Origin of the sequence: Embleya sp. NPDC020886 (assembly GCF_044333915.1) — a bacterium.
Taxonomy (GTDB): Bacteria; Actinomycetota; Actinomycetes; order Streptomycetales; family Streptomycetaceae; genus Embleya.
The window spans coordinates 436,289-492,045 of sequence record NZ_JBIRRX010000002.1 but is presented as its reverse complement, the minus strand read 5'-3'; the positions used below and the strand labels follow the sequence as shown (position 1 = coordinate 492,045).

At 71.6% G+C, this 55,757-nt stretch carries 52 protein-coding genes (1 of these 52 cut by a window edge); 24 read left to right on the top strand and 28 right to left on the bottom strand.

The window, feature by feature from the left end:
* From ACH4U8_RS08915 to ACH4U8_RS08895, 5 genes are all read right to left on the bottom strand, one after another.
* Nucleotides 1-2,082 carry the 5' portion of an MMPL family transporter gene (locus ACH4U8_RS08915; RefSeq protein WP_395776376.1) on the bottom strand. 147 nt of this gene lie to the left of the window's left edge, so the window shows 2,082 of its 2,229 coding nt (coding positions 1-2,082); its start codon is at nt 2,080-2,082; the stop codon falls past the left edge of the window.
* 513 nt (nt 2,083-2,595) lie between these two features.
* Nucleotides 2,596-2,889 carry a DUF6191 domain-containing protein gene (locus ACH4U8_RS08910; protein WP_395776374.1) on the bottom strand — a complete coding sequence of 98 codons (294 nt, stop codon included), beginning with the start codon at nt 2,887-2,889 and terminating at the stop codon, nt 2,596-2,598.
* Between the two features lie 126 nt (nt 2,890-3,015).
* Nucleotides 3,016-3,795 (bottom strand): maleylpyruvate isomerase family mycothiol-dependent enzyme, encoded by a 780-nt coding sequence (locus tag ACH4U8_RS08905; RefSeq protein WP_360314243.1) that lies wholly within the window; start codon nt 3,793-3,795, stop codon nt 3,016-3,018.
* 67 nt (nt 3,796-3,862) lie between these two features.
* Entirely contained in the window at nt 3,863-4,930 is a 1,068-nt protein-coding gene (locus ACH4U8_RS08900; protein WP_395776372.1) for a serine hydrolase domain-containing protein, read from the bottom strand.
* A 258-nt stretch (nt 4,931-5,188) separates the two neighbouring features.
* A complete protein-coding gene (locus ACH4U8_RS08895) occupies nt 5,189-5,953 on the bottom strand; it encodes an SDR family oxidoreductase (RefSeq protein WP_395776371.1) in 765 nt (254 codons plus the stop codon).
* Nucleotides 5,954-6,021: 68 nt separating this feature from the next.
* Between ACH4U8_RS08895 and ACH4U8_RS08890 the strand changes: the two genes are divergently transcribed.
* The gene (locus tag ACH4U8_RS08890) at nt 6,022-6,663 is read left to right on the top strand and encodes a TetR family transcriptional regulator (RefSeq protein ID WP_360314249.1); all 642 of its coding nucleotides are present in this window, start codon (nt 6,022-6,024) and stop codon (nt 6,661-6,663) included.
* 70 nt (nt 6,664-6,733) lie between these two features.
* Here the strand turns inward: ACH4U8_RS08890 and ACH4U8_RS08885 are convergent, their stop codons facing one another.
* Together ACH4U8_RS08885 and ACH4U8_RS08880 are read right to left on the bottom strand one after the other, a co-directional pair.
* On the bottom strand, nt 6,734-7,960 hold the full coding sequence (locus tag ACH4U8_RS08885) for a cytochrome P450 (protein WP_395776369.1): 1,227 nt from the start codon (nt 7,958-7,960) through the stop codon (nt 6,734-6,736).
* A 142-nt stretch (nt 7,961-8,102) separates the two neighbouring features.
* Nucleotides 8,103-9,497: a glutamine synthetase gene (locus ACH4U8_RS08880; RefSeq protein ID WP_360314253.1), complete on the bottom strand. Its 1,395-nt coding sequence runs from the start codon at nt 9,495-9,497 to the stop codon at nt 8,103-8,105.
* A gap of 413 nt (nt 9,498-9,910) precedes the next feature.
* Between ACH4U8_RS08880 and ectB (ACH4U8_RS08875) the strand changes: the two genes are divergently transcribed.
* A complete protein-coding gene (gene ectB, locus ACH4U8_RS08875; RefSeq protein WP_379987887.1) occupies nt 9,911-11,167 on the top strand; it encodes a diaminobutyrate--2-oxoglutarate transaminase in 1,257 nt (418 codons plus the stop codon).
* A 58-nt stretch (nt 11,168-11,225) separates the two neighbouring features.
* Here ectB (ACH4U8_RS08875) and ACH4U8_RS08870 read toward each other — a convergent pair whose 3' ends face one another.
* Nucleotides 11,226-11,840 (bottom strand): TetR/AcrR family transcriptional regulator, encoded by a 615-nt coding sequence (locus tag ACH4U8_RS08870; protein ID WP_360314257.1) that lies wholly within the window; start codon nt 11,838-11,840, stop codon nt 11,226-11,228.
* 204 nt (nt 11,841-12,044) lie between these two features.
* Here ACH4U8_RS08870 and ACH4U8_RS08865 point away from each other — a divergent pair, with 204 nt between their 5' ends.
* Both ACH4U8_RS08865 and ACH4U8_RS08860 read left to right on the top strand, forming a co-directional pair.
* Nucleotides 12,045-12,419 carry a nitroreductase family deazaflavin-dependent oxidoreductase gene (locus ACH4U8_RS08865; RefSeq protein WP_360314259.1) on the top strand — a complete coding sequence of 125 codons (375 nt, stop codon included), beginning with the start codon at nt 12,045-12,047 and terminating at the stop codon, nt 12,417-12,419.
* A gap of 279 nt (nt 12,420-12,698) precedes the next feature.
* Nucleotides 12,699-13,973, top strand: coding sequence for a sensor histidine kinase (locus ACH4U8_RS08860; protein WP_395776367.1), 1,275 nt, complete (start codon nt 12,699-12,701; stop codon nt 13,971-13,973).
* 21 nt (nt 13,974-13,994) lie between these two features.
* On the opposite strand, the gene ACH4U8_RS08855 is transcribed toward ACH4U8_RS08860, so the two are convergent.
* Complete coding sequence (locus ACH4U8_RS08855) at nt 13,995-14,903, bottom strand: PDR/VanB family oxidoreductase (protein ID WP_395776365.1); 909 nt, start codon at nt 14,901-14,903, stop codon at nt 13,995-13,997.
* A 22-nt stretch (nt 14,904-14,925) separates the two neighbouring features.
* Nucleotides 14,926-15,555: an MSMEG_1061 family FMN-dependent PPOX-type flavoprotein gene (locus ACH4U8_RS08850; RefSeq protein ID WP_395776991.1), complete on the bottom strand. Its 630-nt coding sequence runs from the start codon at nt 15,553-15,555 to the stop codon at nt 14,926-14,928.
* 131 nt (nt 15,556-15,686) lie between these two features.
* On the opposite strand from ACH4U8_RS08850, the gene ACH4U8_RS08845 reads away from it, so the two are divergent.
* Nucleotides 15,687-16,328, top strand: a complete 642-nt coding sequence (locus ACH4U8_RS08845; RefSeq protein ID WP_395776363.1) for a TetR/AcrR family transcriptional regulator — start codon at nt 15,687-15,689, stop codon at nt 16,326-16,328.
* A gap of 43 nt (nt 16,329-16,371) precedes the next feature.
* Here ACH4U8_RS08845 and ACH4U8_RS08840 read toward each other — a convergent pair whose 3' ends face one another.
* Entirely contained in the window at nt 16,372-17,922 is a 1,551-nt protein-coding gene (locus ACH4U8_RS08840; protein WP_395776989.1) for an alpha/beta hydrolase, read from the bottom strand.
* 547 nt (nt 17,923-18,469) lie between these two features.
* Here ACH4U8_RS08840 and ACH4U8_RS08835 point away from each other — a divergent pair.
* Complete coding sequence (locus tag ACH4U8_RS08835) at nt 18,470-19,663, top strand: hypothetical protein (RefSeq protein WP_395776361.1); 1,194 nt, start codon at nt 18,470-18,472, stop codon at nt 19,661-19,663.
* Nucleotides 19,664-19,846: 183 nt separating this feature from the next.
* Here the strand turns inward: ACH4U8_RS08835 and ACH4U8_RS08830 are convergent, their stop codons facing one another.
* Entirely contained in the window at nt 19,847-20,713 is an 867-nt protein-coding gene (locus ACH4U8_RS08830; RefSeq protein WP_395776987.1) for a ketopantoate reductase family protein, read from the bottom strand.
* A gap of 244 nt (nt 20,714-20,957) precedes the next feature.
* Here ACH4U8_RS08830 and ACH4U8_RS08825 point away from each other — a divergent pair, with 244 nt between their 5' ends.
* The 4 genes from ACH4U8_RS08825 to ACH4U8_RS08810 all read left to right on the top strand — a co-directional run bounded on the left by ACH4U8_RS08825 (nt 20,958) and on the right by ACH4U8_RS08810 (nt 26,056).
* On the top strand, nt 20,958-21,854 hold the full coding sequence (locus ACH4U8_RS08825; RefSeq protein ID WP_395776359.1) for a LysR family transcriptional regulator: 897 nt from the start codon (nt 20,958-20,960) through the stop codon (nt 21,852-21,854).
* Nucleotides 21,855-22,092: 238 nt separating this feature from the next.
* Nucleotides 22,093-23,637: a glycosyltransferase gene (locus ACH4U8_RS08820; RefSeq protein WP_395776357.1), complete on the top strand. Its 1,545-nt coding sequence runs from the start codon at nt 22,093-22,095 to the stop codon at nt 23,635-23,637.
* Between the two features lie 164 nt (nt 23,638-23,801).
* The gene (locus ACH4U8_RS08815) at nt 23,802-24,551 is read left to right on the top strand and encodes a PIG-L deacetylase family protein (protein ID WP_395776355.1); all 750 of its coding nucleotides are present in this window, start codon (nt 23,802-23,804) and stop codon (nt 24,549-24,551) included.
* Between the two features lie 80 nt (nt 24,552-24,631).
* Nucleotides 24,632-26,056 carry an MFS transporter gene (locus ACH4U8_RS08810; protein ID WP_395776353.1) on the top strand — a complete coding sequence of 475 codons (1,425 nt, stop codon included), beginning with the start codon at nt 24,632-24,634 and terminating at the stop codon, nt 26,054-26,056.
* A gap of 43 nt (nt 26,057-26,099) precedes the next feature.
* On the opposite strand, the gene ACH4U8_RS08805 is transcribed toward ACH4U8_RS08810, so the two are convergent.
* Together ACH4U8_RS08805 and ACH4U8_RS08800 are read right to left on the bottom strand one after the other, a co-directional pair.
* On the bottom strand, nt 26,100-28,271 hold the full coding sequence (locus ACH4U8_RS08805) for a hypothetical protein (RefSeq protein ID WP_395776351.1): 2,172 nt from the start codon (nt 28,269-28,271) through the stop codon (nt 26,100-26,102).
* Between the two features lie 89 nt (nt 28,272-28,360).
* Nucleotides 28,361-29,986, bottom strand: a complete 1,626-nt coding sequence (locus tag ACH4U8_RS08800) for an MFS transporter (protein ID WP_395776349.1) — start codon at nt 29,984-29,986, stop codon at nt 28,361-28,363.
* Between the two features lie 307 nt (nt 29,987-30,293).
* On the opposite strand from ACH4U8_RS08800, the gene ACH4U8_RS08795 reads away from it, so the two are divergent.
* The gene (locus ACH4U8_RS08795; protein WP_395776347.1) at nt 30,294-32,315 is read left to right on the top strand and encodes a M4 family metallopeptidase; all 2,022 of its coding nucleotides are present in this window, start codon (nt 30,294-30,296) and stop codon (nt 32,313-32,315) included.
* A 101-nt stretch (nt 32,316-32,416) separates the two neighbouring features.
* Here ACH4U8_RS08795 and ACH4U8_RS08790 read toward each other — a convergent pair whose 3' ends face one another.
* Nucleotides 32,417-33,433 (bottom strand): STM4015 family protein, encoded by a 1,017-nt coding sequence (locus tag ACH4U8_RS08790; protein WP_395776345.1) that lies wholly within the window; start codon nt 33,431-33,433, stop codon nt 32,417-32,419.
* Nucleotides 33,434-33,717: 284 nt separating this feature from the next.
* Here ACH4U8_RS08790 and ACH4U8_RS08785 point away from each other — a divergent pair, with 284 nt between their 5' ends.
* The 3 genes from ACH4U8_RS08785 to ACH4U8_RS08775 all read left to right on the top strand — a co-directional run bounded on the left by ACH4U8_RS08785 (nt 33,718) and on the right by ACH4U8_RS08775 (nt 35,997).
* Complete coding sequence (locus ACH4U8_RS08785) at nt 33,718-34,251, top strand: ferritin-like domain-containing protein (protein WP_360324001.1); 534 nt, start codon at nt 33,718-33,720, stop codon at nt 34,249-34,251.
* A 393-nt stretch (nt 34,252-34,644) separates the two neighbouring features.
* Nucleotides 34,645-34,911 (top strand): hypothetical protein, encoded by a 267-nt coding sequence (locus ACH4U8_RS08780; protein ID WP_360323999.1) that lies wholly within the window; start codon nt 34,645-34,647, stop codon nt 34,909-34,911.
* Nucleotides 34,912-35,157: 246 nt separating this feature from the next.
* The gene (locus ACH4U8_RS08775) at nt 35,158-35,997 is read left to right on the top strand and encodes an SDR family oxidoreductase (protein WP_395776343.1); all 840 of its coding nucleotides are present in this window, start codon (nt 35,158-35,160) and stop codon (nt 35,995-35,997) included.
* A gap of 403 nt (nt 35,998-36,400) precedes the next feature.
* On the opposite strand, the gene ACH4U8_RS08770 is transcribed toward ACH4U8_RS08775, so the two are convergent.
* Nucleotides 36,401-37,048 carry a TetR/AcrR family transcriptional regulator gene (locus tag ACH4U8_RS08770; RefSeq protein WP_360323995.1) on the bottom strand — a complete coding sequence of 216 codons (648 nt, stop codon included), beginning with the start codon at nt 37,046-37,048 and terminating at the stop codon, nt 36,401-36,403.
* A 108-nt stretch (nt 37,049-37,156) separates the two neighbouring features.
* Nucleotides 37,157-38,170: a zinc-binding dehydrogenase gene (locus ACH4U8_RS08765; protein WP_395776341.1), complete on the bottom strand. Its 1,014-nt coding sequence runs from the start codon at nt 38,168-38,170 to the stop codon at nt 37,157-37,159.
* A 102-nt stretch (nt 38,171-38,272) separates the two neighbouring features.
* On the opposite strand from ACH4U8_RS08765, the gene ACH4U8_RS08760 reads away from it, so the two are divergent.
* The gene (locus ACH4U8_RS08760; RefSeq protein WP_395776339.1) at nt 38,273-39,205 is read left to right on the top strand and encodes a LysR family transcriptional regulator; all 933 of its coding nucleotides are present in this window, start codon (nt 38,273-38,275) and stop codon (nt 39,203-39,205) included.
* A 68-nt stretch (nt 39,206-39,273) separates the two neighbouring features.
* Here the strand turns inward: ACH4U8_RS08760 and ACH4U8_RS08755 are convergent, their stop codons facing one another.
* Genes ACH4U8_RS08755 through ACH4U8_RS08740 form a run of 4 tightly spaced genes read right to left on the bottom strand, consistent with a single transcriptional unit; the run spans nt 39,274 to nt 43,320 of the window.
* Nucleotides 39,274-40,365 carry an ABC transporter ATP-binding protein gene (locus ACH4U8_RS08755; protein WP_395776985.1) on the bottom strand — a complete coding sequence of 364 codons (1,092 nt, stop codon included), beginning with the start codon at nt 40,363-40,365 and terminating at the stop codon, nt 39,274-39,276.
* A gap of 2 nt (nt 40,366-40,367) precedes the next feature.
* Entirely contained in the window at nt 40,368-41,216 is an 849-nt protein-coding gene (locus ACH4U8_RS08750) for an ABC transporter permease (protein WP_395776337.1), read from the bottom strand.
* A complete protein-coding gene (locus ACH4U8_RS08745) occupies nt 41,204-42,142 on the bottom strand; it encodes an ABC transporter permease (RefSeq protein ID WP_395776335.1) in 939 nt (312 codons plus the stop codon). The genes ACH4U8_RS08750 and ACH4U8_RS08745 overlap by 13 nt, the downstream gene beginning before the upstream one ends.
* Nucleotides 42,139-43,320 (bottom strand): ABC transporter substrate-binding protein, encoded by a 1,182-nt coding sequence (locus tag ACH4U8_RS08740; RefSeq protein WP_379991671.1) that lies wholly within the window; start codon nt 43,318-43,320, stop codon nt 42,139-42,141. Before ACH4U8_RS08740 ends, ACH4U8_RS08745 begins: the two co-directional genes overlap by 4 nt.
* A gap of 211 nt (nt 43,321-43,531) precedes the next feature.
* On the opposite strand from ACH4U8_RS08740, the gene ACH4U8_RS08735 reads away from it, so the two are divergent.
* Nucleotides 43,532-44,278: a GntR family transcriptional regulator gene (locus tag ACH4U8_RS08735; RefSeq protein WP_395776333.1), complete on the top strand. Its 747-nt coding sequence runs from the start codon at nt 43,532-43,534 to the stop codon at nt 44,276-44,278.
* 54 nt (nt 44,279-44,332) lie between these two features.
* On the opposite strand, the gene ACH4U8_RS08730 is transcribed toward ACH4U8_RS08735, so the two are convergent.
* The 5 genes from ACH4U8_RS08730 to ACH4U8_RS08710 all read right to left on the bottom strand — a co-directional run bounded on the left by ACH4U8_RS08730 (nt 44,333) and on the right by ACH4U8_RS08710 (nt 47,477).
* Nucleotides 44,333-44,902 carry a phosphonate degradation HD-domain oxygenase gene (locus ACH4U8_RS08730; protein ID WP_395776331.1) on the bottom strand — a complete coding sequence of 190 codons (570 nt, stop codon included), beginning with the start codon at nt 44,900-44,902 and terminating at the stop codon, nt 44,333-44,335.
* Nucleotides 44,899-45,966, bottom strand: a complete 1,068-nt coding sequence (locus tag ACH4U8_RS08725; protein WP_395776329.1) for a TauD/TfdA family dioxygenase — start codon at nt 45,964-45,966, stop codon at nt 44,899-44,901. Before ACH4U8_RS08725 ends, ACH4U8_RS08730 begins: the two co-directional genes overlap by 4 nt.
* Nucleotides 45,967-46,098: 132 nt before the next feature.
* Nucleotides 46,099-46,506: a nuclear transport factor 2 family protein gene (locus ACH4U8_RS08720; RefSeq protein WP_360323979.1), complete on the bottom strand. Its 408-nt coding sequence runs from the start codon at nt 46,504-46,506 to the stop codon at nt 46,099-46,101.
* An 80-nt stretch (nt 46,507-46,586) separates the two neighbouring features.
* The gene (locus ACH4U8_RS08715; protein WP_395776327.1) at nt 46,587-47,051 is read right to left on the bottom strand and encodes a GNAT family N-acetyltransferase; all 465 of its coding nucleotides are present in this window, start codon (nt 47,049-47,051) and stop codon (nt 46,587-46,589) included.
* A 99-nt stretch (nt 47,052-47,150) separates the two neighbouring features.
* Nucleotides 47,151-47,477, bottom strand: a complete 327-nt coding sequence (locus ACH4U8_RS08710) for a hypothetical protein (RefSeq protein WP_360323975.1) — start codon at nt 47,475-47,477, stop codon at nt 47,151-47,153.
* A gap of 195 nt (nt 47,478-47,672) precedes the next feature.
* Here ACH4U8_RS08710 and ACH4U8_RS08705 point away from each other — a divergent pair, with 195 nt between their 5' ends.
* A complete protein-coding gene (locus ACH4U8_RS08705; protein WP_395776325.1) occupies nt 47,673-48,242 on the top strand; it encodes a hypothetical protein in 570 nt (189 codons plus the stop codon).
* 63 nt (nt 48,243-48,305) lie between these two features.
* Here the strand turns inward: ACH4U8_RS08705 and ACH4U8_RS08700 are convergent, their stop codons facing one another.
* Nucleotides 48,306-49,304, bottom strand: coding sequence for an alpha/beta hydrolase (locus tag ACH4U8_RS08700; protein ID WP_395776323.1), 999 nt, complete (start codon nt 49,302-49,304; stop codon nt 48,306-48,308).
* A gap of 249 nt (nt 49,305-49,553) precedes the next feature.
* Between ACH4U8_RS08700 and ACH4U8_RS08695 the strand changes: the two genes are divergently transcribed.
* Nucleotides 49,554-49,871: a hypothetical protein gene (locus tag ACH4U8_RS08695; RefSeq protein WP_395776321.1), complete on the top strand. Its 318-nt coding sequence runs from the start codon at nt 49,554-49,556 to the stop codon at nt 49,869-49,871.
* 31 nt (nt 49,872-49,902) lie between these two features.
* Here the strand turns inward: ACH4U8_RS08695 and ACH4U8_RS08690 are convergent, their stop codons facing one another.
* Complete coding sequence (locus ACH4U8_RS08690; RefSeq protein ID WP_395776319.1) at nt 49,903-50,559, bottom strand: endonuclease; 657 nt, start codon at nt 50,557-50,559, stop codon at nt 49,903-49,905.
* A gap of 663 nt (nt 50,560-51,222) precedes the next feature.
* On the opposite strand from ACH4U8_RS08690, the gene ectA reads away from it, so the two are divergent.
* From ectA to ACH4U8_RS08660, 6 genes are all read left to right on the top strand, one after another.
* Nucleotides 51,223-51,759 (top strand): diaminobutyrate acetyltransferase, encoded by a 537-nt coding sequence (gene ectA / locus ACH4U8_RS08685; protein ID WP_395776317.1) that lies wholly within the window; start codon nt 51,223-51,225, stop codon nt 51,757-51,759.
* An 88-nt stretch (nt 51,760-51,847) separates the two neighbouring features.
* Nucleotides 51,848-53,101 carry a diaminobutyrate--2-oxoglutarate transaminase gene (gene ectB, locus ACH4U8_RS08680; protein ID WP_395776315.1) on the top strand — a complete coding sequence of 418 codons (1,254 nt, stop codon included), beginning with the start codon at nt 51,848-51,850 and terminating at the stop codon, nt 53,099-53,101.
* Between the two features lie 40 nt (nt 53,102-53,141).
* On the top strand, nt 53,142-53,540 hold the full coding sequence (locus tag ACH4U8_RS08675; protein WP_360323961.1) for an ectoine synthase: 399 nt from the start codon (nt 53,142-53,144) through the stop codon (nt 53,538-53,540).
* A complete protein-coding gene (thpD, locus tag ACH4U8_RS08670) occupies nt 53,537-54,460 on the top strand; it encodes an ectoine hydroxylase (protein WP_395776313.1) in 924 nt (307 codons plus the stop codon). Before ACH4U8_RS08675 ends, thpD begins: the two co-directional genes overlap by 4 nt.
* Nucleotides 54,461-54,615: 155 nt before the next feature.
* Nucleotides 54,616-55,245: an alpha-ketoglutarate-dependent dioxygenase AlkB gene (locus ACH4U8_RS08665; protein WP_395776311.1), complete on the top strand. Its 630-nt coding sequence runs from the start codon at nt 54,616-54,618 to the stop codon at nt 55,243-55,245.
* Nucleotides 55,246-55,408: 163 nt separating this feature from the next.
* Nucleotides 55,409-55,579 carry a DUF5670 family protein gene (locus tag ACH4U8_RS08660; protein WP_360323955.1) on the top strand — a complete coding sequence of 57 codons (171 nt, stop codon included), beginning with the start codon at nt 55,409-55,411 and terminating at the stop codon, nt 55,577-55,579.
* Nucleotides 55,580-55,757: the final 178 nt, after the last annotated feature.

Here is a 55,757-nt window from a genome sequence, read left to right as displayed (position 1 = left end):
GGCGGGAACCAGGATGCCGCGTACGGCGATTGCGTCGATGAGGATGGCCAACCCGCTGCCCAGGCCGAACAACTGCATGAAGCTCAGCTCGGCCGTCCCGAAGGCGAAGAAGCTCACCGCGAGCAGGCAGGCCGCCGCGCTGACGATGCGGCCGGTGTGCCCGAGGCCGTCGGCCACGGCGGACTCGGTGTCCAGGCCCTGGTCGTGCAGTTCCTTGATCCGGCTGGTGACGAACACCTCGTAGTCCATCGAGAGTCCGAAGGCGATGCAGAACATCAGCATCGTCATCGAGGTGTCCATCGGCTGTGGCGTGAAGCCGAGCACCGAGGCGAGGTGCCCGTCCTGGAAGATCCAGGTCATCACGCCGAGCGTGGCGCCCAGGCTGATCATGTTCAGGACCAGTGCGCGCAGCGGTTGCACGATGCTGCCGGTGAACAGGAACAGGAGGAGGAAGGTGGTGAGGGCGATCAGCGCCGCGGCGAGCGGGATCCGGCCGATGATGGAGTGCTTGGCGTCGACCAGTTCGGCCCCGCTGCCGCCCACCAGGGGGTGCGTGCCGACCGGCGGGGTGACCGCGCGGATCTCCTTCGCCAGGCTCTGGCCCTCGTCCGACTTCGGCGCCAACGCGCTGATCACGTTGATGCGTTGCGCGTCGGGCCGGCCGAGTGCGGTGTTGCCCGGTCCCGGTGCGGCGGCGCGTCCCTGGACGTAGGTTCCGGTGGCCGCCTCGACGCGGATGATGTCCTTGTGCCGCGAGAGTTCGGCCGCGTACGCGTCCAGCGGGCCCCGGTCCACGGCCTTGTCGATGACGATGTGCAGGGCCGCGGCGTCGTCGCCGTCGAAGTTCTTGCGCAGTTCCCCGGTGACCTGGCGGCTCTGCGCGTCCTCGGGCAGTACCCGCTCGTCCGGCGTGCCCAGGTTGATGCCCAGCAGCGGGCTCGCCGCCAACAGCAGCACCCCGAGCACGGGCAGCGCGGTGAGCGCGGGCCGCCGCATGACGGTGCGCGCCAGCCGCCCCCACAGCGGCGCCCGGGAGGCGACGCCCTCCTTCTTCGCCCACGGCATCCGCCCGTTGTTGACCCGATGCCCCAGCACCACGAACAGGGCCGGCATCACGAACAGGGTGCTGATCGCCGCGATGGCGACGACCCCGACCCCGGCGTAGCCGAACGAGCGAAGGAAGTACTGCGGGAACACCAGGAGTGCGCCGAGTGCCGCCGCCACCGTCGCCGCGGAGAACGCGACGGTGCGGCCCGCGGTGTTCACCGTCTGCCGGACGGCGTCGTCCACGCTCGCCCCTGTCGCGAGTTGCTCGCGGAACCGGCTCACCATCAGCAGCGCGTAGTCGATGCCCAGTCCCAGGCCCAGCGCGGTGGTGAGGTTGGTCGCGAAGATCGAGACGTCGGTGACGCTGCCCAGGAAGTAGAGCTCGGCGAACGTGCCCGCGATGGCGATGATCCCGATGGCCAACGGCAACAGGGCCGCGACGACGCTGCCGAAGACGATCAGCAGCAGTATCAGGGTCAGCGGCACCGCGATCGCCTCGGCCAGGAGCAGGTCCTTGCCCGACTGGGTGCCCATGTCGCTGCTCACGGCGGCGCCGCCGCCGGCCTGGATGGTGAGTGCGTCCTTGTACGACCCGGTGTAGGCGTCGATGATGCTCTTGGCGTTCTTTTCCCGTGTGGTGTCGTCACCCTTGACGTGGGCGAGGACCATCGCCTGGCGGCCGTCCTTGGAGCGCAGCGTGGGGCTGTCCGTGTCCCAGTACGAGATCACGTTGTCCAGGTTCCGCTCCTTTCTGAGGTCGGCCGCCAGGGCCTGGCCGCCCTGTTTGGCGGCCGGGTCGTCGATGCCGCCCTTGGGGGCGCGAGCCAGCAGGATCAGGTTCGTCTCCCCGCCGAACCTCTTCTCGATGACCTCCCGGGCCTGGGTGGACTGCGAGGCCGGGTCGTCGTAGCCGCCACCCATCAACTTGCCGAACGCGCCGGCGCCGGCGGCACCCATGAGGGCCAGAGCAACGACGGCGACGATCAGTACGAGCCGGGATCGGCGAATCGCCAGTTCCGCTATGCGCTCAAACACGCGCTTTCTCCTTTTTGTCCTTGCGATGACGCGAAATGAAGCAGCCGGGAGCGGCATCGAGAGCCGGGATGCGAGGCGAGGCGACCGAGAATTTAGCCGCCTTGCCGTTCGTTATAAGTTGTAACGCTCGCGAACAGCTAACGTCAAGTACTTGCGTGATAACTTCTAACCAGAACTTGAGTATGTAGCTGTCGCCGCCCGAAAAAGCGGGTTTCGGTGAATTTGCGCCGGAGCTGCGGCGGAGTTGTGCCAGGGCTATGGCAAGAGGGGGGTACCGCGTGAAAGGGCCCCGCAGCCTCGCCGACACCCGCCGCACGGCCCGTGCCCGACTACCACGTTCCGGAGGACGTCACGGAAATCGTGGCCGGGATGACGGCGACCCTGCTCCACGCCTGCCCCGGGCCATCCGGGACGGCCCCACCTCGCAGGCGCCGTCGGCCGCCCGGTCCTCGCCGAACGCCGCCCCGCCGGGCCCGGAGGCGGTACGAACGGACCCGCCGGGGCGGGGATTCCCTATGCGGACGGGTCGTCCGGCCGGCGAATGCGCACGACGCCCCGGTCCAGGTCGACGTCCGGGCGCTTGGGCGCGCCGTCTTGATCCTCGTCGCGCAGCACCAGTTCGACCCGGCGCTGCTCCAGTTCGAGCCGCTTGCCCGGGGAGAACAGCGCCTGCAGATCCTCGGTGCCGGTGGCCCGCATCCCCCGGGTGGCCTGGGGGCCGTCCGTGCGGCCACGCTTGCGGCCGACCCACCAGTAGACCCGCATCCCGACCGCGAACACGAACGGCGCCAGGAGCAGGGCCGTCACGAGAGGGAAAACCAGTTTCCACATGGCCCGTCAACGTCGGCCGCGCCCGGCGGGTTCCCCTCCGACGACGCCATCACCCGATCCACACCGGCCGGTTCGCGAAAGTCGCGGCTGCCGCCGGCTGCTTCACTGGCCGGCGACGACGATGCAGCCCTGCAGTTCCTCGACCGCCTCGGGGGCACCCTCGATCGTCACACCGCTCGCTTCACCGGGACTCGTGCGATTCCACACCCAGCGCAACAACGCGCTCGGCGGTCCGCTGATGGTCACGTCGGTCGCGTCATCGCCGGACTCGGCGCCGACCGTGGCGTCCTCGACCGCGAACAGGCCCGGTCCGGTGCGCACCCGCCACGCGGCACCGTCGGTGCGCAGCAGGTAGCGGCGGCCCGGCGAGTCGATCAGGAGGTCGGTGAAGTGGTCGGCCCACTCGCCGACGCCGTAGGCCACGAAAATCTTGAGCAGCTCGTCCACACCGTCGACGGCGAGATCGTCCGGGATCGGCACGACCGTTTGCCCGGCGCCCAGTTCGGCGTCGATGCGGTGCACGACGGTCTCCTGCGCCATGCGCCGAATCCAGAAGCCGACGGTCTGGTCCGGGCCGTACCAGGTGCCGGCCGGATCCTGCGGGCTGCGCGCGGCGAACTCGGCGCACAGCGCGGCGTACGAGCGCTCCAGCAGGGCGAGCGGCTCCTCGTCGGCGAGGCCCTTCGGCGGCCAGGGGTCGGGCTCGGCGGCCTGGCGCATGGACAGGGTCTTGTGCAGGTAGACCCCGCCGACGTGTCGGGTCAGGTCGGCGACGGTCCAGCCGGGACAGGTGGGCACCGCCCCGGCGGGGGCGAGCGCCGCGAGGGCGCGCAGGCGGGCGTAGTCGGCCGCGAGGCAGTCGAGGTATCGGGAGTACTCCATGACGGGCAGCTCAGCACACGACCCGGCCCGAGGCAACGCGATTGCGCCCCTGGGGACATCCGCGCCGTCACCGCCGCCCGCCCGGTCGGCGGGTGGCCGCGGAGGGCGGCGCCGTGCCACAGAATTCGGCGAGGAGCAGGTACCCGGCCGCGTCGGTGTCGCCCGCCCAGTCGGTGTTGAAGTCGACCACCAGGGTGTGCCCGCCGTCCCGGGTGCTGTAGGCCATGCTCTGCGAGCCCGGCAGGAAACCGGTGTGCCCCCAGACCTGCGTACCGCAGGGCAGGGTGGCGCGGAAGATGCCCAGCCCGTCGTCCTGGCCGTCGCCGAAGTCGGGCGAGGGCACCGTGGTCGTCATCTCGGCGAGCTGCGCCTCGGGCAGCAGTCGGCCGCGCATCAGGGCGGCGAGGAAACGGTCCAAGTCGGCGGTGCCGGAGACGAGTTCGCCGGCCGCCCAGCCCCAGGACGGGTCGAACTCGGTGATGTCGTGGACCGTTCGGCTCGGGTCGTCGGGGAACTTCGTGTACATCCGCCCGCTCGGCGCGGGAAGTCGGGGGTAGTGGCCGGGCAGGAGCGTGGAACGCAACCCCAGCGGCGCGAAGATCCGCCGCTCGGCCTCCGCCGCGTAGGGGTGGCCGGTCACCCGTTCGACGATCATCGCGGCGAGCACGTACTCGGTGGTGGTGTAGTTCCACCCGGTACCCGGCGCGAACCTCGGTTCGTGCCTCATCGCGATCGCGACGAGTCGTTCGGGTGTCCAGGTGTCGTAGCGATGGGCCAGGAAGTCCTTGCCCAGCAGGTGCAGGTCGGGGTCCTCCGTGTAGTCCGCGAGGCCGCTGGTGTGGTTGAGCAGTTGCCGCAGGCTGATCCCCCGGCCGTCGTTGCCGTTTCCCCGAACCACCCCCGGCAGCCACTTCTCCACACTGTCCGCGAGGCGCACCCTCCCCTCCGCCTCCAACTGAAGCAACACCGTGGCGATGAACGGCTTGGCGATGCTCCCGGCCCGAAACCGATCGACCGGCCTCGGCGCCCGCCCCGTCCCGAGGTCGGCAACCCCGGCCGTCCCGCTCCACACCCCACGCGCGTCCCGAGCCCGCACCACCACCCCCGGCACCCCCGCCCGCACCGCGAAGTCCATGGCCGCCCGGGTCTGTTCATGCCCCCCACCCGACACATCGGCCGCCCCGACCCCCGTCGCCGAGGCCCCTGCCAGGGCCACCGCCACCACCACCCCCACAGCCGCCGACACCCTCCGCCCAGCCCGCATCCCGAATCCCTCCTTCACGCCCCCGCGCCCACCACATACCGCTTTCCGTCATCATGACGCACCTCCGGGTAATCGAGGAGGTGGACGCCCACGCTCACCCGGCCATCCCCAGGCTCGAAACATCCGCCGTCACACGCGCGGTCCCAGGAACAGGCCGCCGCTGGCGTCGATGACGTGGCCGGTGATCCAGCGGGCGGCGTCCGAGGCGAGGAACGCGACGATGTCGGCGACGTCTTCGGGGGCGCCCAGCCGGTCGAGGGCCGTTGTGGCGGTGATCAGGTCGGTCAGACCCGGCGCTTCGAAGAAGGAGCCGTTGGTCGCCGTTCGGGTGGCGCCCGGCGCCACGGCGTTCACCGTGATCCCGCGCGATCCGAGTTGATTGGCCAACGTCCTGCTCATCGTCTCGACCGCGGCCTTCGTCATCGCGAAGGACGTCTGGCTCGGGCTGGCCATCCGCGTGGCCACCGACGAGATCGAGACGATCCGGCCACCGTCACGGAATAACGGCAGGGCCCGCTCGATGGTGAAGTACACCGCTCGCACGTTCACCGCGAACAGATGGTCGAACTCCGCTCGTGTGGTGACCCCGAGCGGACCGGCGGGCGCGGCCGCCGCGTTGTTGACGAGGATGTCGAGCGCCCGCCCGGCCAGACCGGCCTCCACCCCGGCGAACAGCGTCTCGACGTCGTCGTCCACGCCCAGCCTCGCCCCGACGGTGAACGCGCTGCCGCCCGCGCGTTCGATCTCCTCGACCGTCGCCTTCGCACCGGCCTCGTCCGTACCGAAGTGCACGATGACCACCGCCCCGTTCGCCGCCAACCGGGCCGCGATCGCCTGCCCGATGCCGCGCGATGCCCCGGTCACCAGAGCCGTCTTGCCGGTCAAATCACACATACGGACCACCATTTCATGTTAGTTACTACCAATCTGGTAGCTGCTATCACTCCGGTAGGGTCTACCACATGCCTGATCAGCCCTCAAAGTTGCGAACGCGACGGCGCACCGAGACCCGGCGCACCATCCAGGAGCACGCGGTGCGGCTCTTCACCGAACGCGGCTACGACGCCACCACCGTGGCCGAAGTCGCCGAGACCGCGGGCATGTCACCGATGACCGTGTATCGGCACTTCCCCACGAAGGAAGACCTCGTGCTCGTCGACGAGTACGGTGCGCTGGTCGCCGAGCGCATCCTCGCCCAGCCCGCCACCCAGCCCCTGGTGCGCCGCATCGGCAACGCGCTCGTCGACTCGGCCACCGCGTTGACCGGCCGCGAACACGGCGAAGGCCCGTCGGTGGGCGAGGAGTTCCTGCTGGCCCGGCTGCGGCTGATGATCTCGACGCAGGCGTTGCGGGCCAGGCATCTGGACAACCACTACGTCCTGCAACAGGCCATCGTGGACGCCCTCGGCGACGACACCACCGACCCGGACACGGTGTTCCGCGCCCAAGTGGCGGCCAGTGCCTGCCTGGCCGCGATGCACACGGCACTGGTGCGCTGGGTCGAGGACGACGGACGCACCGAACTGCCCACCGTGATAGCCAAGGCCCTCGCCGCCTTCGGCGCGGACACCGTCGGCGTCGAAGGCGGCGACCCGCTCACCTGAGGAAAGGATCTTTCGGGCACGCGTCCGAAGGAACGACCCGGACGCCGAAGTACCTTTTGCCGTCCGGGAGTTACTCCCCGACGAGAGGCACCGTGTGCCACCCCCGCAGGATGTTGTGCAGGCGCCGGGTCGGCACTCGATCGGGGTTGGGGGCGAGGCTCCGAAAGCGCGTGGCCAACGCGGTGAGGACGGCGTCGAATTCCAGGGCCGCAAGGTGATTCCCGGCGCATTGGTGGATACCCGCCCCGAGCGCGAGATGATCGCGGCTGTTCCGGGTGACGTCGAACGTGTCGGCGCTCGGCCCCCACTTGCCGCGGTCACGCCCCGCGGAGCCGTACAACAACAGGACTTGATCGCCCGCCGGTATCCGGGTGTCGCCGACGCGCACCTCGCGGGTGGTACGTCGGCCGAAGAACTGTATCGGTGCCTCCATCCGCAGGGCCTCGGCCAGGGCCGCTTCGCTGGGGACGGCGCGATCGCGGATCGCCGCCCACTGACCGGTGTGTGCCGACAGGTACAGGGCCGAGGTGATCGCGTGGATGGTGGTGTCCATGCCGGCGACGGTGTAGGAGAGCATCAACGGCACGGCCTGGGCCTCGTCGATGTCGCCGCGATCGGCCGCGGTATGGATGGCACCGAGCCAACTGTCGGCCGAGATCCGATCCCGGGTGGCGACCCGGTCGAGATAGCGGAACATCTCCTCGGCATGCGGAAACGCGGCCCGGGTGCGCGCGTTGTCCGGGCCGAACGTGTCGAAGGTCGCGTCGGCGAGTTCCAGGAGCAGCGCGCGATCCTGCTCCGGCAGGCCCATCAGACGCATCACGACGCCGGCGACGAACGGAGCCGCCAGGTCGGCCACGGCATCGAAGACACCGTCGCCCGGCAGCCCCTCGACCAGGGCCCGGGCACGTTCGTGCATGCCCAGGGCGAGGGATTTCACCGCCCGGGGCGCGAGTTGCCGCGACAACACCCGACGCAGCCGCGCGTGCGCGGCGCCGTCCGTACCCACCACGGTGCCCGCCAGGAAGCGGTCGTTGACCGGATCGGTCAGCGCGAGTGCCCGTTCGCTGGAGTAGGTCGCCGGATCCCGCAGCGCCGCGGCGACCCCCGCGTGCCGGGGCAGCGCCCACACGCCGTGCGCCTCCAGGCGTACGACCGGGCCGAGTTCGCGTAATCGGGCATAGGTCGGATAGGGGTCGCTCAGGGTGGCGTCGTCGAAGAGGTCGATGTCGGCAAAAGCGTGCACGCAGAGCCTTTCGTCGGGGCCGCCCGGCGGCGCCCGCGGTTTCGCGCGCATGCCGACGACGGAGATCGCCTGGCGGATGCGGCCATGGTCGGTCGCGCCCCGACGAGGGGTCAAGGGCGCGTCGAAGCACACGGCGCACACGGGCGCGACCGGTAGGCTCCCGGGCCCGCCGGGCACCCCACGAAGGCCCCCGTCAGCAACCCTCGTCGCCGTACATCAGGTGTTCCCAGTCGGTGACCGCGCGGCAAAAGCGATCCCACTCCCGCGACTTGAGCCGCAGGAACAGGGTGGACAGCTCGGGCCCGAGCCCGCACGCGACGATCGGGTTGTCGGCGAACCGGTCGAGCGCCTCCCGAAGCGTGGTGGGCAGCAGACCGAACGGCGACGGGCCGGTGTCCGCGCAGTCCCGGGGCGGCCCGGGATCGGTGCTGTTCTTCAAGCCGTCCTCGATCGCGGCGATCAGCACCGCGTGCGAGAGATACGGATTGACCATGGCGTCCGGCAGTTTGACCTCCAGCCGCCCGTTGTCGGGGAACCGCACCGCGCACGTCTTGTTGTCGATGCCCCAGTCGACCTCCGAGGGGGCGAACCTGCCCGTGTCGCACAGGCGTTTGTAGGAGTTCACGGTCGGCGCCAGGACGGCGGTGATCGCCGCCGCGTGGGCGAGGATGCCGCCCAGGGCGTGTTTCCCGGTCCGGGTGAGGTGCAGCCCGGGCACGGCCGGGTCGACGAAGACGTTGCGGTCGCCGTCCCACAGGCTGATGTTGTGGTGGCAACCGTTGCCCAACTCGCCCTCCGCCGGTTTGGGCATGAAGCTCACCTCGGCGCCCAGGTCCCGGGCGACCCGGCGGCAGATCTGCCGGTGCAGGACCAGCCGGTCGGCCGTGCGCTCGGCGAGATCGAACGTCCAGTTGAGTTCGAGTTGCCCGGGGCCCTCGCAGTTGCCCTCGCTCATGTCCAGACCGAGCGCGCGGCCGTAGTCGACGACCGTCTGGTAGACCGGCCGCAGCCGATCCATCTGCTCGATGTGCAACAACGGGTGGGGCGTTCCCGGTCGATGTGCGCTCTCGACTCCCGGGACCGACCAGGTGACCTCGGGTTCGCAGCCGCTGCGCAGTTCCAGCCCGGTGCGGTCGCGGAATCCGGCGTGCACCCGGCGCAGGTTGCCGCGCACGTCCAGCGGCACCGGCCGACCGCCCATCTCGCCGGGGGCGTGCGGCGGTTCGTACATCCGGCAGAAGAAGAACCCGGTGCGCGGGTCCCACGGCAGGATGCCGAAGCTGTCCAGGTCCGGCAGCAGGACGATCTCGCCCCGCTCGGCGTCGCCGCCCAACATGCTGCCGTCCCGGTCGAGTTGGAGATCGGCGAGGCACCCGGGGTGGGCCCGGACGCCGTTCTCCGCGATCCGCCCGAGGTGCTCGGCGTGCACCACCTTGCCGACGACGCGGCCGGTCAGCGTGACGACCTGGCAGTAGAGGTACTCCACACCGGCCTCGGTCATCCGCGCCCGCACGTCCCGCAGGGCCGCCGGGTCGGTGTTCAGCTCGCGATGCTTGTGCAATTCGGTATCGGTCGAGGGGCTCGCCATGCGCTTCTCGCTTCGGTCGACCTGCGCGCGTGCACTGAGGTACACACCGGATGCCCGGGCGCTCCCACCCGCGGGCATCGCCCGACCGGTTCCCGGCTCGGGACCCGCCGCAACGCCATGCCACCCGATCAGGCGAGTGCCCGGGCTGGTCGGTCGGCGGCCCGCCCGGCGCAGCGGGGAGCGCGTCCCGGACGGCCCAGTCCGGCGGGCGCGGACCGCCGCGCCCCATGACGCTGGTGTGGGGAGAGCCGGCCACCCAACCGTTCGCCGTCTCACCGGACGCCCCGAGTTCATCCCGTCCCACGGCCCGACGCCCGGGGCTCCGCCACGAGCCTCGTCCCCGAACCCGCCTCCGGACGGCCGCACCGAACCGCAACCACGCCCGCCCCCGAGGGGGGCATGGGAGGTCCACCGTGAACGTTTTCGAGACTCTGGAGTCCGAGGTGCGCAGCTATTGCCGCCACTGGCCCACGGTGTTCGACCACGCCCGGGGCAGCCACCTCAGTGACGAGGCGGGGCACACGTACCTCGACTTCTTCGCCGGGGCCGGTGCACTCAACTACGGACACAACAACCCCATGCTCAAACGGGCCCTCCTGGACTACATCGAACGCGACGGCATCACGCACGGCCTGGACATGGCCACCACCGCCAAACGCGCCTTCCTGGAGTCGTTCGAGAGCCTGATCCTGTCCCCGCGTCGGCTGCCCTACAAGGTGATGTTCCCGGGCCCCACGGGCGCCAACGCGGTCGAGGCCGCGCTGAAGCTGGCCCGCAAGGTCACCGGACGCAGCCCGATCGTCTCGTTCACCAACGCCTTCCACGGCATGTCCCTGGGCGCGCTCACCGTGACGGGCAACGCCTTCAAGCGGGCCGGGGCCGGCATCCCGCTGGTGCACGGCACCCCGATGCCCTACGACGGCTACTCCGACCACGATCACCACGAGGCTCCCGACTTCCTGTGGTTCGAGCAGTTGCTCGACGACCCGGGGTCGGGCCTGGACCATCCCGCGGCGGTGATCGTCGAGACCCTGCAGGGCGAGGGCGGGATCAACGTGGCCCGGCCGCAGTGGCTGCGCGCACTCGCGGGCCTGTGTCGGCGCCACGACATGTTGCTGATCGTGGACGACATCCAGATGGGCTGCGGCCGCACCGGCGGGTTCTTCTCCTTCGAGGAGGCCGGCATCGTCCCGGACATCGTCACGCTCTCGAAGTCGATCAGCGGCTACGGCCTGCCCATGGCTCTGTGCCTGTTCAAACCCGAGTTGGACATCTGGGAGCCGGGCGAGCACAACGGCACCTTCCGCGGCAACAACCCGGCCTTCGTCACCGCGACGGCCGCGCTGCACACCTACTGGGCCGACGAGCAGACCCCGAAACAAACCGCCGGCCTGGGCGTTCAGACGGAACAGGCACTGCGCACGCTCGCCGACGACATCGCCCCCGAAACGGTCGAGGTACGCGGGCGCGGCCTCGTCTGGGGGCTGGCCTTCGACGACCCGGACCGCGCCTCCGCGGTCTGTACCCGTGCCTTCGAGCTCGGCCTGCTGGTGGAGACCTCCGGCCCCCGGAGCGAGGTGGTGAAACTGATGCCGCCGCTGACCGTGTCCCCGGAGGAACTGCACGACGGACTGCGCATCGTGACCCGGGCCGTCCACGAGACCGCCTGAACCCGAACGCCCCCGGCGCACGACGCGACGCAGACGCACCGTTGCGCCGGGGGGCGCGCTATCCCCTGCGGGCTTCGAGGGCGTCCAGGATCAGGTCCAGGCCGTAGCCGAACTCGCTCGTGTGGTCGTAGTCCGGCCGGAGGGCGTGGTCGACGATCATCTCCGTGAGGTACGGCAGCTCGTCCGCCGACACGTGCGCCAGGATGCCGCCGACCACCTCTTCGACATCGTCCGGGGTGGTCACCGGCAGGTTCGCCTCCTGGAGGACGTAGCCGCCGATGTAGCTGTCGACGAGCGAGACGGCGTGCGCGGCCATCGCCAGGGTGAACCCCGCCTCGCGCAGTACGCCGAGGACGGCGTCGTGGTGGCGCAGTGTGGCCGGGCCCGGGTTGCGGCGGGAGTCCATCAGGCCGAGGGCCCAACTGTGCCGCGACAGGACCGCGCGCGCGGAGCCGGCGCGTACCCGGATCGCGTCCCGCCAGTCGGCGGACCCGGCGTCGGGCAGCTCGATCGCGGTGAACACCTCGTCGACCACGCCGTCCAGGATCGCGTCCTTGTTCGGCACGTGGTGGTAGAGCGACATCGCCTCCACGCCGAGTTCCTGCGCCACCTTGCGCATCGTGATCGCCTCCACCCCGCCGCGATCCGCGACCCGGATCGCGGCTTCCAGCACGCGGCTCCTGCTGAGCGGGCGGCGTGGCGCGGAGGGTTGCCGGGCCCGGCGTGCTTGCGGCGGTGGTGGCGGGGCGGGTGGTGACACGGCAGCTCCAGGTGGACGGGCGGGTTGACAAGCTTACATGCGTAAGTCAGCCTTACGAGCGTAAGTCCCCGGTCGCGAAACGCACCGGGAGGTCGACCGATACGGAAGGGGATCTCGATGCCGATGCCCAGGTGGTGGGGCCAGGTGAACAAGCGGGTGTTCAACCCGCGGGCGATCGCCGGCGGGAAGTGGCCGGTGCTGACCCACGTCGGGCGCACGTCCGGCGCCACGTACCGCACGCCGATCGACGCGCACCCCGTGGACGGCGGCTACCTGTTCGTACTGGTGTACGGATCGGGCTCGGACTGGGTGCGCAACGTGCTGGCGGCCGACGGGGCGCGGCTTCGGGTCGGGGGCCAGGAAGTGCAGCTCGCCGCCCCGCGCCTGGTCGGGGAGACCGAGGCGTTCCAGGCGCTCGCGTCGGACGTGGCCCGGCCGCCGAAGTTGTTCCGCATCACCGAGTTCCTCCGCATGGACCGGGTCGCCGGCTGACGTGCGGGCGCCGGTTCGACGACCCGGCCACCCGGCGGCCCGGCCCGCGCCGTGCACCGGGATCCTCGCGCCGACCCTCGCGAGGATCCCGCCCGGCGCGGCGGCGGGCGAGCACCCTCCCGGGATCGCCCCGAACCTCGTCGCGACCGTGCGACCTGCGCGGACGGGTATATTCGCTCCGCCGATCGATCGAGGCCGGCCCCCGGGACGGCCCCTCGGCTCGAACACGGTTCCGCCCGTCTCGTGGTGATCATCCACGAGCCGTGAAGGAGAGCGACGATGGAGCCCGACCACGCGGGGGCGACCCGCGAGACGAACGGGGCCGGTCGCGCTCGCCGAGCGTGCACCCGGTGGCTGCGCACGGCCGTCACCGTTCGCACGGTGCGCAACGACGTGCTGATCGCACTCGTGGCGGGCGCCCTCGACGTGCTCTCCTATGTCTCTCCCGAACAACGCGACGTCATCGGCGTCACGCCGGCGGGAGTCGTGTTGTCGGTGCTGGGCGCCCCCTTCCTCGTCGCGCGTCGACGCCGTCCGATGGCGGTCCTCACGGCGGTGCTGGTGACCCAGGCGATCTTCCTGGCCGTGGTCGGGCCGACCACGCACAGCTATGGCGGCGTGATGGCGGTCGCCGTGTACACCGTCGCCCGCTATCGGCCGACCCGCGACATCGCGATCGCCGCCGGCGCGAGCATGGCGGTGCAGGTGCTGCGCTCGGTGCGCGGTGGCGGGGATCTGGTGTTGCCGATCCTGGGCGACCTGGCGTCCACGGTGCTGGTGGTCGGGGTCGGCATCGCCACGGCCAGGTGGAAGCAACAGCGCGCCCAGGTGCGCGGGTTGCTGGCGGAGCGCGCGGTCGCCGAGGAACGGCGGCGGATCGCCCGGGAGTTGCACGACATCGTGTCGCACCACATCACCACGATGAACCTGATGTCCGGCGGTGCCCGGGCCACCCTCCGACGCGATCCGACGACCGCCGAGGACGCGCTGCGCACCCTGGAGGGGTCCGGCCGGGCCGCGCTCGGCGAGATGCGGCAACTGCTGGGCGTACTGCGCGCCGGCGACGGCCCCGAGGAGGCACCGACCGGACCGCAGCCCGGACTGCGCGACCTGGAGCGCCTGTTCGCCGAGTCGCACGCGGCGGGCCTGCCGGTGCACTACGAGGAGGTGGGCGAGCGTCGGGAATTGCCGCCCACCGCGGAGCTGACCGTGTATCGGATCGTCCAGGAGGCGCTGACCAACACGCGCAAGTACGCGGGCGACGCCCGGGCGTTCGTGCGGGTCGGCCATCTTCCCGATCGGGTCGTGGTCGAGGTGCTCGACGACGGCACGGGCGGCAAGCCGGCCGCGGGCCTGGGCGGGAGCGGGTACGGCCTGTTGGGCATGCGCGAGCGGGTGGCCCTGCACGACGGCACCCTGGACTGCGGCCCTCGCCCGGAGGGCGGCTTCCGCGTCGTCGCGGAGCTGCCCCTGCCGCCGGACGACGACCCGGGCCGCCGCCGCGAATCGGCGCCCACCGCCGACGGCGACTCCCCCCGACCCTCTCCCTCCTGAGCTCCCGAGCGTCCCGTCCGGTCAGAGGTCGAGGACCAGTCGGGGCGACCGGGCCCGGGACACGCAGGCGTACATGCGACCGGCGGGCGGGCCGATGTCGTCGCGGTGTTCGGGTTCCCCGGCGACGACGGTGAGTTCGCAGCTCCCGCACACCCCCTCGCGGCAGCCGGACGACACCGGGTGTCCGGCGTGGCGCAGCGCGTCCAGCAGCGACTCGTCCGGTGGGACAGGAACGACGCCGCCCGATCGGGCGCACACCGCCTCGAACGCGGTGTCCGGCCCGAAGCTCCTGGCGACCGGACGAAAGCGCTCGAAGTGCAGGCGCTCGGCGGGGAAGACCTTCTCGGCCTCGGCGAGCATCGACGCGGGGCCGCAACAGTAGACCAGCGTATGGGGATTCAGGCCCGCGGCCGACAGGCCGAGATCGAGCCCGCCGTGTTGCCGGCCGGCGACGACGCGCACCCGATCGCCGTGGGCGGCGCGCAGTTCGGCGACGAACGGCATGGTCTCGACCGATCGCCCCGCGTACACCAGCGTGGCCGCGGCGCCGGCCGCGGCGGCGGCCCGCAACATCGGCAGGATGGGGGTGATGCCGATGCCGCCCGCGAGGAACAGGTACTCCGGCGCGGCCACGAGCGGGAAGTTGTTCCGCGGCAGCGAGACTTCCAGGGTTCGACCCGGGCGCAGGAACAGGTGGACGTATTCCGAACCGCCTCGGCTGAGCGGTTCGTGGCGTACCGCGATGCGGTAGTTCTCCCGGTCGGCCGGGTCACCGCACAGCGAGTACTGCCGGGTCAGCCAATTGGGCAGGAGCAGGTCGATGTGCGCGCCCGGTTCCCACGGCGCGGGCGGGCCGTCCGCACCGCGCAGGAGGAGGGAGACGACGCCTTCGGCGATCGGGTCCAGCCGGTCGAGAATCATCCGCTGCATCGGACATCACCTGGTGCCATGGTCAGTACAGCTTCCGGTAGGAGGATTCCAGGCTCTGGTCGATCAGGGTCGGATCGATGTCGAGCCCGAGTTGGCCCACGACGGCCTCGCCGGCCGAGGGCAACTCCGCCGCGAGGGACTGGCTCGCCGGATCCCACAGCCGGGACCGGATGAGCGCGCGACCACAGTGGAAATAGGCCTGCTCCACCTCGACGATCAGGGCCAACTCCGCCGACCGGCCCTCGGTTTGCATGCGGGCGAGCACATCGGGCTCGTCGGTGGGATAGGCGCGGCCGTTGACCCGCAGCGTCTCCCGGAGTCCGGGGATCAGGAACAGCAGTCCGACTCCGTCGTTCTCCGCGAGATTGCGGAAGGAGTCGGCGATCCGGTTGCCGGGCCGGTCGGGAATCGCGAGCGTGTGCTCGTCGAGGACCTTGACGAAGCCCGGATGGTCACCGCGCGGCGAGCTGTCCGCACGACCGGCCGCATCCGCCGTGGCCAGTGCCAGGAACGGGGAATGGGCGATGAAGCGGTGGAAGTGCTCGTCGATGCGGTCGAGAATCTTGGCCCGGGCCAGCGCCTCGGGCTCGCCGAGCCGGGCGCGGACCTCGTGCGGTGCCACCCGCCGAGGGCGGGTACGGACGTCCGTCATCATGGGCTCCTTCCGGGTGGGTGCGGCAGCGAGCCCCCTCGCTTGCCGCTCCGAAGCAGGTCGGGGCACTATTGTGAGCAATTGTTCGCGTCCTGCGCTACTCGCGTTCGGACCGCTCGCCGGGAGGTGTCGTGACGTCGGACGGACGCCGGCTTCAGCCACGTAAACAGCCACGTCAGGTGCGGGCCGAGCTCACCAGGCAGCGCATCCTCGCGGCGGCTACTCACGTTTTCGCCGAGTACGGCTACGCCGCCGGCACCACCAACCGGATCGCGGAGCAGGCCCGGATCTCGATCGGTTCGCTGTATCAGTACTACCCGAACAAGGACGCGATCCTGCTCGAACTGGTGAACCGCCACCTCGATCTGGGCGCGGCCGCGATGCGGCAGCGGCAGGACGAGGAACTGCCCGACTCCATCGAGGAGATCATCCGCGTCTTCGTCCGGGTCGCGATCGGGAACCACCTGGGCGACACACAGTTGCTCCGGATCATGGCCGAACAGGTGCCACAGTCGCCCCGGTTGTCGGAGCGCATGGACCGCCTGGAACGGGAACGGAGCACCTACCTGCGGGAGTTGCTCGACCAACACCCCGAGGTTCGGGTCGACGACACCGAGACCGCGGCCCGGCTCGTGGTCTCCACGGTCGAACGTGTCGTCCACCATCTCATCGCCGCACCCGACCCCATCGACATCCCCAGGTTCGAGAACGAACTCGTCGCCATGCTCACCCGCTACCTCACCGCCGCACCGGCCGACCGGGAGCCGGGGTGACCGCTCACCCCGGTCCCGGTCGACGGTTTCGGTGCCCCTCGGGCTACTTCACGCAGGTCTGGTCGGTGCCGGGCAGCCGGCCCGTGGCGAGGTAGGCGTTGACCCTGTCGTCCACGCAGGAGTTGCCGTAGAGGCCGTAGACGGCGTGCCGGTTGGCGCCCTGGAGGGTGAGCAGCCTGGAACTGGGCAGCAGGCCGTGCAGGGCGACGCTGCCGACGTAGGGGGTACGCGGGTCGCCGGTGGCGGCCACGATGAGCATCGGGACGTCGCGCCGCACCCGGGTGGGCTGTTCACGCGGGTTGTCCCAGAAGGCGCACGGCACGATGTTGTTCGTCATCGGGCCGAACAGCGGGTGGGCCGCACGGCTGCCTTCGATGTCCCGCCAGTACTGTTCGAGATCGTGCGAAACGGGCACGTCACCGCACATGATCGCGGATTGCACGCTGCCGGTGGGCGAGCCCTCGGCAGTCAACATGACCCGCAACAACCCGGCGAACTCGGGTGACAGCGGGGCCGGTTGTCCGGCCGCGGCCTTGACCAGCGTGGCCAGCATGTCGGCGAGGTTCGCCCGCGCGGCGTCGGTGTCGTCGGCGTCCCCGACCAGGAGCAGGAACGGTACCCGGGTGTCGTCGAGCCGGTAGACCTCGGGCGCGGTGCCGACGGTCAGCGGAGTGCGCGCGGACGTCTCGACGAGCCGGTCGATCGTGGCGAACACGTCGGCGCGCGTGGCGCCGAGTCCGTAGGTGCCGTTCCGCAGCGCGGCCCAGTCGGCCCACGCGGCCAGCGCGTGCTCGTTCTCGCCCTCGGTCCCCTGCAACGCCCGGGAACTGTAGCGGTTGGGGTCGAGCGCCCCGTCGAGGACGATCCGGTCGTAGCGGCCGGGGAACATCTGGGTGTAGACGGTGCCCAGGTAAGTGCCGTACGAGTAGCCGAAGTAGGAGATCTTCCGCTCGCCGAGGGCGGCTCGGATGACGTCCATGTCGCGAGCCGTGTTGCGGGTGCTGACGAACGGCAACACCGCCGCGTTGCCGGCCCGACAGCGGTCGGCCAGGTCCTTCTGCAACGCCACCTGGCGCTCGAAGCTCGCCCGGGTCAGGCCGGCCGCGAAGAGGTTGGTGCCGAGCGGCCATCCGCAGTCCAGTGGTGTGCTGCGGCCGACGAAACGCGGGTCCATGCCGATCACGTCGTAGCGCGCGCCGACCTCCTTCATCGCGGTCCGCAGCTCCGGCGTCATACCGATCCCGGCCCCGCCCGGACCACCGGGGTTGCTCAGCAGCGCACCGATGCGGTGGCGCCGGTCGGTGGCCTTGATCCGCGATATCGCGACGGTGATCGTACGGCCCCGCGGGTTGGCGTAGTCGAGCGGGACCGTCACGTCCGCACAGCGCGCGCCCGCCTGCTCCAGGGCGCGGCCCGACGCGTCGTCCGGACCCAGCACACAACTGCCCCAGTCGAGCCGCTGATGGAGGTAACGATCCAGCCCGGCACCGGACTTCGCGATGCCGTCCGAGTCCGCGGCGTCGGTGGCCCCGGCGGCCGACGCGCTGCCGAAGGTCGCGGTGAGGCACGCGACCAGGGCCAGGCCCGCGGCCATGGCGCGGCGACGGTACGGGGCACCGTCGCGGCGGGAGGTGGGCTCGTCGGGATGGTGGGGACTCGTTCGGATCGCTGACGTTCTGGTCACGTTCGTCTCCGGAGATCGATCCGCAGCCGTGTCCGACACCCGCCCGATCGTGGGTGGTTGCAGCACCGTCGTTCCGACGCACCGCGGCCGGTCGACCCGTGGTCCGGCCCGGACTTCCCGAGGCTCACAGCCGAAGTCCGGTGTGTGATGCGGGAGTTGGGCCATGGACGGTGGGTAGGCGCGGGCGATTGCAGGGAACTCGGCCCGGTCGGGCGGGTGTGCGGGGGGCGCGCGGATGCCTGGTGTGAACGTGCCCGACCCTACGAACGCGGCACACGGCGGGCATTGGCCGACCGGACGAGGAGCCGGGTACGGATTCGTCGCCCCGACCGATCCTCGCCACGTGTGACGCCCCATAGAATCGCCGGCCGCACCGCGACGGGAGGCCGCCGGGACCTCCCACGACCCGGCGGCGGCCGCCTTGATCGCATGCCCCCCGTGTGCTTCGGTGAGGCCCGTGGATCCACACGCGCTGTTGCTCGACCAGGCGCCCGCACACCTGCTGGGCGACATCCTCGACCGCCTGCCCGCCGGGACCCGCGCGGCGGTGTTCGGGGAGTGGCGGTTGCCGGGTGACGCGGTGCTCAGGCATGTCGTCGACCGGGGCGACGGCGCGGATCGGGCCATGCTCGCGGCGAACCGGGCGATCGGACCGGACCTGCTCCTGCGGCTGGCCACCGACGCCGATCCCCGGGTCGCGACCGCGGTGTTCGGCAACGCGGACGCGTCCCGCGAGGCCAAGCTCGCGGCCCTGCCCAGGGTTCCGGTCGGCGAGCACCTGCGGGCGAAACCGGTCCGGCGTCCCCTGCGCGCGGGATGGGATCTACAGCTCCGCGTCTACCCGTTGGTGGAGTCCGACGATCCCGCGCTGGTCGCCGCCGCGCTCGCCCGTCTGGAGTTCGCCTACAACCGGCACGGCGCGCCGGCGGTGTTGTTGCGCGGTTGCCTGAGTCTGCTGCGTACGGCCGGGCCGGCGGCCGCCGCTGCGGCCCGGGCCGCCGTACCGCCGTTCCCGGACGACCCGCAACTGCCCGAGGTGGTCCGGCGGGCCCTCGCGGAACCCACCGACGCGGCCCTGCTCACGCACGCGCTCGACCACGAGACGAGCGCCTCGGCCGTGGTGGCACGCCTGTGCGTCAAGTCGGGTTCCGGCGACCCGACCCTGGCACTTTCGGCGCCGCGCGGAGCGCTGGACTGGGCGCGGATCACCGTCGCGGTCCGCGCCATGGACCGCGACGCGCAGGTCCGGACGACGCTGGCCCACCAACCGGGTTGCCCCGACGAACTGCTGCCGCGCGTACCCCGATTCCGGCGTCCGTTGGGCTCCCTGGTGCGGCCCGCGCACGCCCGGCGCGCGCTGTTCGCCCAAATGGCCACCGGTGCCCACTTCGAACGCGAGGTCGGGATCGCCTTCGCGACCGGCCTGCTGCGGGCCGCCCCGATCCTGGACCGGGTGACGCCCGCGTACCGGGCGCTGGAGGTGTTCCGGGACACCCCCGACACCCGCATGGCCGATCTGCGGACGGCCCTGGGCGCGCGATCCAGGCTCGGGGACCGCGTCGAGGCGTGGGCGGTGGCCCTCGCGCTGCTCGCGGAATTCACCGGCACGGTGCCCGAACTCCTGGACGTGGCCGGGGCGGTGACGGCCTGACCCCGCTCGGCGTCCGGCGTCCGGCCCGGTGACGGCCGGACACGGCCCGGCGGACACACGTCGCGGCCCGCAGGGGGCACGACGTGCAGGCGATCGACGTCACCGATCGTCGGCGGGTGGTCCGAACGATTCGGGACGCCCCGAATCAAGGCGGGAGTTCGACCGCCCGGGAGGAAACCTCCCTCAGCCGGTCGTCAGTTCGGCGACCAGCCTGATCGCGACGGGCACCGGCGTACCGTGCCGGCCGGCGGCCCGCAGCAGTGCGCCGCCGATCGCGTCGAGTTCGGTGGCACGGCCCGCCTCCGCGTCGCGTTGCATGGACGACTTGGTGTGCGCGGGGAACGCGTCGTACAACGCCAGGGATCGCGCGGGATCGACCGGGACACCGCAGGCGCCGCTCACCGCGGCGGCTTCCTCGACGAGCGCGACCAGTTCCGCGCGTCGCCCGGTCCGCACTTCGCCGATGGTGAGCCCGTAGCGGGTGGTGAGCAGGGCGAAGGGCGCCAGGAAGGCCAGTTTCGCCCATAGGACGGCGGCCTCGTCCGCCACCGTCCGGGTGCGTACGCCGGCGTTGGTGAGCATGGCCGCCACCGGGTCGAGTCGCTCCGGGGGGCCGGCCAGGTCGATCTCGGTGAACGGGCTGCCGTGTTCGATGACGCCCGGCGCGGTGCGCGTGGACTCGACCCGGATCACGCCCGGTGCCACGTTTCGTGCGCCGTAGTGGTCGCGCAGCAGGGACGGGTGCTCGATGCCGTTGAGCAGCGGCACGATCAGGCCGTTACCGAGCGCCCGTGGCGGTATGCGTTCCAGTGCGGCGGGCAACACGGTGTGCTTGACCGCGATCAGGCACAGATCGACGGATTCGCGCAGTTCGGTGTCCGCCTCGACCCGGGCGGTGAAGTCGCCGAACTGCCCGCTGTGCACCCGAATGCCATCGGTCCGCAGGGCGTGCGCGGTCGCCTCCCCCGCGATACAGATCACCCGGTGGCCGGCCCGTGCCGACACGGCGGCGAGCAGCCCGCCCACCCCTCCCGGGCCCAGCACCGCCACCGTCCACGGGCGTGGGTCGGGGGCGGCGTCGGCAACGGCGGGGTCGTTGAACGGAGTCGGAGCAGGCACGGACGGTTCCTCTCGGTTGCGGTCGAGGGTCGACACCTGCCGCACCGGGCCACACCCGTCCGGACGGGGGCACCTGGATGCGGGCAGGTTGCCGCCCGGTTCGATCATCGAACCGGGCATCCCCCAAGTCAATCCTCGGCTTTTCTGCCAACTACCCAAGCTCTACCTTTGGTCCATGACTCTCGATGATCTCCGTGTCTTCGTGGCGGTGTGCCGGGCCGGCAGCCTGAGCGCCGTCGCCCGGGACCTGTCCTGTACGCAGTCGGCGGTAAGCCAGCATGTGAAGCGGCTGGAGCGGGAGACGAAGGTACAACTGCTGGAACGCCACCCCCGCGGCGTGGCCCCCACCGCGGCGGGTCGCCTGCTCCGAGCGGCGGCGGCCGACGGCATCGCCGGCCTGGACCTGGCTCTTCGTCGCCTCGACGAACTGGCGCGTGGCGAGGCCGGATCCGTACGCATCACCACCGGTGCCACCACCGTGCGGCACTTCATGTCCGAGGCCGTCGTCGCCTTCCGCAACCGCTATCCCCGGGCCGGCCTGGAGTTTCGCACCGAGACCTCCAGCCGCAGTTGCTTCGACGCGCTCGCCTCCAACACCCTCGACCTCGCCTGGATCACCATCGGCGGCCCGATGCCCGGCATCCAACAGCGCCGCGTCGCCGAACTGCCCTGGGTGCTGGCCGTCCGCGCCGACGATCCGCTCGCCGACCGCACCCACATCGAGGCCGCCGACCTCGGCGACGTCCGGCACATCAGGCTGCCGGAGGACTCCTCCTCGCGGGCCCACCTCGACACGGCCTTCGCGAAGCTGGGCATCCACGTCACGTCCGACGCCGGAATCGCCGACTGGGACACCGCCATCCTGCTGGCCGAACTCGGCCTCGGGCACGCCGTGGTACCCGCGCTGCCCGATCGGCGCACCGCCGGCGGGACCGGCCCGGTGCGTTTCCTGCCCATCCCCGACCTGCCGCGCCTGCCGGTGGGCTGGGCCGTCCGGCGCTGGGACGACCTCACCCCGTTGGCCAGGGCCTTCGCCGACAGCGTCGCCCCCGACGACACACCGGACGGGTGACCGGCGGGGCGGGAAGCGGTCCGGCGCGTCGGGGCGGACGCGGGACCGGTCGGGGACCGCCGGCTCAGGCGCCCGGGACAGCGCGGGATCGATGGTGAATGGCAGGCGCTGCGATCCGGGCCGGCAGCAAGGCTCGGATCCGCATCCGGAAGTGAATCCGGGTTCGAGACCCGGACCGACGGATGCCGTGCCGCGGCGCCACCGCCGTTCCCGCTCCACGCACAGCAAGGCGACCACCATGATCCGCACCCGGTACGGGCCGTTCCTCCCCCGCCCCGTCGCGCGTTCCACCGGCAGCGCCGATACGGCCACGACCCGCCCGATCCGGCCCCGCGCGCCGCACCACCCGCCCGCGCCGACCTCGCCGCTGCCCGAGGTCGAACTGCCGGCGACCCCGATGTCCCGCCTCGAACACCTGATCGGGGCGACCCGGCTCGCCGAGGTGCGCGGCGCACTGCGCGAGGCCCGCGAGCACCTGGACGGGCGCGAGGTCTGGCACGTCAGCGACAATCCGACCCGCGGCGGGGTCGCCGAGCTGCTCCGGACCACCCTGCCCCACCTGCGCGGTGAGGGCATCGACACCCGGTGGGCCACGATCGAGGGCAGCCGGGCGTTCCGCGCCCTGACCAAGGCGCTCTACTACCGGATGTGCGGGGTGGCCGCCCACACCCACCGGGACCCGCCCGACCCGGAAGCCGGCCGGTCCCTGTACGAGCGCATGACGGGCGCCGCCGCGCAACGCCTGCTCGGCGTCGTCGGCCGACGCAGCGTGGTCGTACTGCACGACCACCAGACGGCGGGCCTGATCCCGTACCTGCGCGAAGCCGGCTGCACGGTGTTGTGGCAATGCCACGTCGGCACCCCGCTCGACCCCGAACCGGCCGGTCCCGCCTGGCATTTCCTGCGTCGATATCTGTCCGCCGCGCACGGCTTCCTGGCGTCCTACGACGGAGCACTGCCCGCCGGGCTGCCCGACGTGCCGGTGCACATCCTGTCGCCCTCGATCAATCCGCTGTCACCGAAGAACGTGCCGCTGCATCCCACCGAGGAGGCGTCGCGGTTGCTGGCGCGGCTGGAGGTCTTCCCGGAGTCGGGGCACCGCCCCGCGGACCCGGCGGCCGGCTCCGGCTTCGCCGATCCGCCGCAGCACCTTCCGCGGCAACTCGGGCACACCGCAGAGCCGTTGCCTCCGGGCGCACCGCTGGTCACGCAGGTGAGCCGCTGGGACCGGGTCAAGGACATCCCGGGCGTGATCGAGGCGTTCACCGACCACGTCGATCCGGACTTCGGCGCCCACCTGCTGCTCGCGGGACCGCGGGCGGCCGGCGACGCGCAGGCCGAACAGGTACTCGCCGAGTGCCGTGCGGCCCGCGAGCGTCGGCGGGACCGGTCGGCGCGGGTGCACCTGGTGGAGATCCCCACGGATCATCCGACCGAGCACGCGCTGACCATCAACGCCATCCAGCGCTGCTCGACCGTGGTGCTCCAGAAGAGCCTCGCGGAGGGCTTCGGGCTGACCGTGTCCGAGGCCGCCTGGAAGGGGCGGCCGGTGATCGCCTCGCCGGTGGGCGGCATCCGACAGCAGATCCGACACGGCCGCTCCGGACTGCTGTTGGCGCACCCGCGCGATCTGCCGGGGCTCGGCGCCGGCATCGACCGACTGCTCGCCGACCCGGCGTACGCCCGGGAGTTGGGCGACAACGGACGCCGGCACGTGCGCGGACACTTCCTCACCGACAGCGGCGTGTTGGGCTTCGCCCGGATCCTCTCCGGTCTCGCGTAGGACCCGAGGAGGAAGCCGAGGACGGACCCGGGCGGAGACCCGAGCCGGGACCCGAGGCGCGAGCCGGGGTGACATCCGAGGCGAGAGCCGAGACACCCCTCCCGGGCCACACCGACCCCGAGCCGACGCCCACACATCCACTCCGACCCCAAGGATCGATCACCATGCGCATCCTCGCCCTCGGCGCCCACCCCGACGACATCGAGTTGTTGTGCGCCGGCACCCTCGCCCACTACCGGGCCCGGGGCGCCCACGTGACCATCGCCATTCTCACCAACGGCGCCCCCGGGGCCCCGACCACGCCCGCCGCCCCGACCCCGATCGCCCGCACCCGGGCCCGCGAGGCCCGCGAGGCGGCGTCCGTGCTGGGCGCCGACCGGATCATGCTCGGCCTGCCGGACGGCTTCCTGTACGACACCCCCGAGACCCGCCTGCTCGTCGTGGACGTGCTGCGCCGAACCCGCCCCGACGTGCTGTTCGCGCACCACCCGGACGACTACCACCCCGACCACCGGGCGGCGGGCGCCCTCGCGAGCGCCGCGCGGCTGTCGGCGCGCGAGCCCGGCATCGAGACCGGGCACGCCGCCCTCGACACGGTCCCGGCGTTGTTCCGGATGGATACGTTGACCGGCGCGAACGCGGGTACCCCGGACCTGTGGGTGGACATCACCGCGACCATGCCGACCAAGGAAGCCATGGTGTCGCGACACGTGAGTCAAAACGACCGGCGCCGCCGGCGCGGCGGCCACGACTTCGTGGACCTCGCCCGGCGCCAGGCCGCCCTGCGCGGCCGAGAGGTGGGCGTCGCGTACGCGGAGGCGTTCACCGTCGCCCGGGCCCATCCGCCGACGACACCGACCGACCTCGCGCTGCCCTGGATCACGCCCGCCGGCGCCCCGCCCGCCCCGCAGTAGCGCGGCCGAGGTCGTCGAGAAGGCGGACGATCTCCCACCCGAACAACGCTGTCCGCGCGTGAGAAGGGAGAACGACAGTCGTGCGCATCCGACCAGCCGCATCCGGCACCCGCCGCGAGTCGCCCCGACGACACCGAGAGCGGGTCGGCCGGCGCGGACTGTACGCCGTGTTCTTCCTCAACGGCATGGTCCTGGCCGGTTGGGCACCACGCATCCCGCAGGTCAAGGCCGATCTGCACCTGTCGGACGGGCAACTGGGCATCGCCCTGCTCGGCGTCGCGCTCGGATCGGTGCCGGCGATGCCGGCGGCGGGCAGGCTGGTCGGCCGATTCGGGAGCCGCGTCGTGATCCGGATCGCGCTGCCGGTCTACGCGTCGGCGATCGCCCTGCTCGCTCTCGCCGACACCCTGGTCGAACTCACCCTCGCCCTCGCGGTCCTCGGCGCCGCCGTCGGCACCCTCGACGTGGCCATGAACACCCATGCCGTCGACGGCGAACGCGGCGCGGAACGCCCGCGGATGGCCTCGTTCCACGGCCTGTACAGCGCGGGCGCGCTCACCGGCGCGCTGCTCGGCACGGTCGCGGCGGCGGGCGGCGTGCGCCCGGGCACCCAGTTCACGGTCACCGCCGCCGCGGCGCTGATCGCCGCGGTGCCGGCCGTCGCGGCGCTGCGCCCGGTCGGCCGGCACGGGTCCGAGCCGCGGCCCGGATCCACCGCCCGGACTCGGCCGGGACTGCGGGGGCGCCTGTGCCGGCTCAGCCTGCTCGGACTGTGCGTCCTGCTGATCGAGGGCGCGGTCACCGACTGGGGCACCGTGTATCTGGCGGATTCGGTACACGCCGGGCCGGGTGTGTCGGGCGCGGGCTACACGGTGTTCGCGCTGGCCATGACGCTCGGTCGGCTCGCCGGTGACCGGGTGGCCGCGCGCTTGGGGCCGGTGCGGGTCGTCCGCTTCGGCGCGCTGGTGACCGGGGTCGCCGCCGCCGCGGCGATCGCGGTGCCATACCCGTGGCTCGTGGTCCCCGCGTTCGCGGCCGTCGGCCTGGGCATCGCGTCCTCGTTCCCGCTCGTGGTGGGCGGCGTCGGCCGGCAGTATCCGGATTCCCCCGGTCCCGCGGTCGCCACCGTCTCCACGACCGGCTATCTCGCCTTCCTCGCCGGCCCGCCCCTGATCGGCTTCCTGGCCGGCCACCTCGGACTCCGCTTCGCCCTGCTGCTGCTCCCCACCCTCGCGGCCGTCGCCGCCTCCCTCGCCGGCCTCCTGTCCGAGGACCGCACCGCACGCGGCCCCCGGCGTCCCTCGCCCGTCCGGAGCAGGCGGCGTCGCGCCGAAACCGCCGTCGCCTCGACGGCGGGGACCGGGACGGGCTCGTCGGCGGCGCCGAGTTCGCCTTCGCGGGCGGTGCGCCGGCCGGCCCGCGGACACGACGAGGCCGGGGTGCCCATGGGCAGCCCGGCCTCGTGGTCGAGGGCGAGGAAAGCGAACGGACTAGTTCAGGAATGAGAAGGAAGTCCGTTCATGGCCTCGCCGCGGTCAACGTTAGCAGTCAGCCGGGGATCAGGTCGCGCAGGTTTTCCGGGGTGAAGATCCGCGAGCCGGGGTGCAGGCCGTCCGGGCGGGACAGGCCCAGGTAGGTGACGGGTCCGTCCGGGATCCTCTCGCCGTCCCACAGCGTGGTGGCCGTGGCCCGATCGGCCATCAGGTCGACGAGGTGTCCGACGGTGAGGTGTTGCCGCTCCAGCATGGCGCGCATCAACATCGCGGTCGTCACCCGATGTCCCTCGACCCGATTGGTGCTCGGGCCGCCCTGGAGATACAGGTGCAACCACCTGGCGTGCCACCGCCCGTCGCTCCCGCGCACGAAGGTCAGGGGCAGCGCGACCCGGCCCGGTCCGCGCAGGTCCGACTTCATCCGTACGGTACGCGGCTCGAAGGGGCGACCCTGCTGCTCGGCGTCGCGCAGCATGAAGCCGAAGAACGACTCCTCGACCTGCTCGAAGCTCTCGCCCGAGTAGATGTGGACCTGCGGCACGATGTAGGTGCCGCGGACCGCGTCCAGCCGCAGGTCGATGAACTCCGAGGCACCGTCCGGCGCGTCGGTGATGTCGCCGGAGTGGGTGCCGCCGATCTCGGTGAGGGCGGTGTACGACAGCCAACAGACCGTCTCGTACTCGTCGTCCAGCATCAGCGCGGAGAGGTCGTAGTCGGTGCACTCCTGCGTCTGCTTCCAGTACGCGAAGAACCGCAGCAGTTCGCCGTCCACGGGCGAGACCGAGCCGCGGGGCAGCACGCCGAGCCCGGCGGCCGTCGCCTTGCCGCTGAGCGGGAGCGCGACGTCGAGGATGTCGGGGTCGACGAGCAGGTGCCCGGCGGCCGGGAGCCGCCGCTGTGTCTCGGCGTCCAGGGCGGTGATCAGGCGCTTGCGCTCGGCCGGTTGCACCGGAGCCCGGGTGTCCTCGGCGGCCCACGCGCGGCCGAGCCGGTTGACGAAGACGCGGCCGGGCGCGGTGTCGTCGGTGCGGTTGTGGAAGTGTTCGCGCACCGACAACAACACTCGCCCGGAGACCTGTTCGGCGACCTGTGCCGCGGCGGCCACGACGACGTCGCGCTCCGCCTGGGTGCCGGCCGCGCGCAACAGCCGGTCCAGGGCGCGGAACAGCTTGCCGGGGGCGGCCGTCAGCAGCCGCGTCGCCCCGACGACGTCGTGCGCGCCGAGCAGTTGCTCGACCCGGCTGTCCAGGGTCGGGGCCCGGAACTCGCCCCGGGCGACCGCGAACACGTCGGCGGCATGCGGCCATTGCGGATACTCGTGCGGGTGCAGTCGCTCACCGAGGCGCTTGAACGCCTCGCGGTGCGCGCCGACGTCGGCGAGTTTGGCCGGGGCCGCCGCGACGACGGCGTCGAGGCCGGCGAGCAGGGCCCGGCGCACGGGACGCGACAACCCCCGGAATCGGGTCGGTACCACGAGTGTCACGTCGCCGCCCGCGAGCGCGCAGGCCAGGCGCAACACGTCGGTGACGGTGTCCACCAGCAGGTCCGCGCCGACGTCGAGGCGGGCCCGGTTGACGACGGCGCGGTTCTCCCGGATCGGGATCGCCTCGGGCTGGGGGCCGTCGACGCAGTGCCCGGCCAGCGCGGCGAGATCGCGCAGGCTCTCCTCGCCCAGGGGGGTGGTGCTGCCCGCCAGGGCCAGGTAGAGGGCGGTGATCTCGTGCTGCGGGTCGGCGCCCGAGTGCAGGACCGTGGTGCGGTCGCTCGCGGCGGCGATCAGCTCGTCGTGGGCGGCGAGCAACTCGGTGTACGTGTGCCGGTAGTTGCCGTAGGAGGGCAGCGTCAGCAGGTCGACCACGCCGGTGGCGAGCTGGGCCAGGGTGCGCTCGCGCGACGTGTCGTCGGCGAGCGCCTCGACGATGCACCGGGTCCAGAAGTCGAAGGTGTTCGGCACGTTGAGCGGGAAGTCGATGAAGTAGCTGTTGTGTCGGACGTGGTCGCCGACCATTGCCCGGACCGTGGGCAACGTGCGTGCGGCGATCTCGACGACCCTCTCCTCGGCCAGCCCCGACAGGCGCTCCAGCAGATCTCCCGACAGCTTGAAGCCCACCGACATCAGCGCGGCGTCGAACTGCCTTGCCGCGACGTCGCCTTGTCCGGTGGGCCCGGCGGGGAGCGGAACGCGGTGGGCGTGTCGGACAACCAGGGCTTCGAGAGTGTGGGCCATCAGGCATGATCCCAGAACCCGTCGAACCCCCGCACCCGGGTTTCCGAACGCCCGCCCGCGCAGCCCCGGCAGGGTCCACCGGACCGGACCTACTCGGCGACGGTGTCGACCGGTTTCGGCTCGGCGACGGTGTCGGCCGGTTCCGGCTCGGCGTCGGTGCGGACCGGCCGCTGCGGCCCTCGGACGAGGATGTACAGGAACAGGACGCCCATCACGATCACACCTGCCCACATGGCCTGTTGCCATCCGTCGACGAAGGACTCCTCGGCGGCGCGGACCAGTTCCCGGGCCTGCGGGCCGGCCGTGTGGGCGGCGTCGATCGCGTTGGCGACGCCTTCGCGGGCGGTGTCGGCCCGGTCCCGGGGGATGCCGTCGAGTCGGGTGTCGATGGCGCTTCGGTAGCCGGCGGACAACAGCGCCCCGAGCAGCGCGACGCCGAGCGCGGTGCCGAATTCGCGGGTGACGTCGTTGACGGCGGACGCCACGCCCTGGCGTTCGCGGGGCAGGGCGCCGGTGATCGCCTCGGTGGAGGGGGTCATCGACAGGCCCATGCCGGTGCCCATGGCGAGCATGCCGGGAAGCACGGACAGGTATCCGCCGTCCACCGAGACGATCGCCGCCATCAGCGCGAGGCCGAGGCCGGCCAGGGCGATTCCGATGGCCATGGTCGCCCTCGGGCCGATCCGCTCGGCAAGCGCGGGGGCCAGTCCGGAGGACGCCATCATCAACACGGCCATCGGCATCAGCGCCACCGTGGACAGCAGTCCGGACCAGCCCAGCACGACCTGAAGGAAGGGAAAGAGCACGACGAAGATGCCGGCCTGGACGCCGAAGACGGCCAGGAGCGTGATCGAGCCGCCGGCCAGGCCCCGCTCACGGAACAGGCGCACGTCCAGCAGCGCGGCGTCGCGGCGCCGCAGTTCCCAGACCACGAAGGCGATCGCGGCGGCGACACCGACGACGAGCGCGATCACGGTCGCGGGCTCGCCCCAACCGCGCTCGGGTCCCTCCTGCAGGAAGAGGACGAGGCCGACCACGGCGGCGACGGAGGTCAGCGCGCCGACGCCGTCGAAGGAGTGCCGGGAGGTCTCCCGGGAGTCCGGCACCGAGCGCACCGCCATGACCAGGGCGACGACGACCAGGACGACGGGCAGTACGAACAACCAACGCCAGTTCGCCACGTCGACCAGGGCGGCGGAGAGGAACATGCCCAGGATGCCGCCGCCGCCGGCGACCCCGGTCCACACGCCGATCGCCCGGCCGCGTTCCCCCTCGGGGAAGGTGGCGGTGATCACGGCGAGGGTGATCGGCATGATCATCGCCGCGCCGATGCCGGCCACCACACGCGCGGCGAGCATCACCTCGGACGAGGGCGCCAGTCCGGCCGCGGCACTGGCGAGGCCGAACACGATCAGGCCGGCCACCAGCATGGGCTTGCGGCCGAGGCGGTCGCCGACGGCGCCGAGCGGCAGCAGGAGCGCGGCCAGGCTCAGCGTGTAGACGTTGATCATCCACAGGATGGTGCTCTGCGAGGCGTCGAACTCGACGGCCAACTCGGGCTGGGCGACGTTGAGCCCGGAGACCGAGGCGATCACCGCCATCAGAGCGACGCACACGGCGATCAGGATCGTCCGGCGCTGCCGCGCGTCCGGCTCGCTCTTCTCGGGGACACCGGCCGGTCCGGCGTCCGCCTGCGGCGACTGGTTCAGGCTCATGGATTCCTCTCCCCGCACGTCTCGGCGGCGTCCGATGCGCGCAACGCTAACCCCATCCTGCCGCTCAGACATGTCACCTTGCCTATAACGCAAGAACAGCCTCCGGACGGAATACGACGCCGAAGACGGGCGCCGATTTGCCAGAACTAGCCGGATCCCGCCGACGCCTTCACCGGCTCCCCGCCCCCGTGTGAGTGTTTCGCTCGCTCGGACACAAGCCGGCCTGCACGGTCACCCGCGTCACTCACAAGGCGTACGCGGCGCAGGCCGGCGACGTGGTCGAGCCTCCCCCACCCAAGGAGTCTCGATGAACCGCGGAACGACCACGGCCGGGACCGTCCTGGCCCTGATCGCCGGACTGGCCATCGGCGCGACCGGCGCGTCCCCGGCCGGTGCCGACCCCTCCCCTCCCCCCGCAAACCCCCAGGCAATCGCGGTATCCGCTGCCGACCGGGCGGCCGCCGGCGGCCTGGACGCCCTCGCCAAGGGCCCGAACGAGCAGTACGAACGCCAACTCGTCACGCCCTGGGTCGACGACCTGTACTCGGTCGCGTACCAGCGCACCTACCGCGGCCTCCCGGTCATCGGCGGGGACGCGGTCGTCCTGGCCGACGGAAAGGGCCGGGTCCGCGCGACCCAGGCCGCCACCAACGCGCAGATCGCGGTCACCACCCAGCCGACCGTGTCGGCCGGCGCCGCCGAGACCACCTCCAAGGCCCAACTCGCGGTCGTGGACAAGGTCGAGTCGCACCGCCTGGTCGTCCGGGTCAAGGACGGCAACAGCGCGCTGGCCTGGGAGACGGTGGTGGCGGGTCGTACCGCGACCGCGCCCAGCAGGCTGCACGTGTTCGTCGACGCGAGCACCGGAGCGGTGCTCGACACCACCGACGACGTCAAGGCCGGCACCGGCAACAGCCAGTGGAACGGCCCGAACCCGCTGACCATCCAGACCAGCGGCTCCTACACCCTGCGCGACACCACCCGTCCCGGCCTGTCCTGCGCCGACTACAGCACCGGCCAGGTCTTCACGAAGTCCACCGACTCGTGGGGCAACGGCCAGGCGACGAGCAAGGAGACCGGCTGCGTCGACGCCATGTGGGCGGCGCAGAAGGAATGGGACATGCTGGGCACCTGGCTGGGGCGCAACGGGCACAACGGCAACGGCGGGAGCTGGCCGGTCAAGGTCGGCCTCAACGAGCTCAACGCCTACTGGGACGGCTCGACCATCACGATCGGCCACAACCAGTCGAACCAGTGGATCGCGTCGATGGACGTGATCGGCCACGAATTCGGCCACGGCATCGACCAGAACACCCCCGGCGGCACCAGCACCGAAGCCGGACTCGGTGAAGGCACCGGCGACATCTTCGGCGCACTGACCGAGGCTTACACGAACGAGCCCTCGCCGTACGACGTCCCCGACTACACCGTCGGCGAGACGGTGAACCTGGTCGGCCAGGGCCCGATCCGCTACATGTACAAGCCCTCCACCAACGGCGACCCGGACTGCTACAGCTCGTCCATCCCCAGCACCGAGGTGCACAAGGCGGCCGGGCCGTTGAACCACTGGTTCTACCTGCTGGCCGAGGGCACCAACCCCGGCGGCGGCAAGCCCGCCAGCCCGACCTGCAACAACACCACCCTCACCGGGGTCGGCATCCAGCAGGCCGGCAAGATCTTCTACGGCGGCATGCTGCTCAAGACCAGCGGTATGACCTACAAGAAGTACCGCACGGTCACGCTGAACTCGGCCAAGACCCTCGACCCGACCTGCGCCCTGTTCGCCAAGACCAAGGCCGCCTGGGACGCGGTCAGCCTGCCGGCCCAGCCGAACGACCCGACCTGCACCTCGAATCCGGGCGACCCCGACTTCTCGCTCGCACTGAACCCGACCTCGGGCAACGTGGCGCTCGGCGGCGACGTCACCACCGCGGTGAACACCACGACCACCAGCGGGTCGGCGCAGTCGCTCACCCTGACCACCTCGACCCTGCCCAGCGGGGTGACCGCGGAGTTCACTCCGGGCACCATCCAGTCGGGTGCCAACTCGTCGCTGAAGTTCTCGGCGAGTTCGACGGCGACTCCGGGTACGTACACGGTGACGGTCACCGCGACCGGTACCGCCACCCATACCGCGCAATACACGCTGACCGTCGGCAGCGGCGGACCCGGGTGCAACGCGCCCGCGTGGAACGCGAATTCGGTCTACACCAATGGCAGTGTGGTCTCCTATCAAGGCCACACCTACCGCGCCAAGTGGTGGACCCAGGGCGAAGTCCCCGGAACCACCGGCCAATGGGGGGTGTGGGTGGACCTCGGCGCCTGCTGAGCCGACCCGCGGACAGTCGACTCCGGTAGCCGACCCGCCCGATCGTGCCGCCCGGTAGGCCCGTCGTTCGGCCCACCGGGCGGCACCGCGTCCGGATCCGGCTATTCGGCGACCTCGGTGTACCTGCCCTCCTCGGGGGTCTCCGCCCCGCTCCACGGCGTGCTCGGCTCGGACAGGAGGACGGCGACTCCGGCCGGTTCGAGGGCCGCGCGCAGGCGCGCGGCGGCGTCCGCGCCGAGGAAGTGGTGATGCACGGTCAGGCGTTCGAGATGGGTGAGCGGCCGGCCGGCGAGCAGCGCGTCCGCGCCGGTGTCGGAGAGCGTGCCCATGGACAGGTCGAGCGAGCGCAGCCGCGCGAGGACGGGGGAGGCGGCGACCGCCGCGGCGACCTCGTCCTGGATCGCGCTGTTCATCAGGCCGAGGTGCCGCAGCTCGGGATGCCGGGTGCCGTCCAGGAGGTCGGCCAGGTCGGCCGCGCTCGCGTCGCCTCCGTACATCGGCACCCCGAGCCACAGGTCGAGGTACTCGAGTGCGGGAAACTCGCACGCCGCGACGGCCCGGGGCACCCGCGCGGGCATGCCGCCGGTCTGCAGGACGAGCTTGCGCAGTCGCTCGTGCCGCGTCGGGCGCAGTGCGAATCCGGAAGCCGGCTGCTGATCCTGACCGAACCGGTAGCCCAGTTCCTCCAGGTGCGGAAAGGCGTCCAGGAGCGGCGTGATGTCCTCGGGTGGGATCCACGAGACTTCGTGCTCCTCGCCGATGATGTCGCCGACGAACAGATGGCGTAGCGCCGGGAATCGGTCGGCGTGCTCGCACAACACCCGGATGATGGCGTTCTCGCCCTCCAGGATGTCGGTGGCCCAGTAGCCGATGACCAGCGCCCGTACCCGCGTGGTGTCGACCGTGTCGAGGAACAGCGCGAACACGTCCGCGAATTCGAGCTCGGCCTCGAAGTGGGTGGCGATCTTCCAGGCGACCGCTCCGGGCTCCGGCGCGGAGGCGACGAGTTCCGCGAGCTGCTCCTCGTCGTCCTTGTCGAAGCCGTCGATGTCGTCGACGGCCAGGAACTCGTGCACCGGGAGCCCGCCCAGTTCGCCGAGATGGTTCCACACACTCATGAGGGTCTGTTCCGTTTCCGATCGAACCTGCTGCCGGCCGAAGCCTACGAACCCCGGCCGACAGCACCCTGGGGCGGGGTGCGCACGGGAGTTCGAAGCGGGAGCTCGGTGGGACTTCAATGGAGACGTCCGACGCGCCGCTCGATCACGAGCCGACGTCGGCAGCCGGATCGACCCGGCCCATTCGAATTCCGCACCTACGTTCGAGTGTGGGTGCCCGGCGTTCGAGGCAGTGGGGTTGGGCGGCGATCGGCGCCGACGGTGTGAGGCGAGAGGCAGCGGGCATGAGCGACGACTTCGTTCTGGATGTGACCAGGATCCGGGAGCAGGCACGGCAGAAGATGGGCGAGGGCGCGGTCACCTCGACGTACGGACTGGACACCGGCCGGGTGATCGACGTGCTCAACGACGTGGTCGCCACCGAGATCGTGTGTTGGCTGCGCTATACCCGGCACGCCATCTCGGCCGCGGGCATCGACCGGGCCCAGGTGGCGGCGGAGTTCACCGAGCACGCCGCCGAGGAGATGCAGCACGGGCTCCGGGCCGCGGAGCGCATCTCCCAACTCGGCGGGGATCCGGACTTCGATCCGACCACGCTGCACGAACGCTCGCACACCGAGTACTCGACCGCCGCGGACACCGACCTGAAGGCCATGCTCGAACAGAACCTGCTCGCCGAACGCATCGTCATCTCCACCTACCAGGAGATCGCCCGCTGGCTCGGCGACCGCGATCCCACCACCCGACGCATGATCGAGTCGATCCTGGAGGAAGAGGAGGAACACGCCGACGACCTGCTGGACCTTCTCGGCACCTGATCGACACCGGCCCGAGCGGCCGACGTCTCGCGCCACCCCGGGCCGATCGAGCCCCGACCACATCGAGCATCGACCGTGCGCACGGGTCCACCGGAGCGGACCCGTGCGCCCGCTCCCTTGACGAAACCCCATGGGGGCACTCCCAAGCAATGCGCGACTGCGAGCCCGGTGCCGGGGCCGATTCGGCTCGACGCGGCGGCGGCGGTTTGCAGATCGGCTGTCCGGACGCGAAATTCCGTTCCGTGTGGGTCGGTTCATTGGCCGCCCGCGCGCCGTCGAAGCCGGTCTCGGTGTCGCGGTGGCCTTCCGCAGCCGAGTGAACCCACGCTCTCGCGACGCGACACGCCGGCGCGTGTGCGCTCACGCTTTCGATCGCGGGTCCACACTCGAAGGATGGACATCATCGGCGCACCGGCCATCGTCGTCGTACCCAACCGTGACGACGAGGTCGAGGTCGAGGTGGATCTGCACGACTGGCCGGTGGACGGCGACGTGTTGCCACACACCTGGAACGGGGTGATCCACCACGATCTGGGGCTGGAGGTCGGCGAGCAGCTCGCGCTGTTCCTGGTCGACGAGAACAGCGCGTTGGGGCACCCCTGCGTGGTGACGTCCAACGCCGACCACCGAACCCGGGTATGTGCACGCGAAGGGGGATGAGCGCGCTCGACCCGCCGCGAGGAACACGTACGAGGGCGCGATCTCGTCCGGATGCGGGTCTTGCCCCCACCAACCGCTGTCGTCGGGCCATCCTTGGCCGCTCCCCGGCGGAACGAGCCGGCCGACGCCGGTCGGGATGCCCGAAGCATTGCGGAACGCAGCGTTCCTATTGGGCATTTACCGTCGTCTTCGAGCGGGACGAGGACCGGATCCGAGGCCCTCGCCCGCAGCGGAAGGAGAACGACGATGATCCTGGTCACCGGAGCCACCGGACACTTCGGCCGACAGACCGTGGAGGCGCTGACCGCGGCGAAGCTGCCGGTGCGGGCGCTGAGCCGCAAGCCGGAGAGCGCCGCACTGCCGGAGGAGGCCGAGGTGGTCCGCGGCGACTTCGCCGATCCCGCCACGTTGACCGCGGCGTTCGACGGCGTGACCGCGCTGTTCCTGGTGCTGCCGTACGGAACGGCCCCGGAGGCGTTGCTCGACGCCGCCGGCGCGGCGGGTGTGCGCCGGATCGTGTTCCTGTCGTCCGGCGCCGTCGTGGACGGGGCACCCGTACAGCCGAACGTGATCGCCGCCTACCACGCCCGGGTGGAGCAGGCGGTCGCCGCCACCGGGATCGCGCACACCTTCCTGCGGCTGATGTTCCCCGCGATCAACTCGCTCACCTTCGCGATGCAGTTGGCACAGGGCGATGTCGTGCGCGCTCCCTACGCGGCAGCGACCACCGCGCCGATCCACGAACGCGATGTCGCCGACGCCGCCGTCCGGGTCCTCACCACCGACGGACACGCGGGGTGCGCCTACCTGCTGACCGGGCCCGAGGCCCTCACCCAGGTCGAGCAGGTGCGCCTGCTCGGCGCGGCGCTGGGTCGACCGCTCGTCTTCGAGGAGCTCGACGCCGGACCGGTGCGCGAACAGTTGGCCGCCTTCATGGACGCCGACTTCGTGCACGCCCTGTTCGACCTGATGGCGGCGACCGTGGACACCCGGCCCGAGATCACCCCGGCGTTGACCCGACTCACCGGCGCCGCACCGCGCGGCTACGCCCGGTGGGCCGCCGACCACGTCGCCGACTTCGCCTGACCCGCCGCCGCCAGGCCGCCCCACCTCGGACTCCGGGCCCGGGTGCCGGTGGGGCGCCGGCGCGGGCCCAACCCCGCAGCAACGCTGTCCCCGTGCCGCCGGTAGGCCAACAGGCGGGCGGCGAGCCGCCCTTCCCGAAACTCGGTCGCTCCCCGATGCGCCGTAGGCGTCGGCTGGGGCGATCTCGGCGACTGCGGGCAAACGTGTGTCGTCGCCGCGTAGCCGTTTACGCGCCTGTTGGGCGCGCATCGGGACGGGGATCGCTTCCCGACCGCCGACAAGTCGTCACGGCCCGCCCGACGCACGGCAAACCGGGGCTCCTCTCCCGAGCACGACGCCGATGGGAGAAAAGCCGGGTCGCGGACCGGCCCGGCGATCGCGCCGTGACCGCCGGGCCGGACGACTACCCCGCCTCCGGCGGCGGAGGTGCGTCCACCACCAGGGCGACGATGGTGTCGATGACGGCGCCCATGTCCACGGTGGGGTCGATCAGCCACTGGTACTGGATGCCGTCCGCGGCGGCGAGGGCCAGTCGGGCGATGGCGTCGACGTCGACCTCCGGTCGGACCCGGCCGCGCTGTTGCAGCTCGGCGAGGCCCTCGCGCAGGCCGGCCACGATGTCGGTGGAGCGGACCTCGAAGAAGTCGCGGGCCGGATGGCCGGGGAAGCCGGCCGCCGCGGCCATGCTCACGTAGAGGCGCACCAGGCCGGGGACGTCGCCGTTGTGGCGCAGCAGGTCGGCCATCCGGGTGAGCGGGTCGCCGTACGCGTCCAAGGCGATCTTCTCGCCGGCCACCCGGTCGCGTTCGCCGAGCACCCAGATCAGCAGACCCTCGCGGGACCCGAAGTAGTGCAGGACGCCGGCCTGGGACATGCCCATGCGGTCGGCGATCTCCTTGATCAGCGCGCCCTTTTCCCCGAGGGTCGCGAACACGTCCAGCGCCACTTCCAGGATCTGGTTGCGACGGGCCACGCCCTTCGCGTAACGGCCGCGTGGCGTACGGATGTTGTCCAACCGCGCCTGCCGCTCGGGTTCCACGGGTCCGGTCATGAAAGAAAACCTAGCCGAGTTCGGGTTTTTGCGTCCAGGCGCACCGCGGGGCTGCCACGCGAGGGCGGAACGCCTGCGGGCGGCTCGGCGAACCACGATCACCCTCGCCTAGGCGCCCGTCGCTCTGATGATCATCTTCCCGGTGTTGCCGCCGCGCAGCATCGACGTGAACGCCGCCACGATCCGTTCGAAGCCCACCACCACCGTCTCGTCCGACGTCAGCCTTCCGGCGAGCAGGTGCGGCACCGCGAAGTCGTACAACTCGTCCCGCAGGTCGCCGTGATCGCGGACCAGGAAGCCCTCCAGACGCAGGCTCTTCTCCACGAAGTCCGCGTGGTCGAAGCGCACCGGCGGGGCATCCCGCCGGTTGTACTGACTGATCGTGCCGACCCGGACGATCCGACCGCGCTCGCGCAGCGCCCCGACGGCGGCGGCCAGGTGGTCGCCGCCGACGTTGTCGACGAACACGTCGACGCCCTCCGGCGCGGCGCGCGCGAGCAGTTCGGCAACCGGACCGTCCCGGTAGTCGAAGGCCCGGTCGTAGCCGACCCGCTCGGTCAGATACCGCGCCTTGGCCGCCGATCCCGTGCTGCCCACCAGCAGCCGCGCACCCAACAGCCGGGCGAACCGGCCGACGGCGGTGCCGACGGCGCCCGCCGCGCCGGAGACGAACAGGTCGTCGCCCTCGCGCAGCGGAGCGATCCGGGTGAGGGCGACGTACGCGGTCAGCCCCGTACCGCCGAGCAGGCCCAGGTGCGCGGACAGCGGGACCCCCGGCAGGTCGGGAAGCGGTTGCACCTCGTCGGGACGAACCACCGCGTGCGTGCGCCAGCCCCGGCGATGGAAGACCATCGTGCCCTCGACCAGCGCCGGGTCGCGGGAGGCGACGACCCGGCCGAGCGTGCGCCCCTCCAGCGGGGCGTTCAGCGCGAACTCGGCGTCCATCATCTCGCGGTGGTAGGGGTCGACCGACCAGTACAGGTTCTCCACCAAGGCCGTCCCGCGTACCGGCTCGGGCACGGGCGTTTCGACGAACCGGAAGTGTTCGCAGGCGGGGAACCCGTCGGGCCGGGCGATCTGGTGGACGGTGACGGCCTCGGTGCCGCGCAGGAGCGAGTTCATGGGACGCGAACGTACGCAGGAATGCGCGGGCCCGGCAGCGGGTTGCGCTCATGACCGATCCGAATCCATGAGTCGCCCTCATGACGGCAGATGGGAGCCCTGATGACGGCCCGAGCCGATCTTTCGCCGCAGGAGTTGCGGATCCTCGTCGCGGCGACCGACACGGGCAGCTTCTCGGCCGCCGGCGTGGCGCTGGGCACCACCCAGTCGGGCGTCTCGCACGCGGTGCGCGAGATCGAACGCAAGGTGGGCGCCGTGTTGTTCGAGCGCGGCCGGACCGGGACCCGGCCCACCCCGGCGGGGACCGCGGCCGCGGCGCACGCACGACGTGTGTTGCGGATGCTGGATGTACTGGTCGCCGAGGCCCGCGGGGCGGGCGCCGGGCCGGACGAGGGACCCGCGGTCACCGGACCGCTGCGCATCGCCGCCTTCCGCAGCGCGGCCCTGCATCTGCTGCCGCCGGTGCTGGAACGCCTCACCGCCCGGCACCCGGATCTCGAACCCCGGGTGCGCATCGTCCGTGAGGTCGGCCCGGGCACGGCCGGGGAGGTGGCCGAGGGGCGGGCGGACGTGGGCATCGCGACCCTGGGGACCGGTACGCCGACGCCGCCGGGGCTGATCGCCGGCGTCCTGTCCGAGGAGCCCTACGCGTTGGTGCATCCGGCCGGGCATCCCGATCCGCGCTCACTGCCGCTGGTCGACTGGACCGAGAACTGTTCCTCCTACACACGCGAATGGTGGGCGACGCAGGACTGGATCCCCCCGGCCACCGTCGAGGCGCAGGACGACGGAGCCGTGCTCGCCATGGTGAGCAGCGGTTTCGGCATGGCGATCATGCCCGCGCTCTCCCTCACCGGGGCACCGCCCTCCGTACGGATCGCCGATCTCGGCCCGACCCGCCCGACCCGCTCCGTGGGCTACCTCACCACACCCGAACTCGCCGCGACCGCCGCCGTCCGGGCACTCGTCCGCGAACTCCGGCACACCCGCACCCCCGGTGTCCCGGCGAAGGCGCGCACCCGGGTTCGGGGCTGATCCCGCTCCCGCCGGGCGGTGTCGACGATCGCCGGAGGCGGGGGCGGTCCATACCGGGCGCGCCGGCCCTACGTGCGCGCCGGCTCCGTGCGCGGGGCAACGAGTACGGGGCGGTCCGGCAGGGCGAGTTCGACCCGGGAGCCGACCGGCAGCGTGGCCGCCGTGTGCGAGGGCACGTCGACCTTGACCGTCGCGCCCGCGGCCGAGCGCACGCTCAGCCGGGTGACCGCGCCGAGGAAGGCCGCGCCGAGCACCTGGGCCGAGCCGTCCGCGGCCGCCGCCGTGACCTCGATCGATTCCGGGCGCAGCAGCACGTCCACGTCGCCGTGCGCGGGCTCGCCGTCGATCGGCAGGTCGCGGCCGAGGACGTGCACCACCGCACCGTCGGCCCGCGCGGGGATGCGGCTCATCACCCCCACGAACTCGGCGACGAACGCGGTCGCGGGACGGGCGTACAACTGCGCCGGTGGCGCGCACTGTTCGAGCCGGCCCGCGTTCATCACCGCGACCCGGTCGGCCAGCGAGAGCGCCTCCTCCTGGTCGTGCGTCACGAACAGGGTGGTGATGCCGAGTTCCTGTTGCAGTCGCCTGATCTCGTCCCGCAGGGTCAACCGCACTCGCGCGTCCAGTGCCGACAGCGGCTCGTCGAGCAGCAGGACGCGCGGACGCAGCGCGAGCGCCCGGGCCAGCGCGATCCGCTGTTGTTGGCCGCCGGAGAGCTGGTGCGGATACCGGTCGGCCTGGTCCGGCAGACCGACCAGGTCCAGGAGTTCGCCGGCCCGAGCGCGTCGATCGGCGCGCCCCACGCCCCGCATCCGCAGGCCGAACGCGACGTTGTCCAGCGCGCTCAGGTGCGGGAACAGGCTGTACGACTGGAAGACCATGCCCGCGTCGCGGCGATGCGCGGGCACCCGGGTGATGTCCTCGCCGTCGACGAGCACCTCCCCCGCGTCCGGATGCTCGAAGCCCGCGACCACGCGCAGTGCGGTGGTCTTGCCGCAGCCGGACGGACCGAGCAGGGCGACGAGTTCGCCCTGCCCGACCGTCAGGTCCAGCCCGGCCAGGGCCCGGACGTTGCCGAACGAGCGTTGCAGGCCCCGGAATTCGACCGTGGCGCCGGTCTGCGGCCCGGTGCGGGTCTTCGGCTGGTCGAACGTCATGGTCACGAGGTCTCCGGGAGGGTTTTCGTCCGGGCGCTGCGCGGCCGGCCGGCGGTGGCGAGGGCGAGCAGCAGTACCCAGGTGACGAGCAGGCCGATCACCGACACCGCGACCGACATCTCGGCCTGGGAACCGCCGATGCCGACGATCCACACCGCGAAGGGGCGGTAGCCCAGGATCGCGGCGACGGTGTACTCGCCGAGTACGAGCGCCAGGGTCAGGAACGCGGTGTTGAGCAACGCACCACGCAGGTTGGGCAGGACCACCTGGAGCACCGCGCGCGGCCAGTTCGCGCCGCACGCGCGCGCCGCCTCGACCAGCACCTCGAGGTCGATCGCGGCGAGCCCGCCGTCGAGCGTGCGGTAGGCCAGCGGCAGCGCCATCAGCGTGTACGCGAGCACCAGCACGATCGGGAAATCCGGGTCCTGGATGGCGATGAACGTGTCGTACAGCGGGGTGTCGGCCAGGTGGTCCGGACCCCAACGCAACACCGTGCCGATGCCGGCGACCAGCGCGATGGCGGGTACCACCAACGGCAGCGAGCACACCACCTCGATCACCCAGCGCAGGCGCGGCGCGGTCAGCCGCACGGTGATCAGCGCGGGCACCAGCAGCAACAACACCGATACGACGGTGGCGGCGGCGAGTTCGAGGGTGAGCGTGAGGCTGTCCAGGAAGCCGTCGGCCCCCAGGATCCCGGTGTACGCGTCGAACGTGATGCCCCGGCCGGGTACGTCGATGCTGAAGAGCACCGAACACACCATCGGCAGCAGGAAGTACGTGCCGGCGATCAGCAGGACCACGCCCCGCGACCAACGGATCCGGCCGCGCAGTGCGGCTAGTCGAGCCATCGGGCACTCCGACGCTGAAGGGGCAGGTGAACGGCGGTGACCAGACCGGCCACCACGACCATGTCCAGGCTGAGCGCGAGCGCCACGTTGCCCTGGTCGACCAGGACGTTGCCGGACAGCGCGTCGGCGATCTGCATCGTCACCAACGGCACCGAGCTGCCGACCATCGCGGCGGCCGTCGCGTAGGCCGCGAACGCCGAACCGAAGAGCAGGACGAAGCCGCCGAGCAGCGCGGGGGTCAGGATCGGCAGCGCGACGTGCACCCAGTAACGGAACGCGTTGGCCCCGTTGTTGCGGGCCGCCTCGCGCCACTGCCGGCGCAGTCCTTCGAGGGAGGGGGTCAGGATGAGCACCATGAGCGGGATCAGGAAGTAGAGGTAGACCACGGACAGTCCAGTGAAGCTGTAGAGGCTCCAGCCGTGCTCGGTCAGGTCGAGCCTGCCGGTCACCACCCCGGCGTTGCCGAGCGTGGCCACGAACGCGAACGCCAGGGCGACCCCGCCGAAGTTGGCGAGCACGCCGGACGCGGTCAGCACGGCCTCGCGGACGAAGCGGAAGCGCGAGGTGACCACGGTGTAGGCGATCGGCAGTGCGCACACGGTGGCGATCAGCGCGGTGACCGCGGACAACTTCACGCTGCCGATCAGCGCGGTCAGGTACGCGCCTTGCACGGACGCGGACAGGTTGGCGCCGGTGGCCTGCACCCCGTCGGGGGCGGTGGCCGGTGTGGTGAAGGCCCCGAAGACCATCGCGGCCGTCGGCACGCCGAAGACCACGGCGGCGAACAACAACAACGGCACTACACCGAGCCAGTGCGGGGCGCGCCGCCGCCGCCGGGGCCGGGCCGCGCTCCGCTCGCGCACGGCGAGCGGAGGCACGATCCGGACCTCGGCGGGGGCGCCGACGTCGGAGAGGTCGGTGCTCATCCGGCGACTGCCTGGCCCCAGCCACCGGTGAGGACCTTCTTGGCCTTGTCGACCTGGTCCGGGGTCGGGAAGACCGGGGCGCCGGCGCCGGGCACGGCGGGCAGCTTCGCGGCGAATCCGGCGTCCAGCGTGCCGGCCTCCTTCATCGCGCCCATCAGGGCCGGCCGGGCGTAGCCCTTGAGCCACAGGTTCTGGCCCTCGGCGCTGTACAGGAATTCCTGCCACAGGCGCGCGGCGGCCGGGTGCGGCGCCCACTTCACGATCGCCTGCGAGTAGTACTGCGCGTAGACGCCGTCGGTGGGGATGTTCACCTGCCAGTCGACGCCCTTGGACTTGAACTCGTCCGCGTAGCCCGCGTTGAGGTAGTCCCAGTCGATGCTGATCGGCGTCTCGCCCTTCTGCACGGTGGCGGGGGTCGACTCGACCGGGTTGTAGTTGCCGTTCTTCTTGAGCTTGCCGAAGAAGTCCAGGCCGGGCTGGATGTCGTCGAACGAGCCGCCGTTGGCCAGCGCCGCCGCGTACACGCCGCCGAACGCCGAGCCGGACTTGGTCGGGTTGCCGTTGAGCGCGACCTGGCCCTTGTACTGCGGCTTGAGCAGGTCGGCGAACGTCTTCGGGCACTCCTTGATCCGCGCGGCGTCGCAGCCGATCGAGATGTAGCCGCCGTAGTCGTTGAACCAGCGCCCCTGCGCGTCCTTCTGCGGCTCGGGGATCCGGTCGAACGCGGCGACCTTGTACGGCGCGAGCAGGTCCTGCTTCGCGGCGCTGAGCGCGAACGCGTTGCCCAGGTCCAGCACGTCGGGCGAACGGTCCTGGCCCTTGCGCTGGGTCACCGCGTTGATCTCGTCCTGGGACGTGCCGTCGGGGTTCTCCACCTCGACCTTGATGCCGTACTTCGCCTGGAAGGCGTCGATCAGCGCGCCGTAGTTGGCCCAGTCGCGGGGCAGCGCGATCGCGTTGAGCTTGCCCTCCTTCTTCGCCGCGGCCACCAGCGCCTCCATGCCGCCGAAGTCCTGGACGGAGGTGGCCGACGCCGCGTCCTTGGCCCCGCCGGGAGTGCCCGACGCGGCGGAGGTGCCGGCCCCGGACGTCTTGTCGGATGCCGAGCCGCAGGCGCTCAGGGTGAGCGCGGCCACGGCAAGGCCGGCGACCAGTCCGGTCGCACGAACGCGGAGCACTGTCACGGGGTTCTCCTGGAGCTTCGAATGGGGTGCCTGAGTTGGCTGTACAACTTGGTCCAGTACGCCCGACGTCGATGGCCGCAACATGAACACAGCCGCACGGGCGCGCGAGGTTCCCGGGAAATAGCCGTGCGCCCCGGCAGCCGCGCCGTGACCGGGTAGGGTCGCCACGGTCGGACGTCCCGGCAATGGAATTCGGGGGGTGGCGATGGGGGTTCAGGGCGAGGCGCGCTACCGACAGGTCGCGGCGGATCTGCGGGAGGCGATCACCACCGGCCGATACGGCTCCGGTGGTCGGCTGCCCGCCGAGGGCGATCTCGCGCAGCACTACGGCGTCTCGCGGGGCACGGTGCGCCAGGCGCTCGCGGTGCTGCGCGCGGACGGGATGGTCACGTCCCGGCGCGGCACCCGGCGGGTGGTGCTGGGGGCCGCCCGGACGCAGAGTTTCGCCGAGCTGCTGAGCTTCACCCGCTGGGCGCGCTCGATCGGCGAGGAGCCCGGCGGGCGCACGGTGGCGGTCGAACCGGCGCCGGGTGATCCGGGCGAGTGTGCCCAGTTGGGCCTGGCGCCGGGGTCGTCGGTCTACCGGGTGTTGCGGTTGCGGACGCTCTCCCGGGTGCCGGTGATGATCGAGCGCACCGTGTATCCCGAGCGGATCGGGGCCCTGGTGCAGGGATTTCCGATCGACGCGGTCTCGCACACCGAGCCGCTGGAGGAACTGGGCGTGTTGTTCACCGACGCCGACCACACGATCGACCAGTGGCCGGCCGACGCGGAGGACGCCCGGCTGCTGGGCTGCCCACCGGGCACGTCGCTGCTGCGCGAACGGCGCCGCACGACGGACCCGACGGGTGTGCCGGTGGAGTGGTCGCAGGACCGCTACCTGCCGGGCACCGTGGCCTTCACGGTGCACAACTCGGTGGCCACGACGGCGCTGTCCCGACGACGGGGCTGACGGGTCGGCGGGGGCGGCTCGACCGGCCGGGCCGGGAGGGCCCGGCCGACCGGCTCACGGCAGGAGCAGCCGGGTCAACAGCGCACGGAAGTGCGCGAAGTCCGGGACGATCGTGTCGGCGTCCTTCGCCGCCTCGTCCCAGCGCCGCACCCGTACCGCGTCGACCGCGTAGGGCCCGTCCGCGAACGCCCGCGCCTCGGCCTCGCCCATCGGGCCGCCCTGCACGCCGAGCGTGTACACGGACGCGGCCGACAGGCGCGCGGCGTAGCCCGGCTCGGTGGCACACAGGTAGCGCTTGGCCGCCACGTGCAGCCGGATCGGCTCGGTCACCTCGGGCCCGAACCGCCCGGCGAGCCGGTCCGCGCCGGTGTGGCTGTGCCGGTTGTCCTCGCCCGCCATCAGGTCGCGGCCGGTCAACGGACCGTGGAAGTGCCCGATGTCGTGCAGCAACGCGGCCGCGATCAGGTGCTCGGGGGCACCCTCGGCCTCGGCGAGCGCCCCGGCCTGCAACATGTGTTCGGCCATCGTGACGGCCTCGCCGAGGTACTCGCCCGCGCCCTGGTCGGCGAACAGGTGGGCCAGTTCGTCGAGGATGCTCGTGTCGATCTCCCGACGATCCGTCACGACGCGTCTCCGACCGTGCGGTCGAGGACGGCCAGCGTGCTCGCGAGGCCGTCCAGGTCGGCGTAGCAGCCCTGGAGGTGCCGCCGGCCCGCACCGTCGAACGCGGTGCGCGCGTGCAGGACCCGGGTGTTGTCGAAGACCACACAATCGCCCGGCTCCAGCCGTCGGATCAGCATCAGCTCGGGGCGGCCCAGGATCTCGGCGAAGGCGCGGTAGGCCGCGTAGAACTCGGCGAGTTCGCCGGCCGGGAGCCGCAGGGTGCCCATCGAGCGGTTGTTGAAGCGCACTTCCCGAATCCGCCCCGCGTCGTCCGCACCGATGATCGGTCGGTGCGCGCGCAGCCGGGTGTGCGCGTCGCGGAATTCGAACGGCACCGGCGTACGCACCAACGCCCGGTAGGCGTCCGGCTGTTCGGCGCGCAGCAGCGCGGCGGCCCGGAAGCCGTCGACGAAACCGGAGTCACCACCGGCGGCCTCGTTGTGCAGGCAGTGCAGGAGTTGCAGCGTCGGTACCGGGTCGCGATAGGGATTGTCGGTGTGCGGGGTGATCCGTACCGAGGTGAAGGCGAGGTTGTTCGGCCGGTCCTCGACCCGCACGTCGAAGAGCCGGCCGTAGTTCGTCTCCCGCACGAAGCCGAACGTGCCCGCCACCGCGAGGACTTGCTCCTCGACGCACGGAACGCCGCGGAGCAGCGCGAGCCCGAAGCGTTGTACGGCGGTCAGCGCGGGCACCGGGTCGCTCGCGTAGTCGTTCCAGTCGAATTCGAACCGCGACGCGGGCAACTGCGCGGCGTTCCACAGCGACTTGGCGTCCTCGCTCCTGGGATCCGGCTCGGCGGGCGCCTCGAACCAGGTGCGCGCGTAGACGGAGCGGTGCCCGTCCGGTGCCCACACGATCTCCACGTCGGACCCGTGCTCGCGGACGTCGGCGGCGACCGGGTCGAGCGGGAGGTCGGTGATCTGGAACAACTTCTGCCCGGTTCGCGGGTCGCGACACAACGGGCAGGGGCAGTTGTCCCGCAGCCACACGGCGGGCAGGCCGCCGATGTCCAGGGCGGTAGCCATGGGCGTCTCCTTGGTCTCAGAGAGTGCGCAAAGTTGTCTGTACAACTCGCTACCAGGGTTACCTTCGCAGGGCCGCGTGAGCACCCGGCCACGAACGCGTGACGCCGACGTGAACACCACCTCCGGAGGGCCTCAGTCGACCAGCTCCGGCGCGAAGTAGTCGCGCAGTCGGGCGATCCTCCCGTCCCGGACCCGGAAGATCTGCACCAGCGAGACCGCCGTGTCCTCGCCGTCCCCGTCGAATACGGTGTCGATCTCGGCGATGAACACGTCGGGGTCGGCCGTGGTGTGCAGTACGTATCCGGACTTCTCGAAGTTGGGCACCCGGTCGTTCCGCACCGGTTGCCGGTAGTACGCCGCCATCGCGGTCCGGATCTCCGCACGACCCACCGACCGCCGGGGGAAGCCGGCCCCGGCGGGCACCAGCGGCGCCTCCAGGACGCCGTCCTCGGTGAAGCACTCGGCGAGGGCATCGGCATCGCGGGACAGCGTCCCGGCGTGGATGTACCTCTGGAAAATCTCCTGCGGCGTTGCGGACACAGCGGGCCTCCGGGCATGTCGACGGGTGGTCGTGGTGGCGGTCGGTCGGGTGCCCGAGAGGTGCCGCGTCGGGACACCCGTCACGCGGGCGGCGGTCCGGGCCGCGGTGGGCACAGGTAGAACAGCTCCGGGTCGCCCTCGTCGAGGCCGTGCACCAGGCCGACCGGACTCCAGCCGGCCCGTCGGAGCAGTCGTTGCATCGGCTGGTTGGAGACGTTGGTCGAGGTGAACAGTTTCGGGGTGGTGCACGAGGCCGCCACGGCGTCCAGCAGCCGATGGCCGACGCCGCCGCCACGCGCGGTCGGGGCCACCATCAGCATCGTGACGAAACCCTGTTCGAAGAAGGTGTACTCGACCACGCAGTAGCCGAGCAGGCCGGACGCGTCCTCCGCCACGACCGCCACGCCCTGCCGGCACCACCGACGGATGCTCGCCCGACGCTCGTCGTCGCCCTCGATCGCGATCGGGTCGATCCCGGCCAGCGCATCCGCCTCCGACTCGTCCGCGCGGCGCACCGGGAACCCACAAGGCTTGACGACGTCCATCGGTCCATCCTGCCGGCTCGCCCAAGATGCCCGCCCGCGTCCCGCACCCGCCCACGCGGCGGGGGTGTCGTGACGCGACCCGGGTGCCGTCGATGGGGCTCAGGCGGGTGCGGACCGCGGGTCGTCGCCCCCGGGGCCGAGTTCGGTGTCCAGACGTGCGGGCCAATCGGCATCGGCGAGTTCCGCGTCGACGAGCAGGTCGCGCCAGTCCGCCTTCGCGAGTTCGACGGCCCGACGGAACCGACCGAGGTCGCCGTCGGCGAGCAGGACGATCGCGGCGCGGATGCGCTCGCTGCCCAACATCTCCCGATCATGGCCGGCGGCCTCCGGGAGCGCGTCGAGCATGCGCACGATCTCCGGCGCGGAACCCGGTGCGGGAAAGTCGCGTCGGATGCGCCGTTCGAGTCTTGTGCCGTCACCGGTCATGACACCCCTTCTACCAGACGGCATCGGCCGCGGGGACGCAACCGTCGCATCCGACTCGCGCGGTCGAGGCGCCGAGGCGAGCGCCTTGGCGAACTGCCCGCAAGAGCGGGCCGAGTTCGCTTTGTCCGGGGCGCCGGCACGGAGGGCGGACCTGCCCGCGCGTTCGGTGCGGGCAGGACCTATGCTCACGTCTTCGTGATCGACAATCGCCGTACCGTGCTCGCCGCTCTCGCGACCGCGGCCGTGATATCCGCCTCCGCCGTGGGCTGTTCGGCCGCCGCCGACGTCGCGGACGCCGCCCGTCCCGCCTCCGCCGCCCCCAGCGCCTCGGGGGCGGCCCCCTTCACCCTGCCGCCGCGCACCGGCGCCACACTGACCCGCGCCGAGGCCGCCCGTCGCTACCAGCAGATCGCGGCGCGCCGAAACCGGGCCGCCAACGCGCTCCTCGCGGGCATCCGCGACCACCGTCCGTGGACCGAACTGCGCGCCCTGGTCGCCAACCGACTCGCCGCCGAGGACGAGGAGTCCCGTCAACTCGCCGCGACCCCATGGCCGGCCGACGTGGCCCCACTCGCGGACGCGCTCGCCCGGGCGAACATGTCCCTGCGACCCGCGTGGCTCAAGATCATCGAGGCCAAGACCGTCGGCCAGTTCGGCCGTGCGATGGAGGCATTCGACGACGACACGGACAGCGACATCCCCTACCGCATCCGCGTCCTCCTCGGCCTGCCCACCGGCGACTCCCCGGAACAACCTGCGGCGTAGCCGCGAAGCGCCCCCGGGCCGGGCCACCGCTCGGATGGACCGCGCTCGCGACCACGACTGTGGCTATGGCTGCGGCTGCGACTGCGACTGCGACTGCGACTGCGTGAGCGTGCGTCGCAGCCACCGCAGGCGCGCGTCGCGGGCGTCCCGGCTCAGCGCGGCCCGTGGCGCGAGGGTGTCGAAGCCGTGGAACGCCCCGGGCCATACGTGCAGTTCGGCTCGACCGCCGGCCTGCCGGATCGCGTTGGCGTACGCCACGCCCTCGTCCCGGATGGTCTCGGCCGACCCGACCTCGATATGGGCCGCCAGCAACTCGGCCAGGTCCCTCGCGCGAGCGGGCGCCGCGTAGGGCGGCAGATCCGCCGCGCCGTACCGGTCGCCCAGGGCCGCCCGCCACGCGGTGGTGTTGGAGGTGCGATCCCACGTGTCGACGCCGGCCAACTGCCGTCCGGAGAAGGTGTCGCCGCGGTCGTCGAGCATCGGACACAGCAGCAGTTGCCCGATCGGTGTGGGCCCGCCGCGGTCGCGGGTGAGCAGGGCGAGGGCCGCGGCGAGTCCGCCGCCGGCGCTCTTGCCGCCGACGATGATCCGGTCCGCGTCGATGCCCAGTGCGTCCGCGTCCGCGACCACCCGGAGCAATCCGGCGTAACAGCCCTCCAGCGGTTCGGGATACCGCGCGTCGGGCGCCAACGGATACTCGACGGAGACCACCGCCAACTCCAGCGGGAGCGCCCATTCACGCAGCACCTGCGGAAGCACGGACCACGCGTTGCCCATCACCATCCCGCCGCCGTGCAGGTAGTACAGCAGCGGCAGCGGCCCGGTCACCCCGGCGGGGCGGGCGCGCACGAGCGTGACGTCCCGCCCGCCCGACGCTCCCGGCACCCGCGATTCGTCCACCTCGAAACGACCGTCGGCCCGCAGCTCCGCAAGGGTCGGCCTGGGCCGCGTCTCGGCATCCCGGGCCTGCCGGTGCGCCAGGTTCGCCGGGGTGAGCGGCTCCCGCGCGCCCTCCCCCAAGGCGGCCAGAAACGCGCCCGGTTCGGGATCGAATGGGGGCACACGCCGAGCCCCCGAAGCTCGCCCAAGGTCCATGCGAAGCAGTCAACCACCTCCTCGCCGCGGCCCGTCGCGGGACGGCGGGGTCGGTCGGGTGGTCGACCGGCCACGCCGTGCCGCACGCCGCACGCCGCACGATCGGATCATCGGAAAACAACGAAAGGCGAACACGTTTGGTATCCGCGCAAATTCGCAGCGCGACACGTCCTCTTCCGCGTGCCGAACCGACGACGACGGACCAGACTGGCAGCCATGAAGGATCACGAGGGATCGGCGACCGTGGTCCTGCCGGGCGGCCGGCGGATCGGCGTGCACGCGATCGTGGACGCGGACGAGGAACGCCTGTACGACCCGGGCCCGGACACGACACCGATCGGCTGGACGGCGACGCTGAGCCCGAAGAGCCCGACGGCCCACTCCGACCTGCACGAGATCTACCTGGCCGGCCAGGGGAAGTTGTGTCTCCCGAGCGGCACGCACGGCCGATTCCTGGTGGTCGGCATCCGGATCGGGGCCGGACGCCCCGACCGGGTCGACATCCAGGGCACCGGCGACCCCGCGGGCGAGTGACGTGCGCGCCGGCGGCCACCGCCGGCGGGCGTCATGACGCGGCGGCCCGCACCCGGTCCGCGAGACCCCGGTCCAGCGCCACTCGCACCAGCGCCGCCGCGAAACGCGGCAGGTCGTCCTCCTCGACCAGCGCGGCCAGGGCCTCGGGCGATGTCGGCAGGCCGACCCGATCCGCGCCGTCGAGCGCCTTCCGGTCCAGGACCGGCCGCAGGAACGGCCAGATCCCCTGGGCCTCGCGGCAGAAGATGCGGGCACCGGACGGACCGATGCCGGGGAAGGCCCGGAGCAGTTCCTCGACGCGCTCGCGCCGCCCGTCCGCGTCGCCGGCGAGTCGGCGCAGGTCGCCCCGGTAGCGCTCGCGAACGAGGTCGGCGCACGCGCCGAGCCGGGTCGCGGTGCCCTCGTCGTAGCGTACGTAGTGGGCCCGCCCGAGCGCGTCCACCCGCTGCTGCCAAGTCAGTTCGGTCATGCCCGCCGGGGTCCCGCCGCCCGCGTCGAACAGTTCGCGCGCGGCGTCTACGGCGATCGACGCCTTGATCCGGGTGGCCGTCAGGTTGCTCAGCACCAACAACTGCCACAGCGGCGCGGGCCTATCCGCGACGCGGATGCCGGCTTCCTCGGCGTACGTGGTGCCCGCCTCGGACAGCAGCGCCGCCACCCGTCCGTCCCGGGTGCGGGTGGTCCTCATGATGTGCCTCCCACCTCGGGCTACCCCACCGCACCCGATCGAATCGCCCACGTCCATCGGCAATGGGCACGAGCAGCAGGGCCCGGGGCCCATCACGGTCGGTGACAGGTCGATGGTGGGCCGGGCGTCCGAGGCGACACGGGCGGCTACGCGCCGATCACCTCCCGCAGTCCCGACGATCTCCGGACTTCGCGGGCGGGATCGAGCCGACACCGACCGGCCCCGACCCCTGGACCTACCCGGCCCGCGGCCGCAACGGCGTTGACAGGAAGGCGAGTTCGGGCGCACTGCACGGAGGCGCGGTCGTTGTCGCAGTCAAGATTATGAGCATGCTCACAATCACCACCGCCATCGCCGACGATTCTTGCTCTCTGCGATGGTCACGACACGTTATCGCCGCGTTGCCCAATAGTGACACCCTGCTTCATGCGCAGAAACTCTCGCCATTCGTCACTTTCGGCGAAGAAACTCCTGCTCAGTGGCATCGATTTCGAAGATTCTCCGGCCCGATGACCGACGGCGTCGAGTGTGTGTCGACACGGGGTTTGGCGATCGGCTGCCGAGGAACGTGCGCGCGCGCACCCGAAGGCTATGGAGAGCGGCGCGCGTGGGGAAGGTCCACCCTTCCGGTCCGCCACGAGCACGTCGGTAGGTTCGATCGGCATGTCCGCCGAAACGAAATCTTTCGCCGAAACGGAATCCGCCCGTCCCGTCGTCTCGATGGGCCCACCCGAGCTGCGCGATGGCGCGGCGCTGTGGCACCTGGCCCGCGACAGCGCGGCGCTGGATCTCAACTCCTCGTACAGCTACCTGCTCTGGTGCCGGGACTTCGCGGCGACCTCGATCGTCGCCCGTGACCAGGACGCGCGCGTCCTGGGCTTCGTGACCGGCTACGTCCGGCCCGGGCTGCCGGACACCCTGATGGTGTGGCAGGTCGCGGTGGCCGAAACCGCCCGCGGACGGGGGCTGGCCACGCGGATGCTGACCGCGTTGATGGAGCGCCGCGTCCCGCATGGGCAAACCCGCATGGAGACCACGATCACCCTGGACAACGCGGCGTCGATCGCGCTGTTCACCGCGCTCGGCCGCGAACACGGGGCGCATGTGAGTCGTACCGAACTCTTTCGCGCGGCCCTGTTCCCGGACGGGCACGCCGACGAAGTCCTGTTCCGGATAGGCCCGTTCGCCGCAGCCGCCTGAGCCCGACGGGCCCCGAACCGAACCGGAGGGGGCGGCGCCGTCGGACGTGGCTCGCCGCTGCCCTCGATCATCCGATCCCTGGAGAAGCATGACTGTTTTCGAAACTCTCGAGTCCGAGGTCCGCAGCTACTGCCGAAGCTGGCCCACCGTGTTCACCCACGCACGCGGCAGCCGGATGTACGACGAGGACGGGCGTACCTACCTGGACTTCTTCGCCGGAGCGGGTGCGCTGAACTACGGCCACAATCACCCGCTGCTCAAGCGCGCATTGCTCGACTACCTGGAAAGCGACGGGGTCACGCACAGCCTGGACATGTCCACTGCGGCCAAACGCACGTTCCTGGAGCGCTTCGAGGAGGTGGTGCTCGAACCGCGCGGCCTGGACTACAAGGTGCAGTTCCCCGGCCCCACCGGTGCCAACACCGTGGAGGCCGCGCTCAAGCTGGCCCGCAAGGTGACCGGGCGCGAGGCGGTGATCGGGTTCACCAACGCGTTCCACGGCATGACCCTGGGCGCGCTCGCGGTCACCGGCAACGCGAAGAAGCGCGCCGGCGCGGGCATTCCGTTGGTTCACGCCACGCCGATGCCGTATGACAACTACTTCGACGGGCAGTTGCCCGACTTCATCTGGTTGGAACGTCTGCTCACCGACGGCGGCAGCGGCCTGAACCTGCCCGCCGCGGTGATCGTGGAGACCGTACAGGGCGAGGGCGGCGTCAATGTCGCCCGGTTCGAGTGGCTGCGCGCACTGGCCGACCTGTGTCGGCGACACGAGATCCTGTTGATCGTCGACGACGTGCAGATGGGCTGCGGTCGTACCGGTCCGTTCTTCAGCTTCGAGCCGGCCGGCATCACCCCGGACATCGTGTGCCTGTCGAAGTCGATCGGCGGCTACGGGCTGCCGATGGCGCTCACCCTCTTCCGCCGCGACCTGGACGTCTGGGAGCCCGGCGAGCACAACGGCACCTTCCGCGGCAACAACCCGGCCTTCGTCACCGCCACCGCCGCGCTGGAGCTGTGGGCGGACGGGTCGCTGGAGAAGCAGACCACGCTCAAGGGCGAACTGATCGAGCGTCACCTGGCCGAGATGGTCACCGAACACGCCGCGCTCGGCGCCTCCCGGCGTGGCCGCGGCCTGATCCAGGGTCTGACCTTCGCCGACAACTCCCTGGCCGAAACGGTGTGTGCGCGGGCCTTCGAGGGCGGCCTGCTGGTCGAGACCTCCGGTTTCGAGTCGGAGGTGGTCAAGCTGATGCCGGCGCTGACCACGACCGAGGACGAACTCGACGAGGGCATGGGCATCCTGGCGGACGCCGTGCGTGCCGTCCGCGCCGCCGCCTGAACTCCCGGACGTTACCGACCACAACGGAAGGACCACCACGATGATCGTTCGCACCCTGGACGAACTCGACGGCACCGACCGCGACATCGTCGCCGACACCTGGCGCAGTCGCCGCATCGTCCTGGCCCGGGAGGGCGTCGGCTTCTCCCTGCACGAGACGGTCATGTACGCGGGTACCGAGACCTCGATGTGGTACGCCAATCACATCGAGGCGGTCTTCTGCACCTACGGTGAGGGCGAACTCACCGACGAGGAGACCGGCCGGACGTACACGATCACGCCGGGCACGACCTATCTGCTCGACGGTCACGAGCGGCACACGATGCGGCCGAAGACCGACATCCGCATGGTGTGCGTGTTCAACCCACCGTGCACCGGGCGGGAGACCCACGACGAAAACGGGGTGTACCCGCTGCTGCACGAGGAGGCGGGCGCATGACGATCCCCTCGATCGATCGCGGTACGGCGGACGGCGGTGCGGCCAACCGCCGTTCGGTGGACGCATATCCCACCCGCCACCTCTCCGGCGTGCTGCGCGTGGAACGCCGCGATCCGGTGGTGTGGGCCGACGCGCCCGAGGGACCGATGGCGCCGGACGAACTCCGCGACTACCGGCGGGACGGCTTCGTCACCGTCGACCCCTTGCTCGACGCCGGCAAAGTCGCTTTGCTGCGGGCCGAGTTGGCCCGGTTGTGCGACGACCCCGCGGTCCGCGCGGACGAGCGCACGATCATCGAACCCGATTCCGAGGCGGTGCGGTCGATCTTCGAGATCCACCGGATCAGCCCGCTGCTGCGCGAACTCGTCGCCGATCCACGGCTGGTCGGCCGGGCCCGCCAGATCCTCGGCTCGGACGTGTACATCCACCAGAGCCGCGCGAACCTGAAGCCCGGCTTCGACGGCTCCGGCTTCTACTGGCACTCCGACTTCGAGACCTGGCACGCCGAGGACGGCATGCCCGCGATGCGGGCGGTGAGCATCTCGATCGCGCTGACCGAGAACCACGTACACAACGGCGCGTTGATGATCATGCCGGGTTCGCATCACACGTTCGTCGCGTGTCCGGGCGAAACCCCGCACGGCCACTATCGAACCTCGCTGCGCCGCCAGGAGATCGGCACGCCCGACCCCGACTCGCTGACCGAACTCGCGGACCGACACGGCATCGCGGTGCTCACCGGGCCGGCCGGTTCGGCGACCGTGTTCGACAGCAACTGCATGCACGGATCCGCGGAGAACATCACGCCGTATCCGCGCAGCAACCTGTTCATCGTCTACAACAGCGTGCACAACGCCCTGACCGACCCGTACGCGGCCCCGGAGCCCCGCCCCGACTTCATCGCCGCCCGGGGTCGTTGACCCGGTGGTGAGCGCATGGTCACACGCCGAGTGACCATGCGCTCACCACGGCGCCGTCCGGCCACCTCCCGACGCCGACCATGGGGGCAAACCGCCCGCGCGGCTCCTCCACCACACTCGAACATGCGTTCGCCTCGATGGAGTATCGTGGCGCAATGTCGGATTGTCTCCAGGGTTCGCTCTTCGACCAAAGCGATGTCGTCCGAATCGGCGCACCGCAAGGCGTGCGCCGCACCATGCTCGGAAACGGCGCCTGGATCGACGAACTGGCGGAATGGGTTGCCGGCGCGGACACGTTGTTCGCCGCGCCGGCCGAGACGGTCCCCTGGCGGGCCGAGCGTCGGCGGATGTACGAGCGCGTCGTCGACGTACCCCGCCTGCTCGCCCACTATGGGCCCGCCGACGACCTGCCGCACCGCTCCCTGTCCGACGCACGCGATCGGCTCTCCGAGCACTACGCGGCGGAACTCGGCGAACCCTTCGTCAGTGCGGGTCTGTGCCTCTACCGCGACGGCCACGACAGTGTCGCCTGGCACGGCGACCGCAACGGTCGGGGAGCCCGCGAGAACACCATGGTCGCGATCGTCTCGGTCGGCACCCCGCGCGATCTCCCGCTCCGCCCACGTGGTGGGGGCGCGGCCGTGCTGCGGCGTCCGCTCGGCCATGGCGACCTGATCGTGATGGGCGGTTCCTGCCAACGCACCTGGGAACACGCGATTCCCAAGACCGCCAGGGCCACCGGACCACGGATCAGCATCCAGTTCCGCCCGCACGGTGTCGGCTGAGCGGCCACCGCCATCCGCACGCACCCGACGGGTCGAGTCCGAAAACCGAAGAGTGCCGCGCGAGCCGACGGCGGAGTCTTTCCGGAAAAGGCCGCGCAAAACAGGGGCCTTTCCGTGAATGGGCGCGCCCGGCCGGGGCAGACGTGGGGCGGAGGTAAAAACAATGATTCCCCTTTTGGTCGTCCTGCTTCTCGCCCTGATCCTCTTCGGCGCCGGTTTCGCGCTCAAGGCACTGTGGTGGATCGCCGTCATCGTCCTGGTCCTGTGGGCCCTGGGCTTCGTCTTCCGCTCCGCCGGCACCGGTGGCAGGCGGGGCCGCTGGTACCGCTGGTGACTTTCCGGCAGGCACCGTCCCCGTGCCTGACGAGCACCACCGCGACACCACGCATTCAAGGGCGGGGTGTGGTGCCCATAGGAATCAGGGGTGGGGGGCAACCCGCGCCCGCGGGACCGGCGGCGGCCCGGGCAAACCAAAACCCCCGCCACCCCCGCCCCGCCCCCGGGGGGGGCCC

What these genes read in the sequence shown, in the direction of transcription:
- ACH4U8_RS08905 (WP_360314243.1), bottom strand. Translation starts at nt 3,795, where the DNA reads ATGGAGTACTCCCGATACCTCGACTGCCTCGCGGCCGACTACGCCCGC.
- ACH4U8_RS08900 (WP_395776372.1), bottom strand. Translation starts at nt 4,930, where the DNA reads ATGGACTTCGCGGTGCGGGCGGGGGTGCCGGGGGTGGTGGTGCGGGCT.
- ACH4U8_RS08895 (WP_395776371.1), bottom strand. Translation starts at nt 5,953, where the DNA reads ATGTGTGATTTGACCGGCAAGACGGCTCTGGTGACCGGGGCATCGCGC.
- ACH4U8_RS08890 (WP_360314249.1), top strand. Translation starts at nt 6,022, where the DNA reads ATGCCTGATCAGCCCTCAAAGTTGCGAACGCGACGGCGCACCGAGACC.
- ACH4U8_RS08885 (WP_395776369.1), bottom strand. Translation starts at nt 7,960, where the DNA reads ATGCGCGCGAAACCGCGGGCGCCGCCGGGCGGCCCCGACGAAAGGCTC.
- ACH4U8_RS08880 (WP_360314253.1), bottom strand. Translation starts at nt 9,497, where the DNA reads ATGGCGAGCCCCTCGACCGATACCGAATTGCACAAGCATCGCGAGCTG.
- ACH4U8_RS08865 (WP_360314259.1), top strand. Translation starts at nt 12,045, where the DNA reads ATGCCGATGCCCAGGTGGTGGGGCCAGGTGAACAAGCGGGTGTTCAAC.
- ACH4U8_RS08860 (WP_395776367.1), top strand. Translation starts at nt 12,699, where the DNA reads ATGGAGCCCGACCACGCGGGGGCGACCCGCGAGACGAACGGGGCCGGT.
- ACH4U8_RS08855 (WP_395776365.1), bottom strand. Translation starts at nt 14,903, where the DNA reads ATGCAGCGGATGATTCTCGACCGGCTGGACCCGATCGCCGAAGGCGTC.
- ACH4U8_RS08850 (WP_395776991.1), bottom strand. Translation starts at nt 15,555, where the DNA reads ATGACGGACGTCCGTACCCGCCCTCGGCGGGTGGCACCGCACGAGGTC.
- ACH4U8_RS08840 (WP_395776989.1), bottom strand. Translation starts at nt 17,922, where the DNA reads ATGGCCGCGGGCCTGGCCCTGGTCGCGTGCCTCACCGCGACCTTCGGC.
- ACH4U8_RS08825 (WP_395776359.1), top strand. Translation starts at nt 20,958, where the DNA reads ATGACTCTCGATGATCTCCGTGTCTTCGTGGCGGTGTGCCGGGCCGGC.
- ACH4U8_RS08820 (WP_395776357.1), top strand. Translation starts at nt 22,093, where the DNA reads ATGATCCGCACCCGGTACGGGCCGTTCCTCCCCCGCCCCGTCGCGCGT.
- ACH4U8_RS08815 (WP_395776355.1), top strand. Translation starts at nt 23,802, where the DNA reads ATGCGCATCCTCGCCCTCGGCGCCCACCCCGACGACATCGAGTTGTTG.
- ACH4U8_RS08805 (WP_395776351.1), bottom strand. Translation starts at nt 28,271, where the DNA reads ATGGCCCACACTCTCGAAGCCCTGGTTGTCCGACACGCCCACCGCGTT.
- ACH4U8_RS08800 (WP_395776349.1), bottom strand. Translation starts at nt 29,986, where the DNA reads ATGAGCCTGAACCAGTCGCCGCAGGCGGACGCCGGACCGGCCGGTGTC.
- ACH4U8_RS08795 (WP_395776347.1), top strand. Translation starts at nt 30,294, where the DNA reads ATGAACCGCGGAACGACCACGGCCGGGACCGTCCTGGCCCTGATCGCC.
- ACH4U8_RS08790 (WP_395776345.1), bottom strand. Translation starts at nt 33,433, where the DNA reads ATGAGTGTGTGGAACCATCTCGGCGAACTGGGCGGGCTCCCGGTGCAC.
- ACH4U8_RS08785 (WP_360324001.1), top strand. Translation starts at nt 33,718, where the DNA reads ATGAGCGACGACTTCGTTCTGGATGTGACCAGGATCCGGGAGCAGGCA.
- ACH4U8_RS08780 (WP_360323999.1), top strand. Translation starts at nt 34,645, where the DNA reads ATGGACATCATCGGCGCACCGGCCATCGTCGTCGTACCCAACCGTGAC.
- ACH4U8_RS08775 (WP_395776343.1), top strand. Translation starts at nt 35,158, where the DNA reads ATGATCCTGGTCACCGGAGCCACCGGACACTTCGGCCGACAGACCGTG.
- ACH4U8_RS08770 (WP_360323995.1), bottom strand. Translation starts at nt 37,048, where the DNA reads ATGACCGGACCCGTGGAACCCGAGCGGCAGGCGCGGTTGGACAACATC.
- ACH4U8_RS08765 (WP_395776341.1), bottom strand. Translation starts at nt 38,170, where the DNA reads ATGAACTCGCTCCTGCGCGGCACCGAGGCCGTCACCGTCCACCAGATC.
- ACH4U8_RS08760 (WP_395776339.1), top strand. Translation starts at nt 38,273, where the DNA reads ATGACGGCCCGAGCCGATCTTTCGCCGCAGGAGTTGCGGATCCTCGTC.
- ACH4U8_RS08755 (WP_395776985.1), bottom strand. Translation starts at nt 40,365, where the DNA reads ATGACGTTCGACCAGCCGAAGACCCGCACCGGGCCGCAGACCGGCGCC.
- ACH4U8_RS08750 (WP_395776337.1), bottom strand. Translation starts at nt 41,216, where the DNA reads ATGGCTCGACTAGCCGCACTGCGCGGCCGGATCCGTTGGTCGCGGGGC.
- ACH4U8_RS08745 (WP_395776335.1), bottom strand. Translation starts at nt 42,142, where the DNA reads ATGAGCACCGACCTCTCCGACGTCGGCGCCCCCGCCGAGGTCCGGATC.
- ACH4U8_RS08735 (WP_395776333.1), top strand. Translation starts at nt 43,532, where the DNA reads ATGGGGGTTCAGGGCGAGGCGCGCTACCGACAGGTCGCGGCGGATCTG.
- ACH4U8_RS08725 (WP_395776329.1), bottom strand. Translation starts at nt 45,966, where the DNA reads ATGGCTACCGCCCTGGACATCGGCGGCCTGCCCGCCGTGTGGCTGCGG.
- ACH4U8_RS08715 (WP_395776327.1), bottom strand. Translation starts at nt 47,051, where the DNA reads ATGGACGTCGTCAAGCCTTGTGGGTTCCCGGTGCGCCGCGCGGACGAG.
- ACH4U8_RS08710 (WP_360323975.1), bottom strand. Translation starts at nt 47,477, where the DNA reads ATGACCGGTGACGGCACAAGACTCGAACGGCGCATCCGACGCGACTTT.
- ACH4U8_RS08695 (WP_395776321.1), top strand. Translation starts at nt 49,554, where the DNA reads ATGAAGGATCACGAGGGATCGGCGACCGTGGTCCTGCCGGGCGGCCGG.
- ACH4U8_RS08690 (WP_395776319.1), bottom strand. Translation starts at nt 50,559, where the DNA reads ATGAGGACCACCCGCACCCGGGACGGACGGGTGGCGGCGCTGCTGTCC.
- ectA (WP_395776317.1), top strand. Translation starts at nt 51,223, where the DNA reads ATGTCCGCCGAAACGAAATCTTTCGCCGAAACGGAATCCGCCCGTCCC.
- ectB (WP_395776315.1), top strand. Translation starts at nt 51,848, where the DNA reads ATGACTGTTTTCGAAACTCTCGAGTCCGAGGTCCGCAGCTACTGCCGA.
- ACH4U8_RS08675 (WP_360323961.1), top strand. Translation starts at nt 53,142, where the DNA reads ATGATCGTTCGCACCCTGGACGAACTCGACGGCACCGACCGCGACATC.
- thpD (WP_395776313.1), top strand. Translation starts at nt 53,537, where the DNA reads ATGACGATCCCCTCGATCGATCGCGGTACGGCGGACGGCGGTGCGGCC.
- ACH4U8_RS08665 (WP_395776311.1), top strand. Translation starts at nt 54,616, where the DNA reads ATGTCGGATTGTCTCCAGGGTTCGCTCTTCGACCAAAGCGATGTCGTC.
- ACH4U8_RS08660 (WP_360323955.1), top strand. Translation starts at nt 55,409, where the DNA reads ATGATTCCCCTTTTGGTCGTCCTGCTTCTCGCCCTGATCCTCTTCGGC.